Origin of the sequence: Mitsuaria sp. BK037, from assembly GCF_014193045.1 — a bacterium.
Lineage (GTDB): Bacteria > Pseudomonadota > Gammaproteobacteria > Burkholderiales > Burkholderiaceae_C > Roseateles.
In genome coordinates this window covers 618423-676093 of sequence record NZ_JACHYS010000004.1, presented here as the reverse complement: position 1 = coordinate 676093, position 57671 = coordinate 618423, and the positions used below count along the sequence as shown (strand labels likewise).

46 protein-coding genes (2 of these 46 cut by a window edge) are annotated in these 57671 nt (G+C 70.4%); 19 read left to right on the top strand and 27 right to left on the bottom strand.

Going from position 1 to position 57671, the window contains the following annotated elements:
* Positions 1–777, top strand: partial view of a histidine ammonia-lyase gene (hutH, locus tag FHT37_RS23960; RefSeq protein ID WP_183485402.1) — the final stretch only. Its footprint begins 783 nt before the window's first position; the window shows 777 of its 1560 coding nt (coding positions 784–1560); its start codon lies off the left edge, out of view; its stop codon occupies positions 775–777.
* A gap of 82 nt (positions 778–859) precedes the next feature.
* Entirely contained in the window at positions 860–2227 is a 1368-nt protein-coding gene (locus FHT37_RS23955) for an alpha/beta hydrolase (protein ID WP_091721658.1), read from the top strand.
* Positions 2228–2354: 127 nt separating this feature from the next.
* On the opposite strand, the gene clsB is transcribed toward FHT37_RS23955, so the two are convergent.
* Genes clsB through nudB form a run of 3 tightly spaced genes read right to left on the bottom strand, consistent with a single transcriptional unit; the run spans position 2355 to position 4971 of the window.
* On the bottom strand, positions 2355–3629 hold the full coding sequence (clsB, locus tag FHT37_RS23950) for a cardiolipin synthase ClsB (RefSeq protein ID WP_221211207.1): 1275 nt from the start codon (positions 3627–3629) through the stop codon (positions 2355–2357).
* Positions 3626–4456: an endonuclease/exonuclease/phosphatase family protein gene (locus FHT37_RS23945; protein WP_091721653.1), complete on the bottom strand. Its 831-nt coding sequence runs from the start codon at positions 4454–4456 to the stop codon at positions 3626–3628. Before FHT37_RS23945 ends, clsB begins: the two co-directional genes overlap by 4 nt.
* Complete coding sequence (gene nudB, locus FHT37_RS23940) at positions 4453–4971, bottom strand: dihydroneopterin triphosphate diphosphatase (RefSeq protein ID WP_183485769.1); 519 nt, start codon at positions 4969–4971, stop codon at positions 4453–4455. Before nudB ends, FHT37_RS23945 begins: the two co-directional genes overlap by 4 nt.
* A gap of 331 nt (positions 4972–5302) precedes the next feature.
* Between nudB and FHT37_RS25205 the strand changes: the two genes are divergently transcribed.
* Together FHT37_RS25205 and FHT37_RS23930 are read left to right on the top strand one after the other, a co-directional pair.
* Positions 5303–5716 (top strand): hypothetical protein, encoded by a 414-nt coding sequence (locus FHT37_RS25205; RefSeq protein ID WP_183489781.1) that lies wholly within the window; start codon positions 5303–5305, stop codon positions 5714–5716.
* A 1219-nt stretch (positions 5717–6935) separates the two neighbouring features.
* Positions 6936–9842 (top strand): Ig-like domain-containing protein, encoded by a 2907-nt coding sequence (locus FHT37_RS23930; protein WP_183485396.1) that lies wholly within the window; start codon positions 6936–6938, stop codon positions 9840–9842.
* 53 nt (positions 9843–9895) lie between these two features.
* Here the strand turns inward: FHT37_RS23930 and FHT37_RS23925 are convergent, their stop codons facing one another.
* Together FHT37_RS23925 and FHT37_RS25745 are read right to left on the bottom strand one after the other, a co-directional pair.
* Positions 9896–11476 (bottom strand): hypothetical protein, encoded by a 1581-nt coding sequence (locus FHT37_RS23925; protein ID WP_183485393.1) that lies wholly within the window; start codon positions 11474–11476, stop codon positions 9896–9898.
* Positions 11477–11706: 230 nt separating this feature from the next.
* Positions 11707–12732, bottom strand: coding sequence for a hypothetical protein (locus FHT37_RS25745; protein WP_310739779.1), 1026 nt, complete (start codon positions 12730–12732; stop codon positions 11707–11709).
* Between the two features lie 45 nt (positions 12733–12777).
* Here FHT37_RS25745 and FHT37_RS25740 point away from each other — a divergent pair, with 45 nt between their 5' ends.
* On the top strand, positions 12778–17001 hold the full coding sequence (locus FHT37_RS25740) for a type I secretion C-terminal target domain-containing protein (RefSeq protein ID WP_183485391.1): 4224 nt from the start codon (positions 12778–12780) through the stop codon (positions 16999–17001).
* 121 nt (positions 17002–17122) lie between these two features.
* Here FHT37_RS25740 and aspS read toward each other — a convergent pair whose 3' ends face one another.
* From aspS to FHT37_RS23895, 4 genes are all read right to left on the bottom strand, one after another.
* Positions 17123–18916 carry an aspartate--tRNA ligase gene (gene aspS / locus FHT37_RS23910; protein WP_091721624.1) on the bottom strand — a complete coding sequence of 598 codons (1794 nt, stop codon included), beginning with the start codon at positions 18914–18916 and terminating at the stop codon, positions 17123–17125.
* A 164-nt stretch (positions 18917–19080) separates the two neighbouring features.
* A complete protein-coding gene (locus FHT37_RS23905; protein WP_091721619.1) occupies positions 19081–19755 on the bottom strand; it encodes a DUF502 domain-containing protein in 675 nt (224 codons plus the stop codon).
* Positions 19756–19775: 20 nt separating this feature from the next.
* Positions 19776–20120, bottom strand: coding sequence for an FmdB family zinc ribbon protein (locus tag FHT37_RS23900; RefSeq protein ID WP_091721616.1), 345 nt, complete (start codon positions 20118–20120; stop codon positions 19776–19778).
* Positions 20121–20150: 30 nt separating this feature from the next.
* The gene (locus tag FHT37_RS23895) at positions 20151–21614 is read right to left on the bottom strand and encodes a sodium:solute symporter family protein (protein WP_183485388.1); all 1464 of its coding nucleotides are present in this window, start codon (positions 21612–21614) and stop codon (positions 20151–20153) included.
* A 303-nt stretch (positions 21615–21917) separates the two neighbouring features.
* Between FHT37_RS23895 and FHT37_RS23890 the strand changes: the two genes are divergently transcribed.
* Positions 21918–22139 carry a FliM/FliN family flagellar motor switch protein gene (locus FHT37_RS23890; RefSeq protein ID WP_175538166.1) on the top strand — a complete coding sequence of 74 codons (222 nt, stop codon included), beginning with the start codon at positions 21918–21920 and terminating at the stop codon, positions 22137–22139.
* Between the two features lie 89 nt (positions 22140–22228).
* Positions 22229–22945, top strand: coding sequence for a sigma-70 family RNA polymerase sigma factor (locus FHT37_RS23885; protein WP_183485385.1), 717 nt, complete (start codon positions 22229–22231; stop codon positions 22943–22945).
* A 37-nt stretch (positions 22946–22982) separates the two neighbouring features.
* On the opposite strand, the gene ubiB is transcribed toward FHT37_RS23885, so the two are convergent.
* Both ubiB and FHT37_RS23875 read right to left on the bottom strand, forming a co-directional pair.
* The gene (gene ubiB / locus FHT37_RS23880; protein WP_091721604.1) at positions 22983–24536 is read right to left on the bottom strand and encodes a ubiquinone biosynthesis regulatory protein kinase UbiB; all 1554 of its coding nucleotides are present in this window, start codon (positions 24534–24536) and stop codon (positions 22983–22985) included.
* A gap of 22 nt (positions 24537–24558) precedes the next feature.
* Positions 24559–25092 carry a hypothetical protein gene (locus FHT37_RS23875; protein ID WP_091721602.1) on the bottom strand — a complete coding sequence of 178 codons (534 nt, stop codon included), beginning with the start codon at positions 25090–25092 and terminating at the stop codon, positions 24559–24561.
* Positions 25093–25285: 193 nt separating this feature from the next.
* Between FHT37_RS23875 and FHT37_RS23870 the strand changes: the two genes are divergently transcribed.
* The 11 genes from FHT37_RS23870 to FHT37_RS23820 all read left to right on the top strand — a co-directional run bounded on the left by FHT37_RS23870 (position 25286) and on the right by FHT37_RS23820 (position 37876).
* On the top strand, positions 25286–26680 hold the full coding sequence (locus tag FHT37_RS23870; RefSeq protein WP_183485382.1) for an undecaprenyl-phosphate glucose phosphotransferase: 1395 nt from the start codon (positions 25286–25288) through the stop codon (positions 26678–26680).
* Positions 26681–26701: 21 nt separating this feature from the next.
* A complete protein-coding gene (locus tag FHT37_RS23865; protein WP_183485365.1) occupies positions 26702–27868 on the top strand; it encodes a hypothetical protein in 1167 nt (388 codons plus the stop codon).
* 12 nt (positions 27869–27880) lie between these two features.
* Positions 27881–28903, top strand: a complete 1023-nt coding sequence (gene galE / locus FHT37_RS23860; protein ID WP_183485362.1) for a UDP-glucose 4-epimerase GalE — start codon at positions 27881–27883, stop codon at positions 28901–28903.
* A 121-nt stretch (positions 28904–29024) separates the two neighbouring features.
* Complete coding sequence (locus FHT37_RS23855) at positions 29025–30434, top strand: mannose-1-phosphate guanylyltransferase/mannose-6-phosphate isomerase (RefSeq protein ID WP_183485765.1); 1410 nt, start codon at positions 29025–29027, stop codon at positions 30432–30434.
* Positions 30435–30596: 162 nt separating this feature from the next.
* Positions 30597–31877, top strand: a complete 1281-nt coding sequence (locus FHT37_RS23850; protein WP_183485359.1) for a nucleotide sugar dehydrogenase — start codon at positions 30597–30599, stop codon at positions 31875–31877.
* Between the two features lie 57 nt (positions 31878–31934).
* The gene (gene rfbB / locus FHT37_RS23845; RefSeq protein ID WP_183485343.1) at positions 31935–32993 is read left to right on the top strand and encodes a dTDP-glucose 4,6-dehydratase; all 1059 of its coding nucleotides are present in this window, start codon (positions 31935–31937) and stop codon (positions 32991–32993) included.
* A 21-nt stretch (positions 32994–33014) separates the two neighbouring features.
* Positions 33015–33896 (top strand): dTDP-4-dehydrorhamnose reductase, encoded by an 882-nt coding sequence (rfbD, locus tag FHT37_RS23840; RefSeq protein ID WP_183485340.1) that lies wholly within the window; start codon positions 33015–33017, stop codon positions 33894–33896.
* 14 nt (positions 33897–33910) lie between these two features.
* Positions 33911–34801 carry a glucose-1-phosphate thymidylyltransferase RfbA gene (gene rfbA / locus FHT37_RS23835; protein WP_091721582.1) on the top strand — a complete coding sequence of 297 codons (891 nt, stop codon included), beginning with the start codon at positions 33911–33913 and terminating at the stop codon, positions 34799–34801.
* A complete protein-coding gene (rfbC, locus tag FHT37_RS23830) occupies positions 34801–35352 on the top strand; it encodes a dTDP-4-dehydrorhamnose 3,5-epimerase (RefSeq protein ID WP_183485338.1) in 552 nt (183 codons plus the stop codon). The genes rfbA and rfbC overlap by 1 nt, the downstream gene beginning before the upstream one ends.
* A gap of 7 nt (positions 35353–35359) precedes the next feature.
* Complete coding sequence (gene wecB / locus FHT37_RS23825; protein WP_183485335.1) at positions 35360–36517, top strand: non-hydrolyzing UDP-N-acetylglucosamine 2-epimerase; 1158 nt, start codon at positions 35360–35362, stop codon at positions 36515–36517.
* A gap of 132 nt (positions 36518–36649) precedes the next feature.
* A complete protein-coding gene (locus tag FHT37_RS23820; RefSeq protein ID WP_183485332.1) occupies positions 36650–37876 on the top strand; it encodes an acyltransferase family protein in 1227 nt (408 codons plus the stop codon).
* 45 nt (positions 37877–37921) lie between these two features.
* Here the strand turns inward: FHT37_RS23820 and kdsA are convergent, their stop codons facing one another.
* Positions 37922–38761 (bottom strand): 3-deoxy-8-phosphooctulonate synthase, encoded by an 840-nt coding sequence (gene kdsA / locus FHT37_RS23815; RefSeq protein WP_091721573.1) that lies wholly within the window; start codon positions 38759–38761, stop codon positions 37922–37924.
* A 603-nt stretch (positions 38762–39364) separates the two neighbouring features.
* On the opposite strand from kdsA, the gene FHT37_RS23810 reads away from it, so the two are divergent.
* A complete protein-coding gene (locus tag FHT37_RS23810) occupies positions 39365–40996 on the top strand; it encodes an Atrophin-1 multi-domain protein (RefSeq protein ID WP_183485329.1) in 1632 nt (543 codons plus the stop codon).
* A gap of 85 nt (positions 40997–41081) precedes the next feature.
* Here the strand turns inward: FHT37_RS23810 and FHT37_RS23805 are convergent, their stop codons facing one another.
* The 15 genes from FHT37_RS23805 to FHT37_RS23735 form a co-directional block, all read right to left on the bottom strand.
* A complete protein-coding gene (locus FHT37_RS23805; protein ID WP_183485326.1) occupies positions 41082–42419 on the bottom strand; it encodes a UDP-glucose/GDP-mannose dehydrogenase family protein in 1338 nt (445 codons plus the stop codon).
* 58 nt (positions 42420–42477) lie between these two features.
* Positions 42478–43485: an NAD-dependent epimerase gene (locus tag FHT37_RS23800; RefSeq protein ID WP_183485323.1), complete on the bottom strand. Its 1008-nt coding sequence runs from the start codon at positions 43483–43485 to the stop codon at positions 42478–42480.
* Between the two features lie 91 nt (positions 43486–43576).
* The gene (locus FHT37_RS23795; RefSeq protein WP_147240273.1) at positions 43577–44515 is read right to left on the bottom strand and encodes a hypothetical protein; all 939 of its coding nucleotides are present in this window, start codon (positions 44513–44515) and stop codon (positions 43577–43579) included.
* A 24-nt stretch (positions 44516–44539) separates the two neighbouring features.
* A complete protein-coding gene (locus tag FHT37_RS23790; RefSeq protein WP_183485320.1) occupies positions 44540–45763 on the bottom strand; it encodes a glycosyltransferase family 4 protein in 1224 nt (407 codons plus the stop codon).
* Between the two features lie 10 nt (positions 45764–45773).
* Positions 45774–47234: a lipopolysaccharide biosynthesis protein gene (locus tag FHT37_RS23785; protein ID WP_183485317.1), complete on the bottom strand. Its 1461-nt coding sequence runs from the start codon at positions 47232–47234 to the stop codon at positions 45774–45776.
* Positions 47235–47267: 33 nt separating this feature from the next.
* Entirely contained in the window at positions 47268–48155 is an 888-nt protein-coding gene (locus FHT37_RS23780; RefSeq protein ID WP_091721548.1) for a hypothetical protein, read from the bottom strand.
* A gap of 22 nt (positions 48156–48177) precedes the next feature.
* Complete coding sequence (locus FHT37_RS23775; RefSeq protein WP_183485314.1) at positions 48178–49374, bottom strand: acyltransferase; 1197 nt, start codon at positions 49372–49374, stop codon at positions 48178–48180.
* Positions 49375–49415: 41 nt separating this feature from the next.
* The gene (locus FHT37_RS23770) at positions 49416–50237 is read right to left on the bottom strand and encodes a WecB/TagA/CpsF family glycosyltransferase (RefSeq protein WP_183485311.1); all 822 of its coding nucleotides are present in this window, start codon (positions 50235–50237) and stop codon (positions 49416–49418) included.
* Positions 50238–50253: 16 nt separating this feature from the next.
* A complete protein-coding gene (locus FHT37_RS23765; protein ID WP_183485308.1) occupies positions 50254–51462 on the bottom strand; it encodes a glycosyltransferase family 2 protein in 1209 nt (402 codons plus the stop codon).
* Positions 51455–52660 (bottom strand): glycosyltransferase, encoded by a 1206-nt coding sequence (locus tag FHT37_RS23760; RefSeq protein WP_183485304.1) that lies wholly within the window; start codon positions 52658–52660, stop codon positions 51455–51457. The genes FHT37_RS23765 and FHT37_RS23760 overlap by 8 nt, the downstream gene beginning before the upstream one ends.
* Positions 52657–53301, bottom strand: a complete 645-nt coding sequence (locus FHT37_RS23755; protein ID WP_183485301.1) for a serine acetyltransferase — start codon at positions 53299–53301, stop codon at positions 52657–52659. Before FHT37_RS23755 ends, FHT37_RS23760 begins: the two co-directional genes overlap by 4 nt.
* Positions 53298–54863 carry an Atrophin-1 multi-domain protein gene (locus tag FHT37_RS23750; RefSeq protein WP_183485298.1) on the bottom strand — a complete coding sequence of 522 codons (1566 nt, stop codon included), beginning with the start codon at positions 54861–54863 and terminating at the stop codon, positions 53298–53300. The genes FHT37_RS23755 and FHT37_RS23750 overlap by 4 nt, the downstream gene beginning before the upstream one ends.
* 19 nt (positions 54864–54882) lie before the next feature.
* On the bottom strand, positions 54883–55878 hold the full coding sequence (locus tag FHT37_RS23745; protein WP_183485295.1) for an acyltransferase: 996 nt from the start codon (positions 55876–55878) through the stop codon (positions 54883–54885).
* Entirely contained in the window at positions 55875–57380 is a 1506-nt protein-coding gene (locus tag FHT37_RS23740) for an O-antigen ligase (protein ID WP_183485292.1), read from the bottom strand. Before FHT37_RS23740 ends, FHT37_RS23745 begins: the two co-directional genes overlap by 4 nt.
* On the bottom strand, positions 57377–57671 hold the 3' portion of the coding sequence (locus FHT37_RS23735) for an exosortase C-terminal domain/associated protein EpsI (protein ID WP_183485289.1). Its footprint extends 476 nt past the window's final position; the window shows 295 of its 771 coding nt (coding positions 477–771); its start codon lies beyond the right edge, outside the window; the stop codon is at positions 57377–57379. Before FHT37_RS23735 ends, FHT37_RS23740 begins: the two co-directional genes overlap by 4 nt.

The following is a 57671-nucleotide window of genomic DNA, read 5'->3' as shown; positions in this document are numbered from 1 at the left end:
CTGGCCGGCAGCCCGATCCGCCAGTCGCATCGCGATGGCGACGACCGGGTGCAGGACCCCTACTGCCTGCGCTGCCAGCCGCAGGTCATGGGCGCCTGCCTGGACCAGTCGCGCCACGTCCGCGACGTGCTGCTGCGCGAGGCCAACGCGGTCACCGACAACCCGCTGGTGTTCGCGCCGGCCGAGGGTCCGGCCGCGATGATCTCGGGCGGCAACTTCCACGCCGAGCCGGTCGCGCTGGCGGCCGACGCGCTGGCCTGCGCGATCGCGGAGGTCGGCGCCATCGCCGAGCGCCGCATCGCCATGCTCATCGACACCGGCGTCTCGCGCCTGCCGCCCTTCCTGACCGAGAACGCGGGCCTCAACTCCGGCTTCATGATCGCGCACGTCACCGCCGCGGCGCTGGCCAGCGAGAACAAGTCGCTCGCGCATCCGGCCAGCGTCGACAGCCTGCCGACCTCGGCCAACCAGGAGGACCACGTCTCGATGGCGACCTTCGGCGCGCGCCGCCTGGGCCCGATGCTCGACAACACGGCGCACATCGTCGCGATCGAGCTGCTGGCCGCGGCCCAGGGCATCGAGTTCCTGCGCCCGCTGCGCAGCTCGGCGCCGCTGGAGGACATGCACGCCCTGCTGCGCGAGCGCTGCCCCGCCATGCCCACCGACCACTACCTGGCGCCGGACATCGAGCGCGCCTTCGCGCTGGTCAACGACGACGGCCCGCGCGGTCCCGCGGCGCTGCTGCGCGCGCGCACCGAGCTGGTCGTGCTGGACTAACATCCGAGGCCTCGGCGGGCCCGGCCCGCCGCCGACCCGCCGGACGGCGGCCTGACCGTCCGGCTCACCTGGTGGGTTCCACATGCCTCACACCGCCTCCACGGCGCGCCTCCCGCGCGCCGTTGTCGTTTCCGCCGGCCGCGCGCCGGCTCGCCCCTCGCCCGCGCTTGTCCGCTTCGTTGCCGCGCTGTTGCTGCTGATGGCGGCGATGCTGGTCGCACCGCGCGCCTTCGCTGCGACCCGGGTCGTCTTCGACATCGACCTGCGCGAGGAGATCGCCGCCGGCCGCTTCGATCCGGCCCGCGACATGGTGGGCGTGCGTGGCGGCGCCGCGCCGCTGAGCTGGACGCGCTCGCTGATCGCGCCGGCCGCCGGGCTGGGGCGCGACGGCTGGTACAGCGTCACCACGAGCTTCGAGCGCGTGCCGCCCGGCGGCACCGTGCCCTACAAGTTCCGCATCGAGCGCCCCGGCCAGGGCGAAGGCGACGCGGGCTGGGAGACCGGCGGCAACCGCGCGATCGAGCTGGTGTCGGACGAGGTGCGCGTCACGCGTGCGTTCAACGCGCCGGGCGCGCCGATCTCGCTGAGCCGCGCCGGCACCATCGAACGCCTGGAGCCGCTGCCGGAGCGCTTCGTCGGCGCGCGCGGCGTGCAGGTCTGGCTGCCGCCGAACTACGAGCGCGACACGCAGCGCCGTTATCCGGTGCTCTACCTGCACGACGGGCAGAACGTCTTCGACGCGGCGGCAGCCGGCGCCGAATGGCAGGTCGACGAGACGGCGCAGCGGCTGACGGTGGACGGGCAGGTCCAGCCGATGATCATCGTGGCGGTCAACAACACCGCGCGCCGCATCGACGAGTACACCGCCACCGCGATGAGCCGCGACGGCCACACGCAGGGCGGCCAGGCGGCGGCCTACGCGCGCTACCTGATCGAGCAGCTCAAGCCCGCGATCGACGCGCGCTACCGCACGCTGCCGGACGCGGCGCACACGGCGGTGGGCGGATCGTCGCTGGGCGGGATCATGAGCCTGTGGCTGGCGGTGCATCACGGCGACGTGTTCGGCACGGCGCTGGTGGTGTCGCCCTCGCTGTGGTGGGACAACGAATTCCCGATTCGGGATGCGCAGAAGACACCGCTGCCGATGTCGGTGCCGCGTCCGAAGCTGTGGCTGGACATGGGGACTGGCGAAGGGGCCGAGGCGATCCGGCAATTGCGCAAGCTGCGTGGCGTGCTGTACGCGCGCGGCTGGGCCAGCGGAGACATCGCCTACCTCGAGGCGGAGGGCGCAACGCATGATGAAGCGAGCTGGGCGGCGCGTGTGGAGCCGATGCTGCGCTTCGTCGACCGGCAGTTCAACGCCAAGCCGCGCGACGGCAATCGTCAGCAGCGGGATCCGTTCCCTGTCGAGGTCCGTCCTCCGATGCCCAAGGGCCAAGGCACCTATTGACTCAGTCCTCGGTTCGAGGATCGTCGTGTCCCACGACTGCGAGTGGGGCCGGAATGATGCTGGGGGTTCGCGGACGCGATGCCCCCTGCATCGTGGAGAGCCCGCGCTTGGCCTCCCGCACGAACGCTCAATACCGCCCGGTCAGCCCCGCCACGCGCAGGTAGACATAGGCCACCCACGCCACCAGCGCGCGCCCGAGCACGCCGCGCAGGCCGCGGCCTTCGGGATGTTCGACGCGCCGCGAGCGGGCGACCGCCGCGTCGAACTCGCGGGCCACGTCCCCGGCGAACGGCGCGTCGCGCACCACGATGTTCGCCTCCAGGTTGAGCAGCAGCGACAGCGGATCGATGTTGGAGCTGCCCACCGTCGCCCAGTCGTTGTCGACGACGCAGACCTTGGCATGCAGGAAGGCCGGCGTGTACTCGTAGATCTGCACGCCGTGGCCGAGCAGCTCGTCGTAGAGCGCATGCGCCGCCATCGCCGCGATCTTGTAATCGACCTTGCCCTGCAGCAGCAGCCTGACCTGGACGCCGCGCCGGGCCGCGTCCTTCAGCGCGCGCCGGAAGCGCTGCCCCGGATAGAAGTAGGGCGTGATCAGGTCCACCCGCGCGGTCGCGCCGCGGATCGCCTCGACATAGGCGCGCTCGATCGTGCGGCGCTGGCGCAGGTTGTCGCGCAGCACGAAGGCCACGCGCACCGGCGCCAGGCGCTCGGGGTCCCGCCGGCGGTGCTCGCCGCGCGGCATCCGGATGCGGCGCATCAGGCGCTTGGCACGGCGCGCCGGCGAGGCACTGCGGATCATCGCGCGCATCTCGTCGCCGAAGTCGTGCCCCAGCCAGGCCCGCGTCCAGACGGCGCGCGCGGCCTGCTCGATCGCCCGCACCGCCGGGCCGCTGACGCTCACCGCGAAGTCCAGCCGCGGCGCCTCGGTGCGGCCGTGATGCAGGTCGATGCGGTCGTCGATCACGTTGATGCCGCCGACGAAACCGACCTGGCCGTCCACCACGCACAGCTTCTGGTGCAGCCGCCGCAGCTGACCGGGATGCAGCCAGTTCCACCAGCGGTCGATCGGCCGGAACACCGCCAGCGCCACCGGTGCGCCGTCGAGCTGCTCGCGCAGCCAGCCCAGGCTGGCCTTGGAACCGAAGCCGTCCACGACCACCCGCACCCGCACGCCGCGCAGCGCCGCGCGCCGCAAGGCGCCCAGCGTCGCGGCGCCGGCCTCGTCGTCATGAAAGATGTAGGTCGCGAGCCAGACCTCGTGCTCGGCCCGGTCGATCGCCGCGATCTGCGCCGGGAACAGCGCATCGCCCCCGCACAGCAGCCCCACCGCGTTGCCGCCCGAGAAGCTGGGCTGCGACCCGAGGGTCCAGGGGAAGAGGGGTTCCTGCGGCCGCTTCAAGATTCCAGGACGAGTTCAGCCAGCAGCGGCAGGTGGTCGGACATGCGCGCCCAGGCCGGACCGCGCGGCACCTTCATGTCGACGCAGCGCAGCCCGCGCGTGTAGATGCGGTCCAGCGAGAACACCGGCACCCGCGACGGGAAGGTCGGCAGCGAGCGCCGCGCGCCCGGCAGCGCCGCGCGGCTCAGCCCGCCGGCGCGCATCGGCTCGTCCAGCCGCTCGCCCCAGTCGTTGAAGTCGCCGGCCACCACCAGCGGCGCGCCCTTGGGCACATGGTCCTCGATGAACGCGCCCAGCCGCTGCACCTGCCGCACCCGGCTGCCGTGGATCAGCCCCAGGTGCGCCACCACCGCATGCACCTCCGTGCCCTGCCACTGCACCGGCACATGCAGCAGGCCGCGCTGCTCGAAGCGGTGGTCCGACACGTCATGGTGGCCGACGTCGCCGATCGGGTAGCGCGACAGCAGCGCGTTGCCATGCTCGCCATGGCGCGTCACCGCGTTGGTGCGGTAGGCCACCTCGTAGCCCTCGGGCGCGAGGAACTCCGCCTGGCCCTGCTCCGGCCAGCCGAACCAGGTGCGCTCGAACTGGCGCGCCTCGCGGTGGTGGAAGAGCCGCACCTCCTGCAGGAACACCAGGTCCGCGTCCAGCGCCTGCACGCCCATGCCCAGGTTGTGGATCTCCAGCCGCTTGCCCGGCCCCATGCCCCGCACGCCCTTGTGGATGTTGTAGGTCGCCACCCGCAGCCGGCCGACGCTGTCCGCGGGCGAGGTGTCGGTGGTCGCGGAATTGGCCACGGCCGCGTGGCGCGGGGTGCGGCGGATCATGCGGCGCTCCCGGCCCGGCGGGCGCGCTGCGCGGGCAGCTGCAGCACGGCCTCGGCGTTGGAGGGCGAGAAGCACAGATCGGCGGCCTCGCGCCAGGGCAGCCAGCGGTAGCGCAGGTGCTCGCGCGGCGCCAGCGTCACTGCGGTGCCGGCCGGCACCGTCAGGCCGAAGACATGTTCGGTGTTGCGGCTCACGCCCGGGGCGTAGCGGTGACGCCAGACCGGATAGATCTCGTAGACATTGACCAGGCCCCAGTCGTCGAGCGCGCCCGGGGCCAGGTCTTGCACGCGGATGCCGGTTTCCTCGAGCACCTCGCGGCTCGCGGTCTCGACCAGCGGCTCGTCGAGGCGGTCCTTGGAGCCGGTCACGCACTGCCAGAAACCGGGCCGGTCGGCGCGTTCCAGCATCAGCACGTCCAGCGCCGGGGTGTGGATCACGACCAGCACCGACTCGGGAATCTTGTAGGGGCGCGCGGACGCATCGGCGTCGGTGTCGGCGGCGGCCGCCGGGGGCATCGCGGCAGGGGCGAGAGGCACTTCGCTCATAGCGGGCAAGCATATCCCAGCGTCATGGCGCGACCGGCGCATGCCAGGCCTGGCACGCGGCCGACATGGATGCGGACGAGCGGGACAAACAGTCGACAACAACGGGCGCATTGCGGTTTCCGACATGAGCGGCGCCGAGTCCCGCAACGCTTGTTCACAAGCGCGGCACAAGGGCGCCGGCAGATGTGCGGCAGGAAATATAGAAAGTTTGTAGAGCCGTCGGCCCTGGTCGCTCATGTGGGCATCCGCCGTGCCGGCCGCCGGAAGAATGGGCTCACCAAGCACACACCCTGGAGGGGTCATGACCACGGTTTCCCAGATCAACGGCACCGGCGCCGCGCCGGTCGCGTCGCGCCAACTCGTCAACCGGCCGAGCGGCAGCTTCGAGATCAACGCCCGCGAGTACGGCAGCGTCGCCGCCGGCGCGATCGGCTTGGCGCAGGCCGCCTGGCAAGGCGGCGAGAACGCGGTGAGCAGCGTCGTCCATTGGAGCGAGGAAGGCCTGCAGGCGCTGGAGGACGGCGCCAAGGCGGTGGGCCACGCGGTCTCGAGCGGCGCGTCCGAGGTGGCGGAACTGGCGGGCGAGGTCAAGGACGCGGTGGCCAGCGGCGCGAGCACCGTGATGAAGGAGGCCGGCGAGCTCGGCAGCAGCGTCGGCGCCTACCTCGCGGCGGGCGCCGTCGCGGGCAAGGCGCTGGTCGACGAGATCCTCTGACCCTGCGCGCCGACGCCCTCGTCCGGTGCGCCCGGGTGAGGCGCTCGCGCGCGCCGGTTCACCGCCTCGCCCTTCCGGAGCAGTGTTTCTGCGGGCCTCGACCGACTCGGCTTTGCTAAGGACCGCCAATCTCACGTCGTTTCCGGTCATCGATCGGGCGGTTTCGGCCCGGAACACTGCGGGCTTCCTTGGTGAACCCCCTTTGCCCATGTCCGATCCCCGCTCCCTGCCGGCCGCTTCGGCCGCGATGACCGCCTCGCCCCTCCCCCCGTCGCCGTCGCCGTCGCCGTCTCCGACCGCGACCTTGCCGCCAACTCGAGGCGCCCCCACGTCGAGGGCCGCTCGCGCCGGACGTCCGGCGGATGAGGGGGTGGCCCCCTCGGCCAACAGCGATGAACAGCAGTCGCCGGCCTCTTCTGCAACGGCCCCGGCGTCCGACACGACGATCCCCGACTGCCCCGCTCCCGCCTTCGACACGCCGGCGCCGGTCAACGCCGACGCCGACATCGACGCCCAGAACACCGCCGTCCCCTGCGGAACGAGGTCCGAGGTGACGTCCAGCGCGGCAACCGACGACGACCGCGGTCCTGTCATCGGCTGGATCTGGCCCGGCGCCGGGCTGATCACGCCTTGGGCGTTCGGGGTGATGGCCGGCGGCCTGCGCGGTACTCGCGATGACGCCCCCTTCGCTCCGGCGCATGCCATCGGGCCGGGCCGGCCCACGGACCCGGCGACGCCGGGGGAGCCCGCGTCGCCCGCCAACCCCTCAGACCCCGGCGGCTCCGGCAACTCTGGCGGCTCCGGCGACTCCGGTAGCTCTGGCAACTCCGGCAGCTCCGGCAGCTCCGGCGACTCCGGCGACTCCGGTAGCTCTGGCAACTCTGGCAATGCTGGCAATTCGGCCGATCCCGCTGGCCCGACGGACCCGGCCCGGCCTACGGATCCCACCGACCCGACGAACCCCTCGCAGCCTGGGGATCCCTCCCATCCGGAGGATCCCTCGCAGCCCGGGAACCCCACTCGTCCGGGGGACACGGGCCACCCCGAGGACCCGTCTCGCCCGGCTGAACCGCCGCTGCCGGAGGACCCCACCCGCCCCGAAGGGCCCTCCGAGCCCGCTCAGCCCGGCGGGGATCCGACGCCGCCCGTCGACCCGTTCGAGCCGGATCCCGCCCTGCGCCCGGGGCCTGTCCGGCTCGCGCTGGCGCAGGACTCCGGGATGTCCGCCGTGGACCACCGCACCCGCGACGCGCAGGTGATCGTGACCGGGCTGGCGCCCGAGGCGAACTGGCAGTTCAGCCTGGACCTCGGCCAGACCTGGCACGACGGGCAGGGCAACAGCGTGGACGCGGCGCTGTTCACCCGCGACGGCCTGCACACGGTGCTGGCGCGGCAAGCCAATGCCCACGGCAGCAGCGGGCTCAGCGCGCTGCGCCTGGCCCTCTACACCCACGCCAACGACTTGGACCTCTCGTCGCAGCCCGGCCCGCAGTCGGCGCTGCACCGCATCGTCGACCGCGCCACGATCGCCGCCGGTGTCGCGCTCACCGCCACCGATGCCGCCCTGACCCCGCAAGACCTCCATGAACTGCGCCTGCGCCTGGGCGGCGATGGCTTCGATCCGCTCAACGACCGCCTCCGCCTGGACCGCGACCTGGACCTGAGCCGCGACGGCCAGGCGCAGGGCGTGCGCATCGGCGGCCTGGACGGCCTGGCCTACCGCTACGACGCGGCCACCGCGTCGCTGGCGATCTGGCGCGCCGACGGCAGCGCGCTGACCGGCTCCGACGCCGCCGCGCTGACCAACGCGATCCGCCTGAACAACCTCCAGACCCGGCCGCGCGACGGCGAACGGACCGTCACCTTGAGCCTGCTCGACGTGGCGGGCAACGTCAGCGCCGACGCGCAGGTGTCGGTGATGGTGGACACCCGCGTCCCCACGCTGGACTTCAACGGCGCCCGGCCCGGCCTGGACGCCGACATCGCCTTCCGCACGCTGACCGCACCGCGTGCCCTGCTGCCGGACGGGGCCGGCCTGCGACACGCCAATCCCGACGCGCGCTTCCAGCAGGTGACGATCGACGCCGGCGGCGCCGGCGCGAGCCGGGACGACGTCCTGGGCAGCCGGGATGGCGGCGCGGTGACCGCGCTGGATCAGGCCGCCAACACCTTCACCGTGGCCGGCACCGCGTGGCACGCGAGCCGCGCGGCCGACCGCTTCGTGTTCCGCCTCGAGGACGGCAGCTGGGCCAGCGCAGCCCAGACGCAGGCGCTGCTCGAATCGCTGACGCTGGGCAGCGTCGCCTCGCAGCCGCAGGAAGGCCCCCGGCAGTTCAAGGTCACGGTCACCGATCACCTCGGCCGGACCGGCTCGGCCACCAGCGTCCTTTTGCTGGACACCACGCCGCCGGTCCTGGACCTCAACGGCGCGGCGCCGGGGCTCGATGCCAGCCTGACGGCCGTGTCGGGCGTGCCCATCGGCGTCACGCTCGGCCTGCCGACCCGGAGCCAGGTCACCGAGAGCAGCGGCGTCGTCCAACTGCAGTTCAAGTTCACCAGCGCGGTCGCCGGCGCGCTCGCGCCCACCAACAACTACCCGCCGAACCTGCGCGGCGACACGGAGATCTTCGGCTTCTACGACCTGGACAAGCCGGACCAGCTCCTCTTCATGGACAACCTCGGGCAGCCATTCAGCCACTCGGCGGTGGGCTGGTTCCCGGGCCTGCTGATGGACATGGTCTACACGCGTCCCGGCGACGGCACGGTGGTCGTGACCATCATGCCGAACATGACGCTGACCGAGAACGTCACGCAGACGCTGCTCGAGCGTCTGGCCTACAAATGCGGCATCGGCCAGGTCCCGGGCGTGCGCCAGGTGGAGATCACCGCGACGGACCGCGCCGGCAACGTCAGCATCGTCCCCACGCTGGCGACGCTGGACGTGAAGCCGATCGGCACGCCGGTCGTTCAGCTCGGCCGCGGCAGCGACACCGGTGCGTCGGCCCATGACGAACTCACCTTCGCCAACGGCAGCGCGGCCTCGCCGCTGACACTCGCCGGCTTCGCCGCGGCCGCCGCGACGGTGACGCTGTTCCGCGATGCCGACGACAACGACCTACTCGAGGCCGGCGAGGCGCTGGGCACGGTGGTGGCGGACAGCACCGGCCGCTGGCAATACACGCTCGCCGGCGCCGCGCTCGCGGATGGCACGCATCGCTTCGGCGCGGTCGCGAGCGGCTTCACATCGGCGCTCCTGGCGGTCACGGTCGACGCCAGCGCGCCGGACAGCGTCATCGACATCGGCAGCACGGTGCGTCCCCGCCCGGTGCTGGGTGGCAAGACCGAGGCGAATGTGAGCGTCACCGTCGAGCTCGACACCGACGGCAACCTCGACAACGGCTACGAAGTGCGCTACCTCACGCGCGCGGACGCCGACGGGCGGTGGCAGCTGGACACGGCCACCGCGACACCGGTCGCGGGAGCGGCGCGTCGATTCGACGGCGGCGACACGGTCCACCTGCGCGTGCTGGCGACCGATCGCGCGGGCAACGTCACGACCCGGACCGCGAGCGCCGTCGCTGCGGATACGGTGTACAGCCTCTCGGACGGGCAGCTTGTCGACGGAGCGGACGGCACCACCCAGCTGGTGTTCACGGTGACGCGCAGCGGTGACCTGGGCGAGGCGGGCAGCGTGCGCTTCGCGGTGGACCGCGCGTCCACGACGGCCAGCCAATCCGCCGACGAGCTGGCCGGTGGCATCGACTTCTCCGGCCCGAGCGCCGGCCTGCTGAGCTTCGCGGCCGGCGAGACCGTCAAGACGATCCGCTTCACCGTCCAGGGCGAGCGGGGGGTGATCGAGGAGGTCGGGATCCGGCTCGAGGCGCCGGTTCACGGTCGGATCGACGACGGCCTGGGTATCGGCAGCCTCCCGGTGGTCGACCTGGACCGGCTGCAAGGCGTCGAGGCACGCGTCCTCCGCGGCGTCACGTCACGCGTGCAGGCTGAGCTGTTGATCGACGGACCGGACGACGGCGGCATCGGCGACGACGGCCGGACGATCGCGCCGGCCGCGCTGTGGGCGAGCGACCCGCTCCATCTCGTGATCGCGGGCCAGGCGGTGGTCTGAAGCGCTCGTCGCGGCTGCGGCGCGGTCGCCCGCCGCGGCCGTGACGGGGCGCCTCAGCCGAGCCGCGCGGCGAGCCGCCGCGCGAGCGCCAGCGCCTGTGGCAGCCCGGCCGCCTGGACCGCGGCGTCGGTCTCGCCGGACAGGCGCTCCAGGGTCGCCACGAGCGCCCGGGCCTGCTCGGCGGGGTCGACCGTCTCGATGGCGGCGGCGGTCGCGCCCGGCAGCGGCAGCTGCGCGATCAGCCGCTGCAGCCACCCCGCGAGCCGCTCAGCGCGGCTGCGATCGGCGCGCGACCACACGGCGCCAGTGGCGCGTTCGAGCACCAGCGCGCCGACCGCCCCGCCGCTCGCGTCGCGCAAGGTCAGCAGCTGCGACGAGCGATCGTTGCGCTCGATCCGCCCGCCGGCCAGGCCGCCCGTCGTCCATCGCAGTTCCAGTCCGGTCAGCGCCAGCGCCTCCATCAAACGGGGCCGCGCCTGCTGCCACTGCGCCTCGACCTCGGCGATGGAGGCCACCACGGCGGAGGACCGGCCAAGCGCGAGCAGCAGCCCCTCCGCGCCATGCGGGTCCGTGTCGAAGCGCGCCAGTTGCTCCAGGCGCGCGGGCAACTCCGTCTGGCCCAGCGTCGCCTCCAGGCGTTGCCGCTGCTGCTGGTGGTACCAGCTCGGCCCGAGCTGCTCCTGCTCGGCCATCAACTGCCCGAGCCGGCCATGCGCCGCCGCCTGCAGCGAGCGCGACTGGATCGCCTCGCCCAGCGCGAGCGCCTGCTGCGCGGCCGCCACCGCCTCTGCACCGCGGCGCAGCTCGCTGACCAGCAAAAGCGTCTGCGCCTGCAGCCAGCGATAGCGGCTGCGGCGCGAGAGATCCTCGGCTTCGAGCGCCAGCGCCAGCGCGTGGTCGAGGGCGCCGCTGTCGCGGGCGCAGCGCGCGTGATGCCACATGGCCTCGGCCTCGTAGTCGCGGTGCCCGACGGCGCGCGCGTCGGCGCGGGCCTCGTCCAGGCGCGGCAGCGCGGCCTGCGGGCCCTGCGTCGCGCGCAGCGACACCGCGCGGTTCAGCGCGATCTTGGAGCGCATGTAGGGGTCGTCGCCCAGCTGCGGGTAGTGCAGCTCGGCCTGGTCCAGCACGCGACCGCCGCGCGCCCAGTCGCCCAGCGCGAAGCACAGGTGCGCCAGGCCGATGCGGGCCAGGCAGGCCCAGCGGGTCTCGTCGTCGGCCAGCTCCAGGGTCTGGCTCCAGGCGTTGCAGGCCTGGACGTAGTCGCCGCGCTGGTAATGCATGCGGCCCAGCGCCTCGCTGAGCTCGGCGGCCTCTTCCAGCAGGCGGTGCTGCAGCGCGCGCGCCAAAGCGCGCTCCAGCTCGGCCTGGAGTTCAGGCCCGCGGCCCCAGCGCTCAAGGATGAAGAAGGCGCCCAGCAGCGCCTGGAAAGGCGGTTCGTCCTCGCGCGCGATCAGGCGCTGGAGCCGCGGCAAGGCCAGCCCGGGGCGGCGCATCACCAGCCGCTCCCAACGCGCCTGCGGCGACAGCGCCGTCCGGGTGACGGCGCCACCGCCGCGCCGCGCGCCCGCGGGACGCGTCCGCCCGCTCCTGCCCTTGCCGCCGCCCTCGCCCCGCTCGCCGATCGCCATGTCCATTCCGTCCGAAGCCGCCCCGTCCGGGGGAAGGCGGAAGCATAAACGCCTGAGGATTGGCTTCATCAGGCTAGCGCTCGGCGACAGCAATCGGCGCAGACCCACCTCTTCAAGTCATGGCGGGGCCACATGACTGACATGAACCTGCTATTCAGCTACAGGAATCACACCCGTTTCAGCCATCGCCCCTCAGGTTCGGACCTCGGAGACTGCCGGCATTCCATCCATCCGTGCTAGTCGCCATGAACGCCGCTCCGACCCCCTCGCCCAGCCAGCCCGAACCGGCTACCACGTCCCCCACCTTCCCCGCCTCGCCGGCCACCGCGCCGCATCCGCGCGCCCTCCCGCCGTCGTCCACCCCGGAGAAAAACCGCCCGCTGCCGCGCCCGAGACGCGAGGCCGACGACGAATCGACGCCCGCCGCTGAGGCCGAGACCGCGACTGCAGCGTCCACCAGCGACGAGGCCGCTGCCGCAAGCGACGCGCCGGCGCCGGCCGAGTGCCTCCCCCAAGCCACGTCGCCGGAGAGCGCCGCATCGAACGCCGCCGACTGCGGCGGCGCGCAAGCGGACACGCCGCGGTCCGTCGCGGCGGCGTCCGCCGGCCCAGCCGAGGGCGGCTGGGTCTGGCCCGGTGTCGCGCTGATGGGCGCCAGCATCGCGGCGGCCGCGAGCGGTGGCGGCGGCGGTGGCGGCACCCACGGCGGTGCCGGTGACGATCACTCGCCGCGCCCATCCGATCCTCAGCCCCCCGTCGATCCGGGCCCCCCCGACGTCCCCCGGCCGCCGGCCGACCCGGTCGTCCCGGTCGAGCCCGAACAGCCGGTCCATCCGGCCGACCCGGAGCTTCCCTCCGATCCGATGCCGCCGGTGGACCCCGTCAGACCCGAGCAACCGGTGGATCCCGTTGTTCCCTCCGACCCTGATCACCCGGTTGATCCGATTCATCCCGTCGACCCGGTCGATCCGGTTGTCCCGGTCGATCCGGTTGACCCGGTCGATCCGGTTGACCCGGTCGATCCGGTTGATCCGGTTGATCCGGTTGATCCGGTTGATCCGGTTGATCCGGTTGATCCGGTTGATCCGGTCGATCCGGTCGATCCGGTGGATCCGGTCGATCCGGTGGATCCGGTCGATCCGGTGGATCCGGTTGATCCGGTTGATCCGGTTGATCCGGTTGATCCGGTGGATCCGGTGGATCCGGTTGATCCGGTCGATCCGGTCCCTCCCCCGGACGCGCCCCGTCTCGCGCTGGTTCACGATTCCGGGCTGTCCGCCACCGACCTCCACACCAACGACGCGCGCGTGAGGATCTCCGGCCTCGCGGACAAGGCGACCTGGCAGTTCAGCCTGGACCTGGGCCTGACCTGGCAGGACGGCCAAGACGACACCATCCCCGCCTCGCAGTTCACGCAGGACGGCGCGCAGACCGTCCTGGCGCGACAGATCAATGCCCAAGGGGCCAGCGAGATCACCACGCTGCGATTCGTCCTCCAGACGCGCGCGGACGATCTCGATCTCTCCTCGACCGCAGGGCTCCAGACGACGGTCACCAGCGTCGTTGACCGCTTCCAGCTGGCGCCGGGCGTCGCCCTCACCGCGACGCAGGACGCGTTGACCGCGCAGGACCTCAGCGCGCTGCGCGTGCGGATCACCGGCGTCGGATTCGACCCGATCAACGACAAGCTCCAGCTGGACCAGGCCCTGGACCTCGACGTCAGCACGGCGAGGGACAACATCGAGATCGGCGGCCTGGCCGGCCTCTCCTACCGCTACGACGCCGACACCGCCAGCCTGTCGATCTGGCGCTCCGACGGCACCGCGCTGACCGGCTCCGACGCCGCGGCGCTGTCCAACGCGATCCGCCTGAGCAACACCATGGGTCGCCCGCGCGAAGGCGAGCGCGTGATCGCGCTGTCCGTGGTCGACCTCGCCGGCAACGTCAGCGCCGAGTCGCAGGTGTCGGTGGTGATGGACAACCATGTGCCCTCGCTGGACCTCAACGGCGCGCTGGCCGGCGTCGACACCGAGACGGTGATCCACGACCTCGTCACGCCGCAGCCGCTGCTGGCGCCGGGCGGTACGCTGTCCCACACCAATCCGGACGCGACGTTCCAGCAGGTGACGATCGACATCAGCGGCGAGAGCGTCAGCCCGGACGACCATCTCGGCTGTCTGGACGGCGGCGTGATTACCCAGTTGGGCCAGGTCGATCTCACGATCACCGTGGCCGGCGTCCAGTGGCGCGCCATGGCGCTGGCCGATCGCTACCAGTTCGTGCTGGCCGACGGCTCCGCCGCCAGCCTGGCGCAGACGCAGGCCCTGCTGGACTCCCTGCGGCTGATCGACACCTCGCCGCTCGCGCTGGAAGGCCCCCGCTCGTACCAGATCACCGTCACCGACCACCTGGGCCGGACCGGCACGGCCACGAGCCTGTTCATCGTCGACCGCACCGCCCCGGTCATCGACCTCAACGGCCCCGCGCCCGGCCTCGACCGGACGGTGACGGTGTCGCCGGGCCTGCCGATCGCCTTCCCGCTCGCGATGCCGTCCAAGACCGAGATCACCGAGGCCAACGGCATCGTCCGCCTCCAGTTCCGCTTCAGCAGCGAGGTGGGCGGCGCCTTCGTCGCGACCGATGCGGACGACCCCGCCAACGCCGACCGCCTGGAGCGCTTCGGCCTGTATGACCGCGCCGACCCGGAACAGACCGCCGGCATGCTGAGCATGGGGACCGCCTCGTCCGTCGAGGCCACCACCTCGACGCCCGGACTGCGCTACGGCATCACCTGCGAGCGCTCGCCGGACGGCACGGTGCTGTTCACCGTCGTCCCGTCGATGACGCTCACCGCGGACATGACGCGCGCGCTGCTGGAGCAGCTGGCCTACAGCGCGGGCGCGGGCGCCGTGGTGGGCACACGCCATGTCGAGATCACCGCCACCGACCTGGCGGGCAACGTCAGCGCCGTGGCCTCGCAGGTGACGCTGGAGGTGCGGCCCGCCGGCACGCCCGCCATCCTGCTCAGCCGCGACAGCGACTCCGGCCTGTCGCCGTACGACGGCGTCACCTCGGCCAACGGCTCCGCCGCGGCGCCGCTGATCCTCAAGGGCTACGCCGCGGCGGGAGCGACGGTCACGGTGTTCCTCGATGCCGACGGCGACGGCGTGATGGCCGGCAACGAAGTCATGGGCACGGTCGTGGCGGACGGGAACGGCCGATGGGAATTGCTGCTCGCCGGCGCCGGGCTCGAGGACGGCGTGTACCGCTTCGGCGCCGTGGCCGATGGCCTGACCTCCGGCGCGCTCGAGCTCACCGTCGACACGCATCCGCCGGCCAGCGTGGTGGCCATCGGCGACACGGTCCAGCCCCGTCCGGTGCTGTCCGGCACGACGGACGCGCGGGTCGAGGTGACCGTCGAGATCGACACCGACGACAACATCGCCAACGGCTACGAGCTGCGCTACGTGACCCATTCCGACGCCGCCGGCCAGTGGCGCGTGGACACCGCGACGGCCACGCCGGTGGCGGGCGAACGCCACCGCTTCGACGCCGGCGACCCGGTGCACGTGCGGGTCACGTCGGCCGACCTGGCGGGCAACGTGACGGTGAAGACCGCCGACAGCGTGACCGCGGGCGCCACGTACAGCATCTCCGACTCGCATGTGATCGAAGGCACCGACGGCAGCCGCGAGATGGTGTTCATGGTCACCCGCGACGGCGACCTGAGCGAGGCGGGCAGCGTCCGTTTCGCCGTGGACCGCGGCGCCAGCTCGGCCGGATCGAGCGGCGCCACCCTCGCCTCGGCCGCCGACTTCAGCGGCGCCAGCACCGGCCTGCTCAGCTTCGCCGCGGGCGAGACCAGCAAGCTGGTCCGCTTCACGGTGAACGGCGACCACTACCGCGAGGTGAACGAGAAGGTCGTCGTCCGGTTGGAGGACGCGACGGCGGGACGGATCGCCGACGGCCTGGGCATCGGCAACATCAACGAGATCGACGTCAACCGGCTGCAGGCGGCCTACGGCCTGCGCGACCTGAACCCGCACCAGAACGACTTCGCGATCCGGGTGCGGCGCGGTTCCGACAACGCCGAGCAGGACATCGGCTTCGACCTCAATGGCGAGCTCGACCGCACCGCGCTGCTCGACTTCGTCGGCCGCGGCGCCTCGGACAAGGGCTTCGTGACGCAGTGGTACGACCAGTCCGGCAACGGGCGTGACATGACGCAGACGGACCTGGCCAGGCAGGGCGTCATCGTCGACGCGGGACAGGTCGTGCAGCGCGCCGATGGCTCAGCCGCCATCAGCTTCAACAACGGTCGCAACGGCAAGAACAACGACTACATGGTGGCCAACGGCGTCGCGGCGGACGACTGGCGGAGCGTGGCGGTCTACACCAAGGTCCAGTCCGAAGGCACGGGCTTCGGCACGCTGTTCAACCTGGGCGGCACCGACAACGACCGGCTCAGCAGCCATTACCCCGCCTGGAACAACTACTACTTCGACGTCATGACAGCCAGCGGGGATGGTCGCCTCGTGCAGCCGCTGCCGTCGAGCAATGCGCTGCTGGGCCATGCCAATGACGTCGTTTTCGAGGCCCACGCCGGGAACGCGGGCGCCGGCACCGCCTCGCTGAACTACGTCGATGCGAAGCAGGTCATCTTCGAGGAGGGAATCCGGGTGGCCTCCGACGGCACGCTGCCGAGTCAGTTCCCGACCAGTGCGCAGTGGAAGCTCGGCTGGCACGGCAACTGGGCGAATGGCACCGACACCGCCTATTACCAGCAGGCCATGTACAACGAGTTCCTCGTCTTCCTCGACAAGGACGGCACCGCCACGCCGGCCGTGCAGTCGCTGCTGGGCACCGCCGGCAACGACGTGCTGACCTACTCGGGCGAGCGCGAGGTGAGCCGCATCGACGGCCTGCTCGGTCATGACGCGCTGTACGTCTCGGGCGACGCGAGCCTCGACTTCGGCGCCTTCTCCGGCGGCGTGAAGGGCCTGGCCCAGGTGTGGATGGACAACGGCGCGGCCAACACGCTGACGCTGACCTCGGCCACGCTGGCGGCCAACGGCGATGCGCCGCTGGTCGTGCAGATGGACGCGGGGGACCGGCTGATCCTCGATGGCCGCGAGTTCCAGCACAGCGGCGACCACCTGGAAACGATGGTCATCGGCAGCCAGCGCAACGACGTGATCGTTGCCAGCTCGCGCAACGACGTGCTGATCGGCGGTGGCGGCGCCGACACCTTCCGCTGGCAGGCCGGCCAGACCGGCCATGACACGGTGCTGGACTACAGCAATGCCCAGGGCGACCGGCTCGACCTGACGCAGCTGCTGCGCGGCGTCCCCGCCGGCGGTGAGGACCGCTTCATCCGCCGCGGCGTCGATGCGCAGGGCCAGGTCGAGCTGTTGATCGACGCCCACGGCAATGGCGACTTCAACCAGCCGGAGTTGACGATCACGCTGGCGGACCTGCGGCCCACCGACACGATCACCGTCCTGACCGGGGCCGGCCAGGCGGTGCTCTGACGACCCGGCGCGGTTGGCGCGGCACGCGCCATGCCGCCGCGAAAACGACAACGCCCCGACGGCCTGAGCCTCGGGGCGTTGTTCCTGGCGACGGTGGCGGGAAGGCCACCGTGCCCGGCGATCAGGCCGAAGCCGCGCCCGGGTTGCGCAGGCGGATGTGCAGCTCGCGCAGCTGCTTCTCGTCGACGTAGGACGGCGCGCCGGTCAGCAGGCACTGCGCGCGTTGCGTCTTCGGGAAAGCGATCACGTCACGGATGGACTCGGCCTTGGTCATCAGCGTGACCAGGCGGTCCAGGCCGAAGGCCAGGCCGCCGTGCGGCGGCGCGCCGTACTGCAGCGCATCCAGCAGGAAGCCGAACTTCACGCGCTGCTCCTCGGGGCTGATGTTGAGCGCCTCGAAGACCTTGGCCTGCACGTCGGCACGGTGGATACGCACCGAGCCGCCGCCCAGTTCCCAGCCGTTGAGCACCATGTCGTAGGCCTTGGCCACGCACTTGCCGGGGTCGGTGACCATCAGGTCCTCATGGCCGTCCTTCGGCGCGGTGAACGGGTGATGGACCGCGGCCCAGCGCTTGTTCTCCTCGTCTTCCTCGAACATCGGGAAGTCGACCACCCACAGCGGCGCCCACTTGTCCTCGAACAGGCCGGTGGACTTGCCGAACTCGCTGTGACCGATCTTCAGGCGCAGTCCGCCGATGGCGTCGTTGACGATCTTGGCCTTGTCGGCGCCGAAGAAGATCAGGTCGCCGTCCTGGGCGCCGGTGCGCGACAGGATGTCGGCCACCGCCTTGTCGTGCAGGTTCTTCACGATCGGCGACTGCAGGCCCTCGCGGCCCTTGGCCGTCTCGTTGACCTTGATCCAGGCCAGGCCCTTGGCGCCGTAGATCTTCACGAACTCGGTGTAGCTGTCGATCTCGCCGCGGCTCATCGTCGCGCCGCCCGGCACGCGCAGCGCGACCACGCGGCCGCCCGGCGTCGTGGCCGGACCGGAGAAGACCTTGAAGTCGACGTCGCCCATCACGTCGGTCAGCTCGGTGAACTCCAGCTTCACCCGCAGGTCGGGCTTGTCCGAGCCGAAGCGGTGCATGGCCTCGGCGTACTTCATGACCGGGTAGTCGCCCAGCTCGACGTTCAGCGCCTTGCGGAAGACGTGGCGGATCATGCCCTCGAACATCGCGCGGATCTCTTCCTCGTTCAGGAACGAGGTCTCGATATCGATCTGCGTGAACTCGGGCTGGCGATCGGCGCGCAGGTCCTCGTCGCGGAAGCACTTGGTGATCTGGTAGTAGCGGTCGAAGCCCGCCACCATCAGCAGCTGCTTGAACAGCTGCGGCGACTGCGGCAACGCGAAGAACATGCCGTCATGCACACGCGACGGGACCAGGTAGTCGCGCGCGCCTTCCGGCGTGCTCTTGGTCAGCATCGGGGTCTCGATGTCGACGAAGCCGTGCTCGTCCAGGAACTTGCGCGCCTCCATCGCCACGCGGTAGCGCAGCATCAGGTTGTTCTGCATGTACGGGCGGCGCAGGTCCAGCACGCGATGCGTCAGGCGCGTCGTCTCGGAGATGTTCTCGTCGTCCAGCGGGAAGGCCGGCGTCACCGACGGGTTCAGCACTTCCAGCTCGTGGCACAGGACCTCGACCTTGCCGCTGACCAGGTTGGCGTTCTCGGTGCCGGCCGGGCGCGCGCGCACCTTGCCGACGATCTTCACGCAGAACTCGTTGCGGACCTCTTCGGCCACCTTGAACATCTCGGGGCGGTCCGGGTCGCAGACGATCTGGACCAGGCCTTCACGGTCGCGCAGGTCGATGAAGATCACGCCGCCATGGTCGCGGCGGCGATGGGCCCAGCCCATCAGGGTCACGGTCTGGTCCAGCAGCTTCTCGCTGACTTGGCCGGCATAGCAGGTACGCATGGGGTTCTCCGGAAATTTCGAGTGTCGGGACGGCGCTGGCGGCGGGGCGTCGATGCGGATCGCAACGCGCGCGGCCGGCGCGGGAAGGACGGATTCAGGGAATGGGCGCTGGCGGGGTCCCGCGGACCCTCAGGACTGAGCGCTTGCCGGGGCGCTCAGCCCGGTCAATTTCGGGCGACCTCGCTCGGCAGGACGATGGCCGGCTCCCCCTGAGGAGCGACCACCCCCATCGAGATGATGTATTTGAGCGCCTCATCGACGCTCATCGCCAAAGGCCGCAATTGCGCGCGGGGCATCATCAGGAAGAAGCCGGAGGTCGGGTTCGGCGTCGTCGGCACGTACAGCGCGACATGCTCCTCCGGCTCCGCGCCGCTGAGCGTGCCCAGCTGCTGGGCCACCTCGCCGCCGGGCTTGCCGGTGACGAAGGCGATGGTCCACGAGCCCTGGTGCGGGTACGGCACCAGCACGGCTTCGCGGAAGGCGTTGCCGCTGGAGGAGAACAGCGTGTCCGAGACCTGCTTGACCGAGCTGTAGATGCTCTTGACGATGGGGATCTTGTAGAGCAGCCGGTCCCATTGACGCAGCCACCACTGGCCGAAGATGTTCGCCACGAACATGCCGGTCAGCATCAGCAGCGCGACCATGACGACCACCCCCAGGCCGGGGATGTCATGCAGCTGCTTGAGCGAGGTCTGCGCCGACAGCGGCAGCACCGCGCCGACCGCCGACAGCAGCCAGACGAAGACGCCGTCGATCATGCCGAGGATCCACAGCAGGACCCAGACGGTGATCGCGAGCGGGAGCCAGACCAGCAGGCCGGTGATGATGTACTTTCTCATGCCTGGGTCCGGCCTCGGCGTCAGTGGCAGGCGCAGGAACCGCCGCAGGCGGTGCCCGACGGGGCCGACGTGCCGGAGGAGGACTCGGACGAGGCGGCGGCGGTCCCGCCGGAGGCCGGGGCGGCCTCGCCGCCCGTGGCCGGCGCGGCGGCCGGCGACGCCGGTGCGCTGGCGCCGCCCGATCCGCCGCGGAAGTCCGTCACGTACCAGCCCGAGCCCTTGAGCTGGAAACCGGCGGCGGTGACCTGCTTCGAAAAACTCTCCGCGCCGCAGGCGGGGCAGACGGTCAGCGGAGCGTCGGACAGCTTCTGCAGCACGTCTTTGGCGTGGCCGCAGGCGCCGCAGCGATAGGCGTAGATCGGCATTTGAGGGACTACCGGGTCAAAAACCCGAAATTATATAGAGTGGCCCGCCGGCGTCGCACCGGCCAGGCGGTGGTGGCTGCCGTGCACGTCGCGGATCGCCTGCGGCCCCAGCGAGCCCACCAGCATGCCCACGATGCCGGCCAGCAGGCCCGCCAGCTGGGCCGGGAACTGCTCGCCCGCCGGCGTCATCAGGAACAGGATCCAGGTCAGCACGCCCAGCACGATGGCGAAGATCGCGCCCTGCGTCGTCGCGCGCTTCCAGTAGAGGCCGAACACCAGCGGGACGAAGGCGCCGACCAGCGTGACCTGGTAGGCGCTGGAGACCATCTCGTAGATCGACGTGCCCTGCAGCGCGATCGCGTAGGCGCAGACGCAGACCGAGAACAGCAGCACCGCGATGCGCATCGTGCGCAGTTCCTGCTTGTCGGACACGCGCGGGAAGAACTGGCGCCAGATGTTCTCGACGAAGGTCACCGACGGCGCCAGCAGCGTGGCCGAGGCGGTCGACTTCAGCGCCGACAGCAGCGCGCCGAAGAAGATCACCTGCATCACGAAGGGCATCTTGTCGATCACCAGCGTGGGGATCACCTGCTGGGGGTCCTCGGCGATCAGCTGCTTGGCCTCGGTGGGCATGATGATCAGCGCGCTCACGACGATGAACATCGGCACGAAGGCGAACAGGATGTAGCAGATGCCGCCGATGACCGGGCCGCGGGTCGCCGCCTTGACGTCCTTGGCGGACATGACGCGCTGGAACACGTCCTGCTGCGGGATCGATCCCAGCATCATCGTGATGGCCGCGCCGACGAAGAACACGATGTCGTGGAAGCTCGGCTCGGGCAGGAAGCGGAACATGTCCTGGCTCGACGCCAGCGCGATGACCTTGTCGGCGCCGCCGGCCATGTCGGCCGCGAACCAGGCGATCAGCGACAGCCCCACCACCAGGATGATCATCTGGATGAAGTCGGTCACCGCCACCGACCACATGCCACCGAACAGCGTGTAGGCCAGGATCGACGCCGTGCCGATCATCATGCCCACCGGGATGCTGATCGCGCCGCCGGACAGCAGCTTGAACACCAGCCCCAGCGCGGTCACCTGCGCCGCCACCCAGCCGAGGTAGGACAGGATGATGATGAAGCTGCAGACCACCTCGACCACGCGGCCGTAGCGCTCGCGGTAGTAGTCGCTGATCGTCAGCAGCGTCATCTTGTAGAGCCTGGCCGCGAAGAACAGGCCCACCAGGATCAGGCACGAACCCGCGCCGAACGGATCCTCGACCACGCCGTTCAGGCCCGACTGCACGAACTTGGCCGGGATGCCCAGCACCGTCTCGGAGCCGAACCAGGTCGCGAAGGTGGTGGTGATGATCATCACCAGCGGCAGGTGCCGGCCGGCGATGGCGAAGTCCGCCGTGTTCTTCACCCGCTTGGCGGCCCACAGGCCGATCGCGATGGTGACAAGCAGGTAAAGGATGACCAGGGTCAGGAGCATGGCAGCGGGCCTTGGGAATGCGGGGAAGGCGGGAGCGCAGGAATCCGGCGCACAAAAAATTGCGCGCGGATTATCCCCGGAACCTCGGGGACTGCTGCCCAGGGTCCTCCCCGCCCCCGGACACCCCGTTTCAGCGGCACCCGCGATGGGGGATCCGCCCCCTTTTCACCAGATATCTGCGGGTCAGCTCCTCCATTTGGGTCATGGGCCGCATGTCTCACGCGAGTTCCAGGGATGGGGCCGCCAAGGGGCTCCCTTTCCAATCCCCTCCACGCCCTGCCACCGCCACCGGAGCCCCGCAACGTGGATGCCCTGACCGTAGACCTGGATTTCATCGTCGGCCGCGTCGCCATGACCGTCGGCGAACTGAGCGGCCTCACGGCGGGCCGGATCGTCCCGCTGGACACCTCGACGCCGGCACTCGTGCGCATCGTCGCGCACGGCACCGAGCTCGGCATCGGCCGGTTGGTCGAGCACGACGACCGGCTGGCGGTCGAGGTGCTGCAGTGGGGCCATCCACGGTGACCTGCCTGGCGCGGCGCGCCCTTTCCTCCCCTGTCCCAGGGAGCCACTGGCTCCGGGAGAGGCCCACCGGATCTTCTTCGAGTCTGTCCATGAGCCATCACACCGAAGCCACGGCCCGCCCGCCCGGCCCCCTTGCGAAGTCCGGGGCGGCGAGCGCCACGCCGCACCCCTCCAGCGCCGCCGCCTGCGCGCCGCACGCCGCGCCGGACGAACCGGTCGATCCGGAGCTGGCCCGGCAGCGCCAGCAACTGGTCCTGTCCCACATCATCAAGATCGCTCACGACGCACGCAGCGATTCCAGCAAGCTCAAGCGCTTCCTGCGGCGCTACGAGCGCTCGCCCGGCGAGCTCGACGACATCATCCAGGACGCCATGCTCGAGGCCACCCGCTGCGCCGACCGCTTCCAGGGCCGCTCCACCGTCGAGACCTGGTTCTTCGGCATCGCGGCCAACGTCGCGCGCAACCATGTGGCGCGCTGCGCCAAACGCAATCGTCAGATGGAAAGCCTGGACGACGCGCCGCACACGCGGGACGGCGAATCGGTCCACCACGCGCGCGACGGCAGGAAGGATGTCAGCCAGCAGGTCGCCTATCGGCAACTGGCCGGCATCGTCGACGTCACGCTGTCGGGCCTGTCACCCGACCTGCGCTGCACCTTCGATCTGGCCTGCCTGCAGGAAGAGTCCTACCGCGAGGTCGCCGCGCTGCAGGCGATCCCGATCGGCACGGTGCGCTCACGGGTGAACCGCGTACGCACCCTGCTGCGCGCCCGCCTGAAGCAGGAATTCGCCGACTACGCAGTCTGACCCGGCGCTCCCCGGCCTCCCGGCCGGAGGCGCGCGATCAGTCGATCCAGCGCATCACCAGCTGGGTCAGCACCAGCGCGAGCGTGAATCCGCCGATGCCCCACAGCAGCGTCTGGAGCAGATGGTTGGTCCGCCGCTGCTCCAGCAGCAGCTGGCGCGTCAGGTCCGAATGCCCGCCTTCGGCGCGCTGGCGCAGCACCTCGTGCATCAGGCGGGGGAATTCCGGCACCATCTGCGCGAATCGCGGCGCCTCCTTCTTCAGCTGCCGCACGAAGGCGCGCCAGCCCACCTGCTCATCCATCCAACGCTCGAGGAAGGGCTTGGCCGTGGCCCAGAGATCCAGATCAGGATCGAGCTGCCTGCCCAATCCTTCAATGTTGAGCAGCGTTTTTTGCAGCAAAACCAGCTGCGGCTGAATCTCCACGTTAAATCTGCGGGAGATCTGAAACAGCCGCATCAGCACCTGGCCGAGCGAGATGTCCTTCAGCGGCTTGTCGAAATGCGGCTCGCAGACAGTGCGCACCGCCCCTTCCAGTTCATCGACGCGGGTCTCCGGCGGCACCCAGCCGGACTCGATGTGGAGCTCGGCCACCCGTTTGTAGTCGCGACGGAAGAAGGCGATGAAGTTCTGCGCCAGGTAATCCTTGTCGACCTCGGTGAGCGTGCCGATGATCCCGAAGTCCAGCGCCACGTAGTTGCCGAAGGTGTGCGGATCCAGGCTGACCTGGATGTTCCCCGGGTGCATGTCGGCGTGAAAGAAGCCGTCCCGGAAGACCTGCGTGAAGAAGATCGTGACGCCGTCGCGGGCCAGCTTCTTGATGTCGACGCCGGCCTCCCGCAGGCGCTCGAGCTGCGAGATCGGCACGCCGCGCATGCGCTCCATCACGATGACCTCGCTCCGGCAGAGCTCCCAGATCATCTCCGGCACCAGCACCAGGTGCAGGTCCTGCATGTTGCGGCGCAACTGGGCGGCGTTGGCGGCCTCGCGGACCAGGTCCAGCTCGTCGTGCAGGTAGGTATTGAATTCGGCGACCACCTCGCGCGGCTTGAGCCGGCGGCCGTCGGCGGAGAAGCGCTCCACCCAGCCCGCGACGGTGCGCATCAGCGCCAGGTCGTCCTCGATGATGTCGAGCATCCCCGGCCGCAGCACCTTCACCGCGACCTCCCGCCCGTCCATCAGCGTCGCGAAGTGGACCTGCGCGATCGAGGCGCTGGCCACCGGCTCGGCCTCGAAGGTGGCGAAAAGCTCCTCGATGCGGCGCCCGAAGGCGCGTTCGATCAGCTCGCGGGACAGCTCGGCCGGGAACGGCGGCACGTTGTCCTGCAGCTTGGACAGCTCCTCGATCATGTCCGGCGGCACCAGGTCGCGCCGCGTCGACAGCAGCTGACCGAACTTGACGAAGATCGGTCCGAGCCGCTCCAGCGCGAGCCGCAGCCGCACGCCGCGCGGCTGGTCCCAGGCGCGGCCGACCGAGATCAGCCGGCGCAGGAAACGGAAACGCCGACGCTTGAGCGTCGACAACGCCAGCTCGTCCAGCCCGAATCGGTAGAGGGTCCAGACGATGACCAGAAGGCGGGACAGATACCTCATGCCCGGACCGGATTCCCGGACCTCATGCCCGGCCCTGGCCGTCCGGCATGAAACGGCCCGCCTGGCGGGCCAGGGTCGCCATCGCGCCCGCGACGGCGCGTCCGAAGCGACCCAGCTGGTGCGCCACCGCCGGACCGGTGATGGCGGCGAGGTCGTCCTCGATGTCCCAGCGCACGTGATCGATCAACCAGTTGAAGTCGCCGGCCAGTTGCGCATCGCCGTCCACCCGCACCTCGGGCCGGGCGCCGGACAGCGCCGCGAAGGCCGCCGCCGCCGGATTCGCCGCGTCGAGTTCGATGAGCAGGTCCGGTTCTTGCCTAGGGCCATCCTCGTCGTCCAACCGTTCCAGAAGACCCGCCGGGGTGATGCGCAACCGCAGGTCCGGCGCGGCCGGCAGCATGGCCGGCCAGCCCACCAGGCGCAGCCGCAGCGTCTTGCCCGTGTGCGGGGCCAGGCGCGCGGTGGCGACCGGCTCGCGGGACATGACATGGTTGAGCAACAGCGTGATGCGATCCTGGAGCGCAGGGGCCAGGAGCTTGGACCATTCTTGAAGCATGGGGCGGATTGTAGGCAGGCCCGGAGGACGGCCTGATGAACGAGGAAACCGGTGACAAGCTAGGGCGTCCGGTTACGAGTTCGTGAGATGAATTGAGAGAGAATTTCCGGCTCCGGCCGGACAGGAGCGGCAGGCCGGCCCCGATGCCGCCCGCCGTACGGCCACGAGGGAAGCAACGAAGGACCAACGGGTGATGTTTGAGGACCGGAACTACAAGAGAACCTTCTACAGCGCGCCGCAGTCGGTCCAGTCGTTCATCGCGGCATTCCTGGAACCGACGCTGATCGTCCTGATCTACCTGTGCCTGCTGGCCTGGTTCGGCGAACCGGTCATGCGCTCCACCTACACGCTGTGCATGCTGGTGTTCGCGCTGACCTTCCCGGGACGCAACCGCTTCTCGGATCATCCCGCCAGCGCCGTGACCGACATCGTCGGTTCCTGGCTGATGCTGCTGCTGATCCTGGGCATGTTCGCCTACGCCACCAGCAGCTTCCATTACTTCGAGCGCCCGGTGCTGCTGTGGTGGGCGCTGCTGACGCCGCTGGCGCAGATCCTGGCGGTCGAGATCGGCCGGCGCGTGCTGCGCTGGCGCGCGCAGCAGCCCTCGGTGCGGCGCACCGCGGTGATCGTCGGCGCCGGGCCGCTGGGCGCGAAGGTCGGCCGGGCGCTGTCCTTCGGCTCCATCCGCGGCGTCGAATGCCTGGGCTTCTTCGATGACCGCACCGACGACCGCCTTCATCCCGACAGCGTCGGCCGGGTGCTGGGCACGCTGCCGGAACTGAGCGACTACGTCCGCGCCAACGGCGTGCGCGAGGTCTACATCACCCTGCCGCTGGGCTCGCAGCCGCGCATCCTGCAGCTGCTCGAGCAGTTGCAGGGCACGACCGCCTCGCTGTTCTTCGTGCCGGACGTCTTCGGCATCAGCATCATCCAGGGCCGGCTGCAGGACGTGAACGGCGTGCCGGTGGTGGGCATCCTGGAAACCCCGTTCACCGGCGTGAACGAGGTGGTCAAGCGCATCAGCGACATCATCCTGGCCGCGCTCATCCTGGTGCTGATCTCGCCGATCCTGCTGATCCTGGCGATCGGCGTGAAGATGAGCTCACCCGGCCCGGTGATCTTCAAGCAGCGCCGCAACGGCCTGGATGGCGAGGAGATCATCGTCTACAAGTTCCGCTCGATGCGCGCGATGGACAACGGCGCGGTCGTCAAGCAAGCGACCAAGGGCGACCCGCGCATCACGCCGTTCGGGGCCTTCATCCGCAAGACCTCGCTGGACGAGCTGCCGCAGTTCATCAATGTGCTGCAGGGCCGCATGAGCATCGTCGGCCCGCGCCCGCACGCCGTCGCGCACAACGAGGAATACCGCCAGCTGATCAAGGCCTACATGGTCCGTCACAAGGTCAAGCCCGGCATCACCGGCTGGGCGCAGGTCAACGGCCTGCGCGGCGAGACCGACACCGTCGACAAGATGAAGGCGCGCGTCGAATACGATCTGGAATACCTGCGCAACTGGTCGCTCGGCCTGGATCTCCAGATCATCGTGCGCACCGTGCGGCTGATGCTGTTCGACCGCCACGCCTATTGACCCGCAGGAGACCTTCCCACGATGAACCGCCTCCACCGACTGTCGCTGCCCTTCGCCCTGCTCGCGTCCGCCTCCTGCTGGGCCCAGAGCGACCAGGGCAGTCCCTGGTACCTGGGCGCCTCGCTGGGCCATTACTACACGAACAACGTGTTCCGCTCGAATGCGGCCGAAAGCAGCGACCGGCTCACCTCGCTGAGCCTGCTGGCCGGCGTGGACACGCGGCTGGGCCGCCAACGCTTGCACGCCGACGGCCGCTTCAACGACACCCGCTACCAGGACAACAGCCGGCTGGACAACCGCGGCTACAGCCTGGACACCGGCCTGGACTGGGAAACCGCGGGCAACCTGTCGGGCACGCTGGACTACACCCGCGCGCGCACGCTGGCGGACTTCAACAGCAACACCGGCATCGCCCCGACCACCGAGCGCAATCTGCAGACCGACCAGAGCGCCGGTGGCAGCGTGCGCCTGGGCCTGCCGGGGCTGTCGCCGTTCACCCTCGAGGGCACCTTCGTGCGGCGCCAGCGCGACTATTCGCTGCCGCTGTGGGACACGCAGGAATACCGCCAGAACACCTCCTCCGTGGGCCTGCTCTACAACGCCAGCAGCGCCTGGCGCTTCGGCCTGGCCGGCCGCTACACCAAGGGCCGCGTGCCGGTGAACAGCTTCGAGTGGGATCGCAAGGACATCGACCTGACGGCGCTGTGGCGCGCCACCGGGGCCAGCAGCCTGAACGCGCGCCTGAGCCGCAGCACCTCGGACACCTTCACCGGCCTGACCGGCTCGCTGAACTGGAACTGGGCCCCCGGGGGGCGCTGGACCCTCAGCACCAAGCTGTCCCGGGACACCGGCGTCGAAACCTATTACCTGGGCATCAACAACGGCCAGTCCGACTTCAACCGGGTGCAGACGGCCTTCCAGACCCAGTTCAGCTACCGCATCACCGGCAAGCTCACCGCGCAGGCCGGCGTGGGCTTCACGCGCCTGAGCCGCGATCGCGACATCGCCCTGGGCGGGATCCGTTCCAAGGACAACTCCAAGCAATACAGCCTCGGGCTGGCCTGGGAGGCGCTGCGCAACGTCACCGTGGGCTGCCAGTACACCCGCCTGGATCGCGACACGACCGACGTGATCTACTCCTACAACGCCTACACCGCCGGCTGCTACGTGCAGGGCATGATCCGCTGACCTTCCGACTCCATGGCCAACGACACCATCCTGCTGACCGGCGCGACCGGCTACATCGCCTCCCACACCTGGCTCGCGCTGCTGGCGGCCGGCTACCGCGTCGTCGGCGTGGACAACTTCAGCAACAGCTCGCCCAAGGTGCTGGATCGCCTGGCCGAGCTCAGCGGCCAGACCCCGCTGTTCGAGAAGCTCGACGTCTGCGACGGCGCGGCGCTGGACGCGGTGTTCAACGAGTACAAGCCGGCCGCGGTGGTGCACTTCGCCGCCTTCAAGGCGGTCGGCGAATCGACGGCCAAGCCGCTGAGCTACTACCGCAACAACCTGGACGGGCTGCTGACGGTCTGCGAGGCGATGCGCCGTCATGACTGCAAGCGCATCGTCTTCTCCTCCAGCGCCACCGTGTACGGCCAGCCCAGGTCGCTGCCGCTGCGCGAGGACGCCGAGCTGATGGCGGTCAACCCCTACGGCGCGACCAAGCTGATCGGCGAGGGCATCCTGCGCGACCTGGGCGCCTCGGACCCGCAATGGCAGACCGCCTGCCTGCGCTACTTCAACCCGGTCGGCGCGCACGAGAGCGGCCGCATCGGCGAGGACCCGCGCGGCATCCCCAACAACCTGATGCCCTACGTCACGCAGGTGGCGGTGGGCCGGCGCGCCAAGCTGTCGATCTTCGGCAACGACTACGACACGCCCGACGGCACCGGCGTGCGCGACTACATCCACGTCGTCGACCTGGCCGAGGGCCATGTCGCCGCGCTGAACTTCCTGCTGCGCGGCCAGGAGTCGATCTGGGTCAACCTGGGCACGGGCCGCGGCTACAGCGTGCTGGAACTGGTGAACGCCTTCGCCAAGGCCAGCGGCCGCGAGATCCCCTACGAGATCGTCGCCCGCCGCCCGGGCGACGTCGCCGCCTGCTACGCCGATCCGGCGCTGGCGCGCGAGAAGCTGGGCTGGACCGCCCGCTTCGACCTGCAGCGCATGTGCGAGGACAGCTGGCGCTGGCAATCGTCCAATCCGAACGGTTTCGAGGGCTGATCCGCCGCTCTGCGACACTTCCGACCCATTTTTCGAATCCACAGCCCCGCATCGACATGCAAGGGGCGCCAGTTCCAGAGGGAGCAGTACCTTGAGCAAGATCGACACGCAACCGGTGATCATGGCGGGTGGCAGCGGCACGCGGCTGTGGCCGCTGTCCCGCGCCGGTTATCCCAAGCAGTTCCTGGTGCTGAACGGCAACACCAGCCTGTTCCAGCAGGCCGCTGACCGCCTGGCCACGCTCGGTGCCGAGGACATCGCGGTGAGGCCGCCGATCGTCGTCGGCAACGAGGAACACCGCTTCATGGTGCTGGACCAGCTGCGCGAGCAGCGGCTCGCGCCCAGCGCCGTCCTGCTGGAGCCGGTCGGCCGCAACACCGCGCCGGCGATCACGCTGGCGGCGCTGCAGGCGCTGGAAGGCGGCGAGGACCCGGTGCTGGTCGTCACGCCGGCCGACCAGACCGTCACCGACGGCCCGGCCTTCACCGCCGCGCTGCAGGACGCGGTGCGCCAGGCCAGCGGCGGCGCCATCGTCATCCTCGGCATCACGCCCGACCGGCCCGAGACCGGCTACGGCTACATCCGCGCCGGCGCTGAAGGCACCGGCCTGCGCGTCGAGGCCTTCGTCGAGAAGCCCGATGCCCCGACCGCCCAGAAGTACGTCGACCAGGGCGGCTACTACTGGAACAGCGGCATGTTCGTGTTGCGCGCCAGCGTCTGGCTGAAGGCGCTGCAGCAGTTCCGCCCCGACATCGACCAGGCCACGCGCGTGGCCTTCGGCGGCAAGGCGGTGGACGGTCCCTTCGTGCGCCCGGCCAAGGACGCCTTCGCGGTCGTGCCGTCGGAATCGATCGACTACGCCGTGATGGAGCGCTGCCCCGGCAGCCCGGTCGCGCTGCGCATGGTGCCGCTGGACGCCGGATGGAACGACCTGGGCGCCTGGGAAGCGGTCTGGCAGGTGGCGGAGAAGGATGCCGCCGGCAACGCCAGCCGCGGCGACGCGATCATCGCGGACAGCCGCAACACGCTGGTGCACGCGACCAGCCGGCTGGTCTCGGCGGTGGGGCTGGACAACATCGTCGTCGTCGAGACGCCGGACGCGGTGCTGGTCGCCGATCGCAGCAAGAGCCAGGACGTCAAGAAGATCGTCAGCCAGCTGACCGCCGCCCAGCGCGACGAGCAGAACCTGCACCGCAAGGTGCACCGCCCCTGGGGCTGGTACGACAGCATCGACATGGGCGAGCGCTTCCAGGTCAAGCGCATCATGGTCAAGCCCGGCGCCTCGCTGAGCCTGCAGATGCACCACCATCGCGCCGAACACTGGATCGTGGTGCAGGGCACCGCCGAGATCGTCAACGGCGACAAGACCCTGCTGCTGACCGAGAACCAGTCGACCTACATCCCGCTGGGCCAGGTCCATCGCCTGTCCAACCCGGGCAAGGTGCCGCTGGAGATCATCGAGGTCCAGTCCGGCTCCTACCTGGGCGAGGACGACATCGTGCGCTACCAGGACACCTACGGCCGGAACTGAGGCCCGGGCCCCGCTTGAGGGGTCGGCGCCGACCTGAAAACCGGATACAAAGCCGACCATCGCGCGGGGCGCCCGGACCTTCCGGTCCGGTGGGGACGCTCCGGGCCCACCACAACAGGACGCCGGCGTCGCAGCGACGTCGGCCGTCGACAGGAGAAGATCGTGTCCGTGATTGCCGTCGTCGGATTGGGATATGTGGGACTGCCGCTGGTGGTTGAGTTCGGCAAGCACGGACGGACCATCGGCTTCGACATCGCCGAGGACAAGGTCGCCAAGTGCCGAGCGGGCACCGACCCGTCGCGCGAGCTGAGCGACGAGGAAGTGCGCGCGGCCGTGCACGCCGAGTACCACAGCGACCCGGCCTGCCTGGCCGAGGCCGACGTCATCATCGTGGCCGTGCCCACGCCGGTGGACGAGGCCAAGATCCCCGACTTCCGCCCGCTGGTCGGCTCGTCCACCAGCGTGGGCCGGCACATGAAGCGCGGCGCGGTCGTCGTGTACGAATCGACCGTCTATCCCGGCGCGACCGAGGAGGTCTGCATCCCGGTGCTGGAGCGCGAATCCGGCCTCAAGTGGAAGCAGGACTTCTTCGTCGGCTACAGCCCCGAGCGGATCAATCCCGGCGACAAGGACCACACGCTGACGAAGATCCTCAAGATCGTCTCCGGCGACACGCCTGAGACGCTGGAGATCGTCGCCAGGACCTACGAGCGCATCATCGTGCCGGGCGTGCACCGCGCCTCCAGCATCAAGACGGCCGAGGCCGCCAAGGTCATCGAGAACACCCAGCGCGACCTCAACATCGCGCTGATGAACGAGCTGGCGATCATCTTCGAGCGCCTGGGCCTGGACACCTCCGAGGTGCTGGAGGCCGCCGGCACGAAGTGGAACTTCCTGAAGTTCAAGCCGGGCCTGGTCGGCGGCCACTGCATCGGCGTGGACCCCTACTACCTGACGCACAAGGCCGACATGCTCGGCTACCACCCGCAGGTCATCCTGGCGGGCCGGCGTATCAACGACGGCATGGGCAAGTTCATCGCCGAGCAGACCATCAAGCAGATGATCGCCGCGGGCTCGCCGATCAAGGGGGCCAAGGTCAACGTGCTGGGCCTGACCTTCAAGGAGGACTGCGGCGACCTGCGCAACTCCAAGGTGATCGACATCATCCGCGAGCTCAGGACCTACGGCGTCGAGGTCTTCGTCACCGACCCGGCGGCCGAGGCCGACGAAGCGATGCACGAATACGGCGTGCGGCTGCAGGCTTTCGAGGACCTGCCCCGCGCCGACGCCATCGTGGCGGCGGTCGCGCACCGCGAGTACAAGGCGCTGGCGGCCGGCGCGCTCGCCGCCAAACTGGTGGAAGGCGGCGCCTTCATCGACGTCAAGGCGGCCTTCCGGGCCGACGATCTCCGTGCCGCCGGCCTCAGGGTCTGGCGGCTGTAATCCGACCGGCGTCACCGCCCGCCCGGGTCGGGACGCCACACATTTCAGGGAAGTTTCATGACGATCCTCGTCACCGGCGGTGCCGGATTCATCGGCAGCAATTTCGTGCTCGACTGGTTCAAGACCTCGGACGAGCCGGTCGTCAACCTGGACGCCCTCACCTACGCGGGCAACCTCGAGAACCTGGCCTCGCTGAAGGACGACGCGCGCCACGTCTTCGTCAAGGGCGACATCTGCGACCGCGCGCTCGTCGACCAGCTGCTGGCCACGCACCGCCCCCGCGCGATCGTGCACTTCGCGGCCGAGTCCCACGTCGACCGCTCCATCCACGGCCCCGGCGCCTTCATGCGCACCAATGTCGAGGGCACCTTCACGCTGCTGGAGGCCGCGCGCGGCTACTGGAGCGCGCTGGAGGGCGAAGCCAAGGCGGCCTTCCGCTTCCATCACGTCTCCACCGACGAGGTCTACGGCTCGCTGAAGGCCGAGGACCCGCCCTTCGCCGAAACGAATCCCTACGAGCCCAACAGCCCGTACTCGGCCTCCAAGGCGGCCAGCGACCACCTGGTCCGCGCCTGGCACCACACCTATGGCCTGCCGGTGGTGACGACCAACTGCTCCAACAACTACGGGCCATATCACTTCCCCGAGAAGCTGATCCCGCTGATGATCGTCAACGCGCTGGCCGGCAAGCCGCTGCCGGTGTACGGCGACGGCCAGCAGATCCGCGACTGGCTCTACGTCACCGACCACTGCTCGGGCATCCGCGCGGTGCTGGCCGGCGGCACGCTGGGCGAGACCTACAACATCGGCGGCTGGAACGAGAAGGCCAACATCGACATCGTGAAGACGGTGTGCGCCCTGCTCGACGAACTGCGCCCCGATCCCGCCGGCCCCTACTCGCGGCTCATCACCTACGTGAAGGACCGTCCCGGCCACGACCGCCGCTACGCGATCGACGCCCGCAAGATCGAGCGCGACCTGGGCTGGCGTCCCGCCGAGACCTTCGAGACCGGCATCCGCAAGACGGTGCAGTGGTACCTGGCCAACGAGGACTGGGCCTCGCGCGTCCTCTCGGGCGCGTACCGCGAGTGGGTCTCGAAGCAATACGGCGCCTGAGCGCCCGGGCAGGACATCGGCATGAAGATTCTGCTGCTCGGAAAGAACGGCCAGCTCGGCTGGGAACTGCAACGCGCGCTCGCCCCGCTGGGCGAGTTGGTCGCGCTGGACCGCCATGAGGGCGGCGACCTCGGCGACAGCGAGGCGCTGCGCGCCACGGTGCGCCGCGTGGCGCCCGACGTGATCGTCAATGCCGCGGCCTACACCGCCGTCGACAAGGCCGAGAGCGAGCCCGAGGCCGCGCGCCGGATCAACGCGCTGGCCCCCGGCGTGCTGGCCGAGGAGGCCAAGGCCCGGGGCGCGCTGCTGGTGCATTACTCGACGGACTACGTCTTCGATGGCGCCGGCTCGGACTGGCGCTTCGAGGACGCGCCCACCGGCCCGCTGAGCGTCTACGGCAAGACCAAGCTCGAAGGCGAGCAGCGCATCGCCGCGAGCGGCGCGGATGCGCTGGTGCTGCGCACCAGCTGGGTCTACGCCGCGCGCGGCGGCAACTTCGCCAAGACCATGCTGCGGCTGGCGGCCGAGCGCGAGCAGCTCAAGGTCGTCGCCGACCAGATCGGCGCGCCCACCGGCGCGGACCTGCTGGCCGACGTCACCGCCCACCTGGTCCGCACCACGCTGCGGGACCGCGCGCTGTGCGGCGTCTACCACGCCGTGGCGAGCGGCGAGACCAGCTGGCACGCCTACGCCCGACATGTGCTCGGCCGCGCCCGCGACAAGGGACTGGCGCTGAAGGTGCAGCCCGAGCAGGTCGAGGCGCTGCCCAGCAGCGCCTATCCGACGCCGGCGCCGCGCCCGCTGAACTCGCGCCTGGACAACCACAAGCTGCAGGACCGCTTCGGGCTGGTGCTGCCGCACTGGCAGGTCGGCGTCGACCGCCTGCTCGAAGAAATCCTGTGATTGGAGAGACCGCGATGAGCAACACCCCCCGCAAGGGCATCATCCTGGCCGGCGGCTCCGGCACCCGGCTGCATCCGGCGACGCTGGCCATCAGCAAGCAGCTGCTGCCGGTCTACGACAAGCCGATGGTCTATTACCCGCTCAGCACCCTGATGCTGGCGGGCATGCGCGACATCCTGCTGATCAGCACGCCGCAGGACCTGCCGCGCTTCGAGGCCCTGCTGGGCGACGGCGCGCGCTGGGGCCTGAACCTCCAGTACTGCGTGCAACCCAGCCCGGACGGCCTGGCGCAGGCCTTCGTGCTCGGCAAGGACTTCATCGGCGGCGCGCCCAGCGCGCTGGTGCTGGGCGACAACATCTTCTACGGCCACGACTTCGCCGGCCTGCTGGACAGCGCCGATGCGCAGACCGACGGCGCCACCGTCTTCGCCTACCACGTGCACGATCCGGAGCGTTATGGCGTGGTCGAGTTCGATGCCGCCCAGCGCGCGGTCAGCATCGAGGAAAAGCCCAAGGCGCCCAAGAGCAACTACGCGGTGACCGGCCTGTACTTCTACGACCGCCAGGTCTGCGACATCGCCGCCGACATCAAGCCCAGCCCGCGCGGCGAGCTCGAGATCACCGACGTCAACGCCCGCTACCTCGAGCAGCAGCAACTGCGCGTCGAGATCATGGGCCGCGGTTATGCCTGGCTGGACACCGGCACGCATGACAGCCTGATGGAAGCCGGCCAGTTCATCGCGACGCTGGAGAAGCGCCAGGGCCTGAAGGTCGCCTGCCCGGAGGAGATCGCCTACCGCCAGGGCTGGATCACGGCGGAGCAGCTGGAGAAGCTGGCGCAGCCGATGCTCAAGAACGGATATGGCCAGTACCTGAAGCAGGTGCTCAACGAACAGGTGTTCTGATGAATGTGATCCCGACCGCGCTGCCCGAGGTGCTGATCATCGAGCCGAAGGTCTTCGGCGACGCGCGTGGCTTCTTCATGGAAAGCTGGACCGAGCCCAAGTTCAACGCCGCCTGCGGCTACGACGTGCGCTTCGTGCAGGACAACCATTCGCGCTCCAGCCAGGGCGTGCTGCGCGGCCTGCACTTCCAGCTGCCGCCGCACGCGCAGGGCAAGCTGGTGCGCTGCACCGCCGGCGCGGTGTTCGACGTGGCCGTGGACATGCGCCGCTCCAGTCCCAACTTCGGCAAGTGGGCCGGCGTCGAGCTCACCGGCGAGAACCACCGCCAGCTCTGGATCCCGCCAGGCTTCGCCCACGGCTTCCTGGTGCTGAGCGAGACCGCCGACTTCCTCTACAAGACCACCGACCTCTACGCGCCGCAGGCCGAGGGCTCGGTGCGCTGGGACGATCCGGCCATCGGCATCGACTGGCCGAGGCTGGGCGTCGAGTTCAAGCTCGCCGAGAAGGACGCGAAGGCGCCGCTGCTCGCCGACGCCAAGTCCTTCGACTGACCCGCCGATGGCCGCGCCCCTGCTGCACCTGATCGCGGGCGCGCGACCCAACTTCATGAAGCTCGCGCCGCTGGTGCGGGCGCTGCGCGCGGACGGCCGGCTCGATTGGAAGCTGATCCACACCGGCCAGCACCACGACGCCGCGATGAGCGGTGTCTTCTTCGACGAGCTCGGGCTGCCGCCGCCGGACGTCTCGCTGGACTGCCACGGCGGCGGCCACGCGCGGCTGACGGCCGCCATCCTGCAGGCCTATGAGCCGCACCTGCTGGCCGACCGGCCCGCGGCCTGCGTCGTCGTCGGCGATGTCGACTCGACGCTCGCCTGCGCGCTGGCGGCCCGCAAGCTCGGCGTGCCGGTGGCGCATGTCGAGGCCGGCCTGCGCAGCGGCGACATGACCATGCCGGAAGAGATCAACCGCCGCGCCACCGACGCGATCGCGGACTGGCTCTTCACGACCGAGCCGAGCGCCGCCGCCCACTTGCGCCGCGAAGGTCATCCCGACACCCGCATCGTCGAGGTCGGCCATGTGATGGTCGACAACCTCCTGTTCCAGCTCGACCGCCTGGAGGCCGGCGACGCCCCGGCCCGGGCCGCCGAGGCCGCGGCGCTCGCCGCGCTCGACGCGGCCGGCGCCCGGCACGCCATCGCCGGCCGTTTCGGCGTGGTCACGCTGCACCGGCCGTCCAACGTCGACGAGCCGGCCCAGCTCGCGGCGCTGATGGCGGCGCTGGGCTCGCTCGCCGGGCGGCTGCCGCTGCTCTTCCCGGTCCATCCGCGCACCCGCGACCGGCTGGCGGCACTGGGCCTGGCGCCCACGCCGGGCCTGCACCTGCTGCCGCCGCTGCCTTACCGTCCCTTCCTGGCGCTGTGGCGCCGCGCCGCGCTGGTGCTCACCGACAGCGGCGGCCTGCAGGAGGAAACCACCGCGCTCGGCATCCCCTGCCTCACCGTGCGCGACAACACCGAGCGGCCGGTGACGGTGGAACTGGGCACCAACCGCATCGCCGGCACCGACGCCACGCGCGTGCTGGCGCTGGCAGGGCAGCGACTGGACGAGCTCGACGCCGCCGGCCCGGACACCGCCCCGGTGCGCCGCCCCCCGCTGTGGGACGGCCGGTCGGCCGCGCGCATCGTCGAGCGCCTGGCGACGGATCTGCTCCGCTGAGCCTCCCCCCGCGTTCCGGGGGTCTGCCCCGGGAAGTTGTCACGCTGGCGTGAAGCCGGGCGGGGTCGCGGGCGTACAGTTGCGGCCTCACGCGCTCAGAGAAGCGCCGGGCCTGGGCAGAGGGGGATCGCCATGGATGTTTCAACCGCTTCCACCAGGGAGGCGCACCGCCCCGGCATCGCCGGCGCAGCGGATCTGGACCTCGACAGGACCCGCGCGACGCTGATGGTCCTGGGCATCGCCCTGCACACCGCGGACGTCTTCATCACCTCGGGCGACTGGCTGGTCGCCGACAGCCACCGCAGCGCCTTCTTCGACGCGCTGGTCGCGCTGATCCACAGCTTCCGGGTGCCCGGCTTCTTCCTGCTGTCGGGCCTGCTCTTCGCCGGCAGCCTGCGCCGCCACGCCACGCCCGACCTGCTCGTGCGCCAGCTGCTGCGCCTGGGGGTGCCGCTGCTGAGCTGCTGGCTGCTGCTCAACGGCGCGCAGCAGGCACTGCTCGCCTGGCAACGGGGCGCCGATCCCTGGGCGGCGCTGGACGGCCTGTCCGCCCCGGTGTTCCACCTCTGGTTCCTGCGCGACCTGCTGGTGCTGAACCTGCTGGTGCTCGCCGCCTGGGCCATCGCCCAGGGCCGGCATCGCCGCGCCACCCGGACCGCCGCCCGCGGCGCCGGGCGCTTCGCCGCCTGGCTCTCGCGTGCCGGCGACGCCGGGCCGGCGCACTGGCTGTCGGTGGCGCTGGCCGGCGCGCTGCTGGGCCATGCCTTGATCCTCGCTGTCCGGCTGACCGGCATCGCCTACGAGGCCGGCCCGGGCGACCTGACGCTGTTCAACCTGGCCTTCTACGCGCCGCTGTTCCTCGCCGGCCTGGCGCTGTGGCATCGCCCCGCCTGGCTGCGTGCGTGGCTGTCGACGCCGCTCTGGCTGCTGCCGGTGGCCGCCTTCGCGGCCAACTGGGGCGACGCGGCCAGCGCCACGCTGCCGCATCCGCTGGCCCGCGAGGCGGCACTGGCGGTGGAACTGCTGGGCATCTGGATCGCGACCGGGGCCGCCGTCGGCGCGCTGGGCCGCTGGCGCACTGGCCCGCGCGGCGGGCTTGGCCGCTTGCTCTCGGAAGCGAGCTACACGATCTTCCTCGTCCACCACCTGCTGGTGGTGGCGCTGGCGCTGCTGCTGTTGCCGCTCGATTGGCCGGCGGCGGTCAAGTTCCCGATCATCGCGCTGGCCACGCTGGCGCTGAGTCTGGCGATCCACCGCTGGCTGGTGCGGCCCTTCGCCCTCATGCGGCTGCTCTTCAACGGCCGCACGCCCGCCCCTCAGGGCGAGCGCCCGGTCACGCCCGCGCCGGGCCGCGCCTGATCCGGCGCTTGATCCGGCACCGGCCCGCGCGGCCGTGGGCCGCGGTCAGTGGGTGTCCAGAACCGGGAAACCCTTGACCAGATCGTCGATCGCCTTGACCTGCTCCAGGAAGGGCTTGAGCTGCGACAGACGCAGCGCGCTGGGGCCGTCGCACAGCGCCTTCTCGGGCTCGGGATGGGCCTCCAGGAACAGGCCGGCCAGGCCGATCGCCATGCCGGCGCGGGCCAGCTCGGTGACCTGGCCGCGGCGACCGCCCGAGGCGGCGGCACCGGACTCGCGCTGCTGCAGCGCATGGGTCACGTCGAAGATCACCGGCTTGCCACCGCTGACCTGCTTCATCACGCCGAAGCCCAGCATGTCCACGACCAGGTTGTCGTAGCCGAACTGGGCGCCGCGGTCGCACAGCATCACGTTCGGATTGCCGCCTTCCTCGAACTTCTCGACGATGTTCTTCATCTGCGGCGGGCTGACGAACTGCGGCTTCTTGATGTTGATCACCCGGCCGGTCTTCGCGAGCGCGATCACCAGGTCGGTCTGGCGGGCCAGGAAGGCCGGCAGTTGCAGCACGTCGCAGACGGCGGCCACTTCGGCCGCCTGGTGGGGTTCGTGCACGTCGGTCAGCACCGCGACGCCATGCGCCTTCTTCACCGCCTCGAAGATCTTCAGGCCGGCCTCCAGGCCCGGGCCGCGGTAGCTCTTGATCGACGACCGGTTGGCCTTGTCGAAGGACGCCTTGAAGACGTAGGGAATGCCCAGTTCCCGGGTCACGCGCAGGTATTCGCCGCACACATCGACCGCGAACTGCTCCGACTCCAGCACGTTGACACCGCCGAACAGCACGAACGGCCGGGCGTTGTCGACCACGATGTCATTGATCTTGACCATCTCGATTCCGATTCCCTGAGGCGAAGGCGCGGAGTATCCCATAGGCCCCTCTGGCGACCGGCCGCCCCCTGGCCGCCTCGCCCCCCTCGTTGAGGGGCCGGCATCGACCGGCCTGCCCGCCCATCGGAGGCCCGTCGGTGGGGCCGTCGGGAATCGGCTGACACGTGCTTCGGCGAGTTGCCTTCCCGAGTTTCGTGCGACGTCCGATGTTTTGTTTCGAATATCGAACCCGAGTATCTCGGGCCCGAGGACGAGTATGTAACGACGGGCAATAACCCCTCGATCCGAGACATCCGTCAGGTTGTCAACCCTCGACCTGGATGTTTCAAAGAGTACCTCCCCGCAGCTGCCCAATATTCCCGGAATCCCCCGCGTGTGGCCGGCGTCCACTCTGGAAATCAGCCCATCGGACTCCGCATACTGAGTCATGGCCGCAACACCTGCCCAGCCGGGCGGGAATGAAGCAGTCAATTTCCCGGGTGCCAACATCCAGTAACAAGAATCCCGCCCGACGCCTGCAACGAGGCGTCGGCGCGCAAGAAGAAGAGATACCGGCATTTACTCGTCAACGCGCTCCGCGCATTTTCAGCAGTTCGAAACACCATGACGAAAACCTCTTCTTCCTTTGGAATCTCCGCCGGCCTGAGCGCCTGCGCGCTCGCCGCCAGCCTGCTGCTGGCCGGTTGCGGCGGCGGGGGCGGCAGCAGCGCCGCCGGCGCCGCGCCGCTGGCGCTGGAGACGCCGCCGACCGCCGCCTCCACCCCGGTCTCGATCGCCACCACGCCCGCCTCGCCGGCCAGCGAGGCCGTCGCCGGCGTCGCCGTCCTGGCCGCCGACGCCATCGCCCGCCCCTCCGCGACCGCCGCCTGCACCGCGGGCAACTTCGGCAGCTTCCTGCGTCCGTTCAGCCCGGATTCGCCGTGGAACAGCCGCCCGGTCGGCGCGGTGCTGGGGTCGGCGACGATCCCGGCCTCCACCTATTACCCGTCCGTGGACAGCGGCACCTGGTCGAGCGCCGCCTTCGAGGCGTCGGAAACCGACGCGCCCATGGTCGTGACCGGCACCAACACGCAAGGCGTGTGGGATCCGGACAGCGAGGTCTACCGTCCCAGCATCACCATCCCGCACTGGCCGGCGCAGACGCAGCCGGCCACCGGCAGCGATGGTCACGCCGAGATCGTCGACGCCGCCGCCGGGGTCATCCATTCGTTCTGGGGCCTCAAGCAGGTCGACGGCGCCTGGGTGACCAACCAGTACGCCTGGACGCCGCTGGCCGGCCGTGGCATGGGCGACCCGTCGCACTACTACCAGGGCGCGCGCGCCGCGGGCGTGTCGACGATCGGCGGCCTGATCCGCATCCATGAGGCCAACGACGGCGCGGCCAGCTACAGCCACGCGCTGGCGATGTCGCTGGACTTCACCGGCCTGAGCAACAGCCCGACCTACCGCTTCCCGGCCACCTCGGCGGATTCGAATGCGGCCACGACCAACAGCGGCCAGATCCCGATGGGCTCGCTGCTGATGCTGCCGGCCAGCTTCGACGCGCAGGCGCTGGCCACGCCGGAGCTGCGCAAGATCGCCGAGACGCTGAAGAAGTACGGCGCCTACGTCGTGGACCGCAACCACGGCACGCCCTTCGTCATCTACGTGGAGATCGGCGCCGACCTCAAGCTGCACAAGAACGGCTGGAGCAGCAGCACGGCCACCGACCTGGACACCATTCGCGCCGCGCTGCGTCCGCTGGAGAGCGCGGCCTGGTGGGTCGACGGGAACAACAAGAACAGCAGCTCGGTGACCAGCACGGCGATGAACCTGCTGTCGATGCGCGGCGCCTGGTGGCGCACCAAGGGCACGGTCAGCGGCGAGTTCGACACCTGGCGCCAGGCGCTGGTCTTCCCCGCCACGACGACGCTGATCGAGCAGGCCAATGCCACCGGCCGGGCGATGAACCCGGTGAGCTGGGCGCTGCCGGTGGCCGGCGATCCGTATCGGCTCACCGTCGCGGGCACCGGCGGCGCGACCTTCCGCATGACCATCGCCGATCGCCAGACGGGCGCCACCGTCTACGACACCGGGTATCTGGCCGACGGCGCAGTGCTCAACTTCACCTGGCCGGCGGGCACCAGCTTCAAGGTCACGACCTGGGGCCGCAGCGGCACCGCCAACGTGGAATCGACGCTGCGCCCGACGCTGGTCCGCGCCAGCGGGGCCACGGGCAGCGTCTGCGCCTCCTGATGCGCAGGGGCTGAAATGGCAACGCCGCGTCCCTTGCGGGACGCGGCGTTGTCGTTGCGAGGACGCAGGCCCCGGCGCCGACGCCTCAATCCGACTTGCGCTTGCCGCGGCCGATCGCGTGGTGCTCGATGCCCAGCGTCGACATCAGCGCCGGTTCGTACAGGTTGCGACCGTCGAAGACCACCGGCTGCTTGAGCTCGGACTTGATGCGGTCAAAGTCCGGCGTGCGGAACTCCTTCCACTCGGTCACGATCACCAGCGCGTCGGAATCCGCCAGCGCGTGCTCCGCGCGTTCGCAGAAGCTCACGCCCTGCACCTGCGCGAGCAGCTTGCTGGCCTCGCTCATCGCCACCGGGTCGTAGGCCGCGATGGCCGCGCCGCGCTTGACCAGCTCCTCGATGATCACCAGCGACGGCGCCTCGCGCATGTCGTCGGTGTTGGGCTTGAACGCCAGGCCCCACAAAGCGAAGCGCTTGCCCGCCAGGTCCTGGCCGAATCGCGCCACGATCTTGTCCACCAGCACCAGCTTCTGCCGGTCGTTGGCTTCCTCGACGGCGTTCAGCACCTTCAGCTCCTGGTCGTACTCGCGGCCGGTGCGCACCAGCGCCTTGACGTCCTTGGGGAAACAGGAACCGCCATAACCGGCGCCCGCGTACAGGAACTGGTAGCCGATGCGCGGGTCCGAGCCGATGCCGCGACGCACCAGCTCGATGTCCGCGCCGACCTTCTCCGCCAGCAGCGCCAGCTCGTTCATGAAGCTGATGCGCGTGGCCAGCATCGCGTTGGCGGCGTACTTGGTGAACTCGGCGCTGCGCACGTCCATCACGAAGAGCCGGTCATGGCTGCGGGTGAACGGCGCGTAGAGCGCGCGCATCATCAGCGTGGCCTGCTCGTCGTCGGAACCCACGACGATGCGGTCAGGCTTCATGAAGTCCTCGATCGCCGCGCCTTCCTTCAGGAACTCGGGGTTGGACACCACCGCGAAACCGACGGTCGCATCGCGCCGGGCCAGTTCCTCGGCGATGGCGGCGCGGACCTTGTCCGCGGTGCCCACCGGCACGGTGCTCTTGTCCACGACCACCTTGTAGTCGGTCATGCGCTGGCCGATCGAGCGCGCCGCGGCGAGCACGTACTGCAGGTCGGCCGAGCCGTCCTCGCCCGGGGGCGTGCCCACCGCGATGAACAGGATGGTGCCGTGGTTGACCGCCGCGTCGACGTCGGTGGTGAACTGCAGCCGGCCGGCCTCGACGTTGCGCTTGACCACCGCGTCCAGGCCCGGCTCGTGGATGGGAATGCCGCCCTCGTTGAGGATGCGGATCTTCTCGGCATTCACATCCAGGCAGACCACGTGGTTGCCCATCTCGGCCAGGCAGGCGCCGGTGACCAGGCCCACGTAGCCGGTGCCGATCGTCGTGACTTTCATTCCAGTACTCCTGATTGAATCAACGGGGACGGACCGGTTCGCCGGTCCGCCTGGGATCTCATTGCTTGAAGTAGTCGCGGTACCAGGCGACGAAACGCCGGATGCCCTCGGGCACCGGCATCGCCGGGCGGAAACCGGTCCATTCGGCCAGTTCCTCGACGTCCGCGTGGGTGGCCGGGACGTCGCCATCCTGCAGCGGCAGGAACTCCTTGATCGCCTCGCGGCCCACCGCCTGCTCGATCGCCGCGATGAAGTCCATCAGCGGGATCGGCGCGTGGTTGCCGATGTTGAACACGCGGTACGGCGCGTTGGAGCGCGCCGGGTCCGCCGTCACCGGGTCGTAGGCCGGGTCGGGCGTGGCGCTGCGGTCGAGCACCCGCACCACGCCTTCGGCGATGTCGTCGATGTAGGTGAAGTCGCGGATCATCTTCCCGTGGTTGAAGACCTTGATCGGCTCGTTCGCGAGGATGGCCTTGGTGAACAGGAACAGCGCCATGTCGGGCCGGCCCCAGGGGCCGTACACGGTGAAGAAGCGCAGTCCCGTCGTGGGCAGCTTGAACAGATGGCTGTAGGTGTGCGCCATCAGCTCGTTGGCCTTCTTGGTCGCGGCGTACAGGCTGACCGGATGGTCCACGCCGTGGTGCTCGCTGAAGGGCATCAGCGTGTTGCCACCATAGACGCTGGAGCTCGACGCGTAGGCCAGGTGCTGCACGCCGGTGTGGCGGCAGCCCTCGAGGATGTTGGTGAAGCCGACGATGTTGGCGTCGATGTAGGCATGCGGGTTCACCAGCGAATAACGCACGCCGGCCTGCGCCGCCAGGTGCACGACGCGATCGAAGCGGTGCTTGGCGAAGAGGTCGGCGATGCCCTGACGGTCCGCCACGTCCATGTGCACGAACTCGAAGCCGGGCCGGCCGTTCAGGCGCGCCAGCCGGTCGTGCTTGAGCCGCGGATCGTAGTAGTCGTTGAGGTTGTCCAGGCCGACCACCTGGTCGCCCCGCGCCAGCAGGATCTGGCTGACATGCATGCCGATGAAGCCGGCGGCGCCGGTGACGAGGATCTTCAAGCGCACTCCCGCGAATCGATGAACGCAATGCCGGCCATTCTCCATGACGGATCACGCCGGGCGGACGCCGGTCCCTTGCTCATGGGGGGTGTCATCCGCGCAACCGTCCCAGCAGGCCCTTGACCATCGTCTTGGCCGCCACCTCCAGGCGCTCGGCGCGGGTGCGCGAGGCCGCCTGGCGCAGCAGCGCGGCGACCTCGTCGCGCGTCATCAGCGGGTAATGCGCCTCGCGGCTCAGGCCGTCGACGTCCTCCTGCTGCCCATTCCACAGCCGCACCGGGAAGCGGTAGAAGCGATAGCGCGGGTCGTCCAGCGGCAGCAGGTCGACATCGGGCCGCTGCGCCGGGTTGAGCAGGCCCAGCACCGGCACGTGGATGGTCTGCGCGTCCGACAGCCAGGTCGCCAGCCAGGCGAAGGAACTCACGCTGGTGACGACGTGCCGCGCGCTGCGCAGGCGCTCGAAGTCCGCCAGCACGCCCTGGCTGCGCACGACGCGCGCATCGGGCATCGCCTCCATCAGCAGGCGCGAGTACCAGTCGTCCTCGATCTGGCCGAACAGCACCGGACGCAGGCCGGTCTCGCGGGCCAGTTGCCGGTAATAGGCCGGCGGCACCGGGCCGTAGTCCGGGTGGCACTGGCCGAGGATCTCGGCGCCCCGCACGCTGATGAGCAACTCGTCGTCGCCGTGGCGCTCGACCTCGGCCCGGCCCGCCGGGAACAGCGCCTGGTAGGCCGAGGGCGGCAGGTAGTTGGCCATGCGCGAGCCGATGCCCACCAGCTTCATGTCGCGCAGCACGCCGGCCTTGACCAGCGAGGCCACGCCGTCGATGTCGATCAGGTGGCCGCGCAATTCCACCGGCTTGGCGCGCGGCGCCGGTTCCTCGCCGCCCTTGAGCGACCACAGCGGCATGTCGTAGCCGACGATGTCGAGCTCCGGGATCCGCGAGCGCAGCGAATGCCCGAGCATCAGCTGCATCATCTGGTTGCCCAGGTTGCCGGTGGGCTGGATGCGGAAGGTGACCGCGCTCATCGAGGGTGCTCCGTGTTGATCGTTTCAGTGCCCGCGCAGTTCCGCATACAGGGCCTCGTAGGTATTGCCGATGGCGGCCATGCCGAAGTCGCGCGCGGCGCTTTCCGCCAGGGCGGCCGACGAGGCCGGCGTGCGCTGCGCCAGCAGCTGCAGGCACAGCCGCGCGAACTCCTGCGGATCGCGCGACGGCGTGTTCACCGCGTCCGGCCGCTCGCCGACGATCCAGCCGGTGATCTCCGGGATGTCCATCACCGCCACGGCCAGCCCCGCGCACATCGCCTCGACGATGGCCGTGCCGAAGCCCTCCTGGCGCGAGCAGAACGCGAACAGGTCGACCGCGCGCAGGATCTCGTGGATGTCCTCGCGCCGCCCCAGGAAACGCACGCCGCCGATGCCGCGCTCGGCCATGTACTGCTGCAGCTGGACGTGGAACGGGTTGGCGTCCTCGTTGCCCGGCCCGATGATCAGCAGGACCGCGTCGGGCCGCTCGCGCCGGATGGTCTCGAAGGCGGCGATCAGCAGGTCGTAGCCCTTGCGGTGCTCGACCGCGCCGATGCTCGCCATCACCGGCACGCCCTCGGGAATGTCCAGCGCGGCGCGCGCGCGCGCGATCTCGTCGGGCATGGGCAGGTAATAGCGCGCGGTCTCCACGCCGTTGGCCACCAGCAGCACCCGCTCGGGCGCCACGCCCACGCTGCAGGCCATGCGCTTGAGGCTGGGCGAGATCGCGATGTAGCGGTGCACCGAGCCCAGGCAGGCGCGGTACAGCTTGCCCATCAGGCGGCGCCGCGTCAGCGTGGCGGGGTCGTCGGACTCGGCCAGCGTCAGCTTGACGATGGTCTTGCGACCCAGCCACTTCAGCACCGGCATGGCCAGCAGTTCGGGCCCCTGCACCGAGTGGAAATGGAAGACGCGGAACTTGGGGTGCGCCAGCGCGAAGAGCACGATGCGCAGCGTCCAGATCAGCTTGCGCAGGTTGGAGCGCGCCGCGGTGAAGGTGCGGCGCCGATAGAGGTCGAAGGACTCGTGCCGCAGGTCGGCATCGGCGCCGTCGCCGTTGTCGGCCAGGAAGGCGACCTCGCAGCCGCGCGTCTGGAGTTCGGCGCCCAGGCGCAGCGCCTGCACGATCGCGCCGCCGAATTCGGGCGGGAAGGTGAAGCACACCATCAGGATGGCGCCATCGGCGGCCGAGGCGGTGGCCCGGGATTCGTCGAGCGGGTCGGCAGTGGCGGGAACAGGGGAAGTCATCGGGGACGCCTCAGGATGCACGGGACAGCTTGCCGCGGAACATGGCCTTGACCGAGGCCATCTTCTGCGGCGCGAGGACGGCCATCAGGCCGAGGTAGCAGGCGGCGAAGAGCGCGTACTGCGCGGCCAGGCGCCACAGGCCGGTCCGGCCCACGGCCGCCGCGTGGCCGAAGATCCAGCGGTCGCCGCCCCAGACGAGCACGCCGGCGGCCAGCGCCGCGAGCACCTGGTAGCCGATCGCCCGCAGCAGCGGCGCCGGGCCGGTCTCGAGCAGACGCAGCACCGCGGCCATCGTCAGCAGCAGGTTGAGCACGGTGGCGATCAGGTAGGCCTGCGTCAGCCCCACCACGCCGAAATGGATGCCCGCGGCGAAGGACGCGACCTGCAGCACCGAGCCGATCACGCCATAGCGCAGCATCAGCCCGGCCTGGCCGGTGGCCAGGAAGGCGCTGCCCGAGGTGCTCAGCACCGACTGGATGAAGCCGGTGGGTGCCAGCCACGCGAGCAGCACCTCGGCGCCCGCCCACTTCGCGCCGAAGACCACGGCCACCGTCGGCTCGCGGAAGAACCAGAGCGCGGCCATCACCGGCGCGGTGCCGAAGGTGATCACGCCCAGCGAGCGCAGGTACACCTCGGCCATCTGCGCGCGACCGCCCTGCTGGTGCGCCTGCGTCAGCAGCGGGAACACCGCGCGGGCCACGACGTGGCTGATGTTCTGCACCGGGAACAGCATCAGCCGGTAGGCCACGCTGTACAGGCCCAGCACCGCCGAGCCCAGCACCTTGCCGATGATGAAGCTGTCGGCGTTGCGGGCGAAGTAGTTGACGAACTGGAACGCGGACACGTTGCCGCTGTAGCCCGAGATCTCCCGCAGCCCGTCCCAGCGCGGGCGCGGCGCGGGCCGCCAGTCCGACATCGCCCACAGCATCGCGCCTTGCACCGTCGCGGCCACCAGGGTCTGCGCCACCAGCGCGTACACGCCCCAGCCGGCCAACGCGGCGCCGACCGCGGCCAGCAGCGCCAGCACCACGGCGACGCTCTCCACCGCGGCGATGCGCTTGAACTGCGACGCCCGCTCCAGCAGCGACTGGTGGACGATGCTGCTGCACGCCACCGGGAAGGACAGCGCCATCAGGCACAGCACCGGCACCAGCGTCGGGGCGTCGTAGAAATGCGCCACGGCGGGCGACGCCGCCATCAGGGTCAGGCAGATCAGGCCGCCCAGCGCCATGTTGAGCCAGAACACCGAGGCCTTGAGGCCCTCGGTCAGCGTCTCGCGCTGGATCAGCGCCGAGCCGGTGCCGAAGTCGCGGAACAGCATCGCGAAGTTGGTGAAGATCGCCGCGATCGCCAGCAGCCCGTAGTCCGACGGCGACAGCAGCCGCGCCAGCAGCGTCACGCTGGCGATCTGCGAGCCGATGCGGGCCAGCTGCGAGAAGGCCGCCCATTTGATGTTGTGCAGGATGGACACGCGCGCGTTCCGGATCTCTGGACGCGGGCCGGCTCAGGCCGGCTCCTGCGCCATCTTGCGCAGGTCGTCGGCGACATAGGTCGCGGCGACCTGGCGGTCGTTGCCGCCGTTGAAGCTGTTGAAGTGCACCAGCCCCTGGTCGTGCGTGCCGGGCAGCCCCTCGAAGTAGCGCGGCAGCCGGCCGAGCTGGCGCACCCGCAGTCCCGCGCGCAGCGCCATCGCGTGCAGCCAGATGTCGTCCGCCTTGGGGCAGCAGGCCTTGAACGCATCGCCCTGCGCGTGCATGAAGTCCAGGAACTGCGGCGGATAGATCACCCCCGACACGCCGGTGGCGAAATGGCGCCAGCGCGGCTCCCGGCTGCCGCACGGCGGCCATTCCCGGTATGGGCGGATGGCGGTCCCGTCCGGGTCCTGCAGCGCCACCACGTGGGCGCGGTAGCAGCTGATCTGGTCCGGCGCGGCGCGGTAGGCCTCCCACAGGCGACGCAGCCACCAGCGCGGATAGACGATGTCGTCGTCGGCGGTGACCAGCGGCACTTCGTGATGCGCCTGCGAGGCCACGTAGGGGTAGTACTTCGTGTGCGGACCGAGGTTGTCGGTGAGGTGCACCTCCAGCCCGCGCGCCTTCAGCCGACGCAGTCCCTCGGGCAGGTCCTTGAAGCGCGCCGCGTCGTCCAGCCACAGGATCAGCCGCGAGGGCTTGAGCCGGCCGCGGCCGATGCTCTCGATCGTCAGGTGGACGGTGTCGATGCGCGGGCCGTAGGTGGTCAGCGACACGACCGGGCCGCCCGGCGCGACGACCGGCTCGGTGGCGGTCTCGTTGAGCCGCTGCAGCGCGCGCACCTGCCCCGGCACCAGCCGCGGCGCGAGCTTGTAGACCAGCTTGCGGTGAATCTTCGAGATCAGCAGATCGATGTCCATGAACCCAGTACCCCTCCTCGAATCAACCCTTGGAGCGGGGCGCCGCCGCCGCCCGCGCCCCCGTCAGGCGCAGGCGGACCAGGTCCATCACGCCCCCCACCCAGCGCTTGACCACCGGCTCGGCATAGGTCACCACCAGCCAGCTCAGCAGCAGCACCGCCAGCGAGGCGATCACCAGCGCCATCGCGGGCTCCACGCCCACGCGGCGCAGCTGCCCCATCGCGACCGCGCCGATGTTCTGGTGCACCAGGTACAGCGGGTAGGTCATCAAGCCCAGCACGCGCAGCAGGCTCACCAGCGACTTGCTCGAGCGCCAGGCCGCGTTGTGCCGGATGCCAAGCAAGATCACGGCCAGGCTGACCAGCCAGATCGCCAGCGCGGGCCACCAGGGGTTGGTGCGCGGGCCGTTGGCATCGACGTTGGTCCAGAAGATCTGGACCACGCAGGCCGCCAGCGTCGCGGCCAGCGTCGCCCAGGACGGTCGCTTCTGGCCGTCGATCAGCACGGCCCAGATGAAGATGCCGGCGGCGAAGAACGCGCCGTGCTTGACCAGCAGCAGCTCCAGCACGCGCTCCACCAGGTAGGGCAGCGTCTTGTGCAGCACCGCCAGCGCCGGCACCGCGCCGGTCTGGCCCAGCGTGTAGGCCGCCCAGTAGGCCAGGCAGATCCAGGCCAGTGCCGCGGCCAGCCGGCCGATGGCGCGTTCCTTGCCGCGCCAGATCAGCACGCCCACCGACGCGTAGAAGAAGATCTCCACGCCCAGCGTCCAGAAGACGTTGTCGATCCACGGGTACCAGGGCATGAACAGCATGCTGTGGCGATAACCCCGCATCAGGTCGGTGGTGAAGCCGCCGTAGTGCCAGGCCAGCACCCCCAGCGTCAGCGTCGAGCACACCCAGGCCGCCGGCACCAGGCGCACCACGCGGCTGCGCAGGAAGGCATAGGGCGTCGCGCCGCGCGCCGAGTACGCGATCACGATGCCCGAGATCACGAAGAACACCTGCACGCCGATCCAGCCGTAGAAGGACAACCACGGGATCAGCGGCTGCGCGAAGGTGCCGCCGCTGAGCTCGTAGGGCCGGCTGTCGGGGCGGTCGCCGATGCTGAAGGCCAGGTGGGAGAACAGCACCAGCACGGCGGCCAGGAAGCGCACCAGGTCGATGGCGATGACGTGCTGCTGGCGGGGATTGGCGTGGACGATCGGCTCAGGCTGGGACATGGGAATTTCCTCCGGAACGGGCGAGGGGCATCGCTGGCATGTCAGGCTGACGAGCGCCGCCGGCCGACGGCCGCGGCATAACGCCGGGCCCTTGACAGGAACAGGGGATTGCCGAGCACGTAGCGCTTGAACAGCCGGCGCGGCTCGCGCGCCAGGCGGTACAGCCACTCGATGCCCAGGCGACGCATCCAGGCCGGCGCGCGCGTCGCGCCACCGCCCAGGAAGTCGAGGATGGCGCCGCCGCACACGATCACGCAGGGGTGCGCCAGCGCGCGGCGGAGCTGCTGCGCGACCTGCTCCTGCTTGGGCATGCCCATGCCCAGCACGACCAGGTCGGGTGCGAAGGCGCGGGCCAGCGCGACGTAGGCCTCCGGCGCCTGGAACCCGTCCAGCGCCTCGACCACGGCGCCGGGCGCGAGCTCGTCGCGGATCCGCGCGGCCGCCACGGACAGCTGCGGATCGCGCGTGCCCAGCACCAGGATGCGCCGGCCGGCGTGACGCGCGACGATGCGCGGGATCAGGTCGGTGCCGTTGAGGTTCAAGCCGGGCGCGCGGCCCAGCCGGTCCATCAGCATGCGCATGCCCGAGCCGTCGCGCAGCACCCAGTCGGCCTGCGCCACGGCATCGGCGAAACCGGCGTCGGTCACCGCCGAGTTCATCGCATGCGCGTTGACGAAGGCGACCACGCGCGGGCGGTCGACACCGCCCGGGCCGCCGGCGGTCATGGCCCGCAGCAGCTCGTCCTCGACGCCGCGTTCATCCGCCACGACCGTGAGCGCACCCAGGATCGCGCGCCAGCGGTCGATCCAGGTCGGACCGACCGGGGTGGCGGCGCGGGAGGTGGAACTGTGGAGATCCGTCATGGTGCGGGGCCGCGTCTCAGTGATCGCGCTTGGTGCGCACCCATTCGGTCTGGCGGCGCACGACGAAGCTCAGGTAGATGGGCAGCTTGGCCAGCACGTAGACCGGCGCCTTCAGCAGCTCGCCCAGTCCGATCAGCTCGGCGGCGAAGCGATGGCGTGCCGCGACGATCGCGACCAGCAGCGCCGCCACGCCCAGCAGCGCAAGGACCAGCCCCGCCACCCAGCCGGTCAGCAGCGCCCAGATCGCCTGCGCCAGCGTGGCCACGACCAGCAGCCCGGCCAGCAAGGCCAGCGGTGGCACCAGCATGTCCATCACCAGCATCGCCTGCGCGAAGCGGCCGCGGCGCAGCGCCTCCCACAGCAGCTTCGGGCCCTCGCCCACCAGCAGCGACAGGTGGCCGTGCTCCCAGCGCGTGCGCTGGCTGCGCTCGCCTTCCTGGCTGGCGGCGAAGACGCTGGTCACCAGCACGTCCTCGCAGAACAGCGGCGGCGTGCCGTCGCGGGCCAGCCGCACGCCCAGCTGCATGTCCTCGGCCAGATGGCCGCTGGCCAGCGGCGCGCGCAGCGCCACCGCCCAGGGAAAGGCCATGCCCGTGCCCAGCAGCTGGCAGGGCAGTCCCAGCCGGAACATGCCGCGCGAGCGCGCCAGGTTCTTCACCCGCATCGCGAATTCCGCCACGCGCGCCTTCAGGCCGGGCGTGGGGGCGTGCATCAGGTAGCTCGCCTGCACCGGCCGGCCATGCGCCTGCGCCAGGCCGGCCACGCGCGGGATCAACCCCGGCGACAGCACGCAATCCGCATCCAGCACCAGGACGACGTCCGGCGCATGGCCCTCGTGCTGCGCCAGCATCTCCAGGTGTCGCACGCCGAAGTCCAGCGCGTAGCCCTTGCCGCGGCGCTCCGCATCGTGGCGCTCGACGACCTCGGCGCCCACCAGCCGCGCCTGCGCGGCGGTGTCGTCGCTGCAGTTGTCCGCCACCACCAGCACGCGGTCGTCGGGCCCCAGTTGCGACAGCGTCTGCATGATGGTCGCGCGCACGCCGTGGCCCTCGTTGTGGGCGGGAATCAGCACCGCGATGCGCGCGGGCCGCGGCTGTGCGGGCAAGGGCGGCGGCTGCCGCAACGCCAGCACGATCTGCACCAGCAGCAGCAGCGCGGGCAGTACCAGCAGCGCGGTGCCGGCCAGCAGCAGCCCGTTGACGACGGCCAGGACGGTGTCAAGCATGGGCGTACTCGCTGAAGAGACGGAGCAGGCGCGAGGCCTCGGTGTCCACGTCGTGGCGGGCGAGCACGCGGGTGCGCGCGGCCTCGGCCATCTGGCGCAGGCGTGCGTCGTCGCAGTCCAGGCACTCGCGCATCGCCTCGGCCAGCGCCGGCGCGTCGCCCGCGGGCACCAGCCAGCCATGCGTGCCCGGCACGATCAACTCGGGGATGCCGGCGATGGACGTGCTCACGACCGGACGGCCCAGCGCCATCGCCTCCATCGCCACGACGGGCAGGCCCTCGGCGAAGCTCGCCAGCACCAGCGCGCGCGCGGCCATCAGCTCGGCGCGGACCTGGTCGCTGCCGATCCAGCCGGTGATGCGCACCGTGCGCTGCAGGCCCAGCTCGGCGATGCGGGTCTCGATGGCCGCGCGCAACTCGCCGTCGCCGGCCAGCACCAGCTCGAAGTCGGGGCGCTCGCGCGCCAGCAGCGCGGCGGCCTCGATCAGGAGCAGGTGGCCCTTCTGCTCGGCAAGGCGTCCGACGGCCACCAGCCGGCGACCGCTGGGCGGCGCGTCCGCACCGGCGTGGAAGCCGGGCTCCAGCCCGCAATGCACGACCTGCACCTTGGCCCAGTGCGCACGCTCCACCCACCGGAACAGCTGGCTACGGCAGAAGGACGTGATGGCAACGACGAAACGCGCGCGGCGGATCTTCTCGCCCAGGTGGAGGAATTCGGGTTTGTCGAATTCCTCCGGGCCATGGACGGTGAAGCTGTAGCCCGGCCCGCCGAGCGCATGCAGCAGCATCGCGACCTCGGTCGAGTTGGTGCCGAAATGCGCATGCACATGCGTGACGCCGGCATCGCGCATCAGGCGCAGCGCGACGCAGGCCTCGGCCAGGTAGACCAGATGCAGCGGCCAGGGGCGATCGGCGCGACGGCCCATGCGCAGCGCCAGTCCGAGCGCGCCGAGGAAACGTCCGGGCGCGCGCAGCGCCTCGCGCACGAGCGCGGTGCCCAGCGCCGCCGCGCCGCCGCGCAGCAGGTAATGGGTGCGCGCCTTCTCGGCCTGGTCCTGGGCGTCGGGCGCGGGATCGTCCCAACCGCGCACGGCCACGCGCAGGACGTCCTGGCCCTGCTTTTCAAGCGCTAGGATCTCCCGGCGGATGAACGTGTGGCTGACCTTCGGATAGTGATTGACGAGGTAGGCGATCTTCAAAGGGTCACACTCCCTGGCTCCTGCTCCTGCGGAGCCGGATGCTTGTTCTGCTCTTGGCCGGCGTCGACGCCGACAGGTCCGGCGCCAGGGCAAGCATCGTTCCTGGCGCGCAGCGCCTCGCCCCGGTGCAGGATGCGGGCCGGATTGCCGACCGCGGTCGCACCCGGCGGCACATCCTGCAGCACGACGCTCATCGCGCCGACCTTGCAACCGGCGCCCAGTCGCACGCCGCCGAGCACCTGCGCGTAGGCGCCCAGCTCCACGCCGTCCTCCAGCACCGGGCATGGGCCGCCGTCGACGCGGTTGCCCAGGGTCACGCCCTGGCGCAGCGTGCAGCCGGCACCGATGACGGTGCCTGGATTCACGAAGATGCCGCCGAAGTGCCAGATCCGGAGCCCCGGCCCGATGCGGGTCTGCTTGGGCAGGCTGATGCCGGTCAGCGTCTCCACGACGGTGTGCAGCAGCAGGTGCAGCCGGCGGTGCAGGCCCTGCGCGAAACCGGGCGGCGCCGCATCGACGCGGCGTCCGTAGCGGTAGATCCAGAGCGCCCACATCGACTGCTCGCGCAGCGGCATGCGGCCCAGCCCCCAGCGGGCGACATCGGCGGCCCAGTCCGGGTCGCGGTGCGCGCGCAGCGTCATCGCTTGCTCCTCTCGCCGTCGGACCGGGCCGGCCCGCGGCGGGCGGCCGAGGCCTCGACCGGCACCAGCGCGCCGCCCACCGACGACTCGCCCGGTCCGGGCCCGCTGCGCACGGTCAGCCGGACAGCGCCCTGCCCTTGCGGCCATTCGAAGGTCTTGCTCGCACCGTCGGCGAGCTCGCCGCTGTCGAAGAGCGTCGTGCGCCGGTCCGCGTCGAGCAGCTGCAATTGCAGCTTCGCGTCGCCGGTCGCGGTCACGGTCAGCCGGTAGCGCCGGCCCGCCTCGGGCTTGGCCCAGGTGACTGGCTGCAGGCTGCGGCCACTGTCGTTCACCTGCACGGCGATGCCTTCGCCGGGCGGGAACACGACCGCCTGGCGGCGGGTGTCGAAGACGCCCGGCGGCCGATCGGCGCCCGCGCCCGCGACCGCTGCCTTCATCGCGGTGGCTTCCGCGCCGCCGCGGCGCCACGGCCCGCGCAGCGACATCTGGTTCTGCGGCGTCTCCATCGACATCGGCCGGCCATTGCCGTCGACCCAGCGCTCCACGGCCGTGACCTGGCGCAGCGCCGCGCGCACCCGGTCGAGCTGGGCCGCGAACGCGGGATGCCAGCCGCGCTTCATCGGCGACTTGTTGGCCCCCATCTCGACGTAGATCACGAACGGCGTCTCGACGTTGCGATCGACGACGTAGGCGCCGTAGACCTTCAGCGTGCGCGCGACCTTGCGCAGCAGCGGGTCCTCGATGGGGCTGACGTCGAAGTCCGGCGGCAGCATCATCAGCGCGCCCTGCGGGATCTGGCCGGTGTTGGACCTGGCGCCGGTGTCGGCCGAGGTGGCCGGGAAGATGTAGGCCGGGTCCGCCGACAGCCCGGTGTGCGTCAGCGACATCGCCAGCGCGTGCCGGAAGAGCTCGTCGCCGTCGTCGATCTCCTTCGCGCGCACCAGGCCGCCCATCGTCGGCACCGCCGCGGCGCGGGCGCCCTGGAAGTAGTGACCGGGCTCGCCCCAGCCGCGACCGTCCAGGCGCGTCCACGCGTACTGGTCGGCGCGCCACTGGCCGTCGATGAATCGCAGCACGTTGAAGGAATGGATCACGCGGTCCACCGGGTCGACGATGTCGCCATGGCCGTCGGCCGCGCTCGCGGGCACGACGCCGGCGGGCCAGCGCGGGATGGTGATCTGCTCGCGCATCGCCTCGGCGTCCGGATCCCAGATGCCCTTGCGGCCCGGCAGCGGCAACACGGTGACCGGCGGATCGTCGGACGCGGCCACGAACACGCCGGTCGACCACTTGCCGTCTTCCATCGTGGGGAAGTTCTTCGCCTTCGGGATCTCGAAGCTGCCCAGCGTCACACCGATCGGGCGCGCGTTCCAGGGCGAGTCCGCCGCGAAGGGCCGGTCGGCGGTGCCGAAGCGCAGGTGACGCACCGCGCGGGCCTGGGGATCGGCGGCATCGGCCTTGTCGGTGGCCTGCGGCGTCGCCCACGCGCCCGCGCCCATCGCCGCCGCCAGTCCGGCGAACACGCCCGACAGCAGCCAGCGGGCGGAACGGATTGTGAGCATCGACGTCATCCGTCCACCCTTAAACACTACGAACCGCGTCATTGGACATCCTCAGCCGGTGGCCCATCGCAATAAAGTGTCGCTCGAAGTAAAACGTCGACAGGTGCGCGAGCAGGAAGACCGCCGCCAGCAGCAGCGGTCGCTTGAGGTACTTTTCGGTGACATCGCCGCTGCCCAGCCAGGTGTGCTCCAGCGGCACGTGCAGCACGTACACCGCGAAGGACACCGTCGCGAGGTAGGTCCAGAACGGGCGGGACAGGACGGCCGCCGCCGCCGATCGCGGCTGGCACAGCAAGGCGCCGGTCAGGCACAGCACGGCATAGGGCCGCAGGAAGGACGCGACGTTGCCGTCGACGTTGTAGCAGGCCAGGCACAGCAGCGCCGCCGCGCCCCACAGCACGACGGGACGTTCGAAGAATCCGATCGCCTCGCGCCGGCTCGGCGAGTGCAGCAGGATCGCCAGCACGAAGCCCGCCAGGATGTCGTCGATGCGGTACCAGGTGATGCTGCCGCTGTAGCCGCTCATGTACACGCGGTAACCGGTCACCGCCACCAGCAGCGCTGGGACCAGCACCCGCGCCACGCCGGGACGGAACACCAGCAGCGCGGTGGCCAGCGCATAGAACTGCAGTTCCACGCACAGGCTCCAGTAATGGTCCAGCGGCACCCGCATGCCGGCGTCGCTGAGGTTGGCGTAGAACAGCAGGTGCGCGGCCAGCGTCGAGGGCTCGAAGTGCCAGATCGCCGCGACCACCACCGCCACCAGCCAGGCCAGCGGCAGGATGCGCAGCAGCCGCTTGGCGACGAACTCCAGCGGGTGCACGTGCACCAGCACCTGCCTGCCGATGAAGTAGCCGGACAGCACGAAGAACAGCGCCATGCCCAGCATGCCGACCGATTCGTTGAGCCGGGGCCGCAACGCGTTGAGCGGCAGCCAGTGGGCGACCAGCACGGTCGCGATGCTCAGCCCGCGCACGCCGTCCAGGACCGCGGACCGGGTGCCGACGGCGCTCATGCCGGCCTCACCGACCAGGGACGCGCGCGCCGGCCCAGTGTCCGCGGCGCCCGATGCCCGACATCGGGCCGGACGCGGCAGACGATGGCGCAGCCCGCGCCCATCACGAACCAGAAGAACCAGTTGAAGACGAGGTAGCTCAGCATGTTGTCCGACAGCGAGACCACCACGTAGCCGATGAGCAGCGCGATGAACATCGCCGACAGCAAGGCATCGTCGCGGCGGAAGCGCCAGAAGATCTGCGCCGCGCGCAGGTACTTCCAGTAGTAGGTGGCCAGCCCCACGACGCCGACGTCGAACAGCATCTGCACCGCCACGCTGTGCGCGCCGGTGGTCATGCCGCCGCTCAGGCTGAAGAAGGTCGGCGAGTTGAAGAAGAAGCCGCCCGAGCCGTAGCCGAACAGGTAGCGGGCCGGCGCCATCCAGCTGACGGCATCGGCCCAGAGCACGCGGCGCCAGGTGAAGGAGTTCAGCTTGGCGTACTGCACCACCACGTTGCCCTGGCCGATGTCCAGCACGCGGTCCCGGATGTCGGGCACCAGCAGCGCCAGCAGCGGCACCAGCAGCAGATAGAGCAGGAAGCGGCGCTCGAAGAGCAGCCCGTACAGGAAGAACATCGCGCCGGCGGCCATCCAGGCGCTGCGGGTCTTGGTCGCCGCCAGCAGCGCCAGCAGGACCAGCAGGTAGCCCGCCATGGCCAGCCGCGTGGCGGTGGTGGTGGTGGCGAGCGTGCGGGCGTTCTTCCACAGGTACAGCAGCACGCCCTGCATCAGCACCAGGTAGAAGGCCAGGATGTTGGGATGGGAGAACGGGCCCTTGTAGCGGCCCATGGCCGCGGGATCGTTGGTGACGTGCACGTCGCCGCGCGCGATCGCGATCAGCGTGTAGATCGCCACCGGCACCGAGGACCAGATGACCAGCTTCAGGATGCGGTCGAACGAACTCCAGTCGTCCACGACGTAGAAGGCCACCACGAACATCGCCATCGTGCTCAGCGTGCCGAGGAAGGTCCGCAGCTCGGGCAGCTTGTCCGGCGAATAGAGCAGCCCCACCGCCTGCATCGCGATGAAGGGCAGCCACACCATCCACGCCACGCGCGGGATGCGCCGCGGCTCGCGCATCCAGAAGACCGCCGCCAGCAGGATCACCGCCAGGTTCACCAGGCCGCCCAGCCCACCGAAGCTGGCGAAGCGCGCCTCCTCCAGCACCGGGTTGGCGATCGCGCGCAGCAGCAGGATGGTCAGCAGCAGCGCCTTTGGATTGGCCACGAACATGAAGGCGACGATCAGCGCCACCGGCAGCACGACGAAGAACACCGGCTTCTGCGCCACCATGTCGCCCATCACGACGCAGACCAGCCCCATCACCATGCAGCCCGCGGCCAGCGCCGCCGCCGCGAACAGGGTGCGCCAGCCCGGCCAGCGCGACGGGCGGTCGTTGCCGTAGGGATTCAGGCCCTGCGGCCGCGGGGTGCCCTTGAGCGGGCTGCTCGTCGCGCTCATCGGACCAGCATCCCGCGGGAGGGCGCCGGCACCGCCGCGACCAGCTCGGCCAGGAAACGCGCCATCAGGCGCTGCGAGCCCGGGGCGGCCGAGGCCTGCGCCAGGCGCTGCGACGCGCGCACCAGGATGCCGTCGGGAATGCGCCCGGCCAGCCCCTCGTTGAGGATGTACCAGCGCGCGCCCAGCCCGTCGCCCCCGTAGTTGTCGCCGATGCGGATCCAGTAGCGCACCGCCTCGAAACCACCGCCACGGGCCTCGGCCAGCAGCTCGGTCGTGGGCACGGGCCTGGCG

What these genes read in the sequence shown, in the direction of transcription:
- FHT37_RS23955 (WP_091721658.1), top strand. Translation starts at nt 860, where the DNA reads ATGCCTCACACCGCCTCCACGGCGCGCCTCCCGCGCGCCGTTGTCGTT.
- FHT37_RS23945 (WP_091721653.1), bottom strand. Translation starts at nt 4,456, where the DNA reads ATGATCCGCCGCACCCCGCGCCACGCGGCCGTGGCCAATTCCGCGACC.
- nudB (WP_183485769.1), bottom strand. Translation starts at nt 4,971, where the DNA reads ATGCCCCCGGCGGCCGCCGCCGACACCGACGCCGATGCGTCCGCGCGC.
- FHT37_RS25205 (WP_183489781.1), top strand. Translation starts at nt 5,303, where the DNA reads ATGACCACGGTTTCCCAGATCAACGGCACCGGCGCCGCGCCGGTCGCG.
- FHT37_RS23930 (WP_183485396.1), top strand. Translation starts at nt 6,936, where the DNA reads ATGTCCGCCGTGGACCACCGCACCCGCGACGCGCAGGTGATCGTGACC.
- FHT37_RS23925 (WP_183485393.1), bottom strand. Translation starts at nt 11,476, where the DNA reads ATGGACATGGCGATCGGCGAGCGGGGCGAGGGCGGCGGCAAGGGCAGG.
- aspS (WP_091721624.1), bottom strand. Translation starts at nt 18,916, where the DNA reads ATGCGTACCTGCTATGCCGGCCAAGTCAGCGAGAAGCTGCTGGACCAG.
- FHT37_RS23905 (WP_091721619.1), bottom strand. Translation starts at nt 19,755, where the DNA reads ATGAGAAAGTACATCATCACCGGCCTGCTGGTCTGGCTCCCGCTCGCG.
- FHT37_RS23900 (WP_091721616.1), bottom strand. Translation starts at nt 20,120, where the DNA reads ATGCCGATCTACGCCTATCGCTGCGGCGCCTGCGGCCACGCCAAAGAC.
- FHT37_RS23895 (WP_183485388.1), bottom strand. Translation starts at nt 21,614, where the DNA reads ATGCTCCTGACCCTGGTCATCCTTTACCTGCTTGTCACCATCGCGATC.
- FHT37_RS23885 (WP_183485385.1), top strand. Translation starts at nt 22,229, where the DNA reads ATGAGCCATCACACCGAAGCCACGGCCCGCCCGCCCGGCCCCCTTGCG.
- ubiB (WP_091721604.1), bottom strand. Translation starts at nt 24,536, where the DNA reads ATGAGGTATCTGTCCCGCCTTCTGGTCATCGTCTGGACCCTCTACCGA.
- FHT37_RS23875 (WP_091721602.1), bottom strand. Translation starts at nt 25,092, where the DNA reads ATGCTTCAAGAATGGTCCAAGCTCCTGGCCCCTGCGCTCCAGGATCGC.
- FHT37_RS23870 (WP_183485382.1), top strand. Translation starts at nt 25,286, where the DNA reads ATGTTTGAGGACCGGAACTACAAGAGAACCTTCTACAGCGCGCCGCAG.
- FHT37_RS23865 (WP_183485365.1), top strand. Translation starts at nt 26,702, where the DNA reads ATGAACCGCCTCCACCGACTGTCGCTGCCCTTCGCCCTGCTCGCGTCC.
- galE (WP_183485362.1), top strand. Translation starts at nt 27,881, where the DNA reads ATGGCCAACGACACCATCCTGCTGACCGGCGCGACCGGCTACATCGCC.
- FHT37_RS23855 (WP_183485765.1), top strand. Translation starts at nt 29,025, where the DNA reads ATGGCGGGTGGCAGCGGCACGCGGCTGTGGCCGCTGTCCCGCGCCGGT.
- rfbB (WP_183485343.1), top strand. Translation starts at nt 31,935, where the DNA reads ATGACGATCCTCGTCACCGGCGGTGCCGGATTCATCGGCAGCAATTTC.
- rfbD (WP_183485340.1), top strand. Translation starts at nt 33,015, where the DNA reads ATGAAGATTCTGCTGCTCGGAAAGAACGGCCAGCTCGGCTGGGAACTG.
- rfbA (WP_091721582.1), top strand. Translation starts at nt 33,911, where the DNA reads ATGAGCAACACCCCCCGCAAGGGCATCATCCTGGCCGGCGGCTCCGGC.
- rfbC (WP_183485338.1), top strand. Translation starts at nt 34,801, where the DNA reads ATGAATGTGATCCCGACCGCGCTGCCCGAGGTGCTGATCATCGAGCCG.
- wecB (WP_183485335.1), top strand. Translation starts at nt 35,360, where the DNA reads ATGGCCGCGCCCCTGCTGCACCTGATCGCGGGCGCGCGACCCAACTTC.
- FHT37_RS23820 (WP_183485332.1), top strand. Translation starts at nt 36,650, where the DNA reads ATGGATGTTTCAACCGCTTCCACCAGGGAGGCGCACCGCCCCGGCATC.
- kdsA (WP_091721573.1), bottom strand. Translation starts at nt 38,761, where the DNA reads ATGGTCAAGATCAATGACATCGTGGTCGACAACGCCCGGCCGTTCGTG.
- FHT37_RS23810 (WP_183485329.1), top strand. Translation starts at nt 39,365, where the DNA reads ATGACGAAAACCTCTTCTTCCTTTGGAATCTCCGCCGGCCTGAGCGCC.
- FHT37_RS23805 (WP_183485326.1), bottom strand. Translation starts at nt 42,419, where the DNA reads ATGAAAGTCACGACGATCGGCACCGGCTACGTGGGCCTGGTCACCGGC.
- FHT37_RS23795 (WP_147240273.1), bottom strand. Translation starts at nt 44,515, where the DNA reads ATGAGCGCGGTCACCTTCCGCATCCAGCCCACCGGCAACCTGGGCAAC.
- FHT37_RS23790 (WP_183485320.1), bottom strand. Translation starts at nt 45,763, where the DNA reads ATGACTTCCCCTGTTCCCGCCACTGCCGACCCGCTCGACGAATCCCGG.
- FHT37_RS23780 (WP_091721548.1), bottom strand. Translation starts at nt 48,155, where the DNA reads ATGGACATCGATCTGCTGATCTCGAAGATTCACCGCAAGCTGGTCTAC.
- FHT37_RS23775 (WP_183485314.1), bottom strand. Translation starts at nt 49,374, where the DNA reads ATGTCCCAGCCTGAGCCGATCGTCCACGCCAATCCCCGCCAGCAGCAC.
- FHT37_RS23770 (WP_183485311.1), bottom strand. Translation starts at nt 50,237, where the DNA reads ATGACGGATCTCCACAGTTCCACCTCCCGCGCCGCCACCCCGGTCGGT.
- FHT37_RS23765 (WP_183485308.1), bottom strand. Translation starts at nt 51,462, where the DNA reads ATGCTTGACACCGTCCTGGCCGTCGTCAACGGGCTGCTGCTGGCCGGC.
- FHT37_RS23755 (WP_183485301.1), bottom strand. Translation starts at nt 53,301, where the DNA reads ATGACGCTGCGCGCGCACCGCGACCCGGACTGGGCCGCCGATGTCGCC.
- FHT37_RS23750 (WP_183485298.1), bottom strand. Translation starts at nt 54,863, where the DNA reads ATGCTCACAATCCGTTCCGCCCGCTGGCTGCTGTCGGGCGTGTTCGCC.
- FHT37_RS23745 (WP_183485295.1), bottom strand. Translation starts at nt 55,878, where the DNA reads ATGAGCGCCGTCGGCACCCGGTCCGCGGTCCTGGACGGCGTGCGCGGG.
- FHT37_RS23740 (WP_183485292.1), bottom strand. Translation starts at nt 57,380, where the DNA reads ATGAGCGCGACGAGCAGCCCGCTCAAGGGCACCCCGCGGCCGCAGGGC.